At 45.7% G+C, this 57,671-nt stretch carries 46 protein-coding genes and 1 other annotated feature (2 of these 47 running past the window's edge); of the genes, 9 read left to right on the forward strand and 37 right to left on the reverse strand.

Annotation, left to right across the window (positions count from 1 at the left end; all coding sequences use genetic code 11):
- Together T359_RS0105575 and T359_RS0105580 are read right to left on the reverse strand one after the other, a co-directional pair.
- On the reverse strand, nt 1-1,060 hold the 5' portion of the coding sequence (locus tag T359_RS0105575) for a site-specific integrase (protein WP_026516613.1). The gene continues 32 nt to the left of window position 1, outside the view; the window shows 1,060 of its 1,092 coding nt (coding positions 1-1,060); its start codon is at nt 1,058-1,060; the stop codon falls past the left edge of the window.
- A 10-nt stretch (nt 1,061-1,070) separates the two neighbouring features.
- Nucleotides 1,071-1,256, reverse strand: a complete 186-nt coding sequence (locus T359_RS0105580) for a DNA-binding protein (protein ID WP_026516614.1) — start codon at nt 1,254-1,256, stop codon at nt 1,071-1,073.
- 195 nt (nt 1,257-1,451) lie between these two features.
- Between T359_RS0105580 and T359_RS0105585 the strand changes: the two genes are divergently transcribed.
- A complete protein-coding gene (locus T359_RS0105585) occupies nt 1,452-2,465 on the forward strand; it encodes a helix-turn-helix domain-containing protein (protein ID WP_026516615.1) in 1,014 nt (337 codons plus the stop codon).
- A gap of 100 nt (nt 2,466-2,565) precedes the next feature.
- Here T359_RS0105585 and T359_RS0105590 read toward each other — a convergent pair whose 3' ends face one another.
- The 15 genes from T359_RS0105590 to rpmG form a co-directional block, all read right to left on the reverse strand.
- Nucleotides 2,566-3,240, reverse strand: a complete 675-nt coding sequence (locus T359_RS0105590) for a DUF3800 domain-containing protein (RefSeq protein ID WP_026516616.1) — start codon at nt 3,238-3,240, stop codon at nt 2,566-2,568.
- A 342-nt stretch (nt 3,241-3,582) separates the two neighbouring features.
- Complete coding sequence (gene tuf / locus T359_RS0105595) at nt 3,583-4,773, reverse strand: elongation factor Tu (protein ID WP_022778069.1); 1,191 nt, start codon at nt 4,771-4,773, stop codon at nt 3,583-3,585.
- A 137-nt stretch (nt 4,774-4,910) separates the two neighbouring features.
- Nucleotides 4,911-7,028: an elongation factor G gene (gene fusA / locus T359_RS0105600; RefSeq protein WP_026516617.1), complete on the reverse strand. Its 2,118-nt coding sequence runs from the start codon at nt 7,026-7,028 to the stop codon at nt 4,911-4,913.
- Between the two features lie 57 nt (nt 7,029-7,085).
- Nucleotides 7,086-7,556, reverse strand: a complete 471-nt coding sequence (gene rpsG / locus T359_RS0105605; protein ID WP_026516618.1) for a 30S ribosomal protein S7 — start codon at nt 7,554-7,556, stop codon at nt 7,086-7,088.
- 182 nt (nt 7,557-7,738) lie between these two features.
- Nucleotides 7,739-8,161, reverse strand: coding sequence for a 30S ribosomal protein S12 (gene rpsL / locus T359_RS0105610; RefSeq protein ID WP_022770014.1), 423 nt, complete (start codon nt 8,159-8,161; stop codon nt 7,739-7,741).
- A 201-nt stretch (nt 8,162-8,362) separates the two neighbouring features.
- Nucleotides 8,363-12,094, reverse strand: a complete 3,732-nt coding sequence (rpoC, locus tag T359_RS0105615; RefSeq protein WP_051545026.1) for a DNA-directed RNA polymerase subunit beta' — start codon at nt 12,092-12,094, stop codon at nt 8,363-8,365.
- A 68-nt stretch (nt 12,095-12,162) separates the two neighbouring features.
- Nucleotides 12,163-16,032, reverse strand: a complete 3,870-nt coding sequence (rpoB, locus tag T359_RS0105620; protein WP_026516620.1) for a DNA-directed RNA polymerase subunit beta — start codon at nt 16,030-16,032, stop codon at nt 12,163-12,165.
- A gap of 293 nt (nt 16,033-16,325) precedes the next feature.
- Nucleotides 16,326-16,703, reverse strand: coding sequence for a 50S ribosomal protein L7/L12 (gene rplL / locus T359_RS0105625; RefSeq protein ID WP_026516621.1), 378 nt, complete (start codon nt 16,701-16,703; stop codon nt 16,326-16,328).
- Between the two features lie 57 nt (nt 16,704-16,760).
- On the reverse strand, nt 16,761-17,306 hold the full coding sequence (gene rplJ / locus T359_RS0105630) for a 50S ribosomal protein L10 (protein WP_026516622.1): 546 nt from the start codon (nt 17,304-17,306) through the stop codon (nt 16,761-16,763).
- 20 nt (nt 17,307-17,326) lie between these two features.
- Nucleotides 17,327-17,473: a sequence feature (ribosomal protein L10 leader region), on the reverse strand.
- A 42-nt stretch (nt 17,474-17,515) separates the two neighbouring features.
- On the reverse strand, nt 17,516-18,793 hold the full coding sequence (locus tag T359_RS21355) for a CapA family protein (protein ID WP_051544975.1): 1,278 nt from the start codon (nt 18,791-18,793) through the stop codon (nt 17,516-17,518).
- Between the two features lie 64 nt (nt 18,794-18,857).
- Nucleotides 18,858-19,547, reverse strand: coding sequence for a 50S ribosomal protein L1 (gene rplA / locus T359_RS0105640; protein ID WP_026516623.1), 690 nt, complete (start codon nt 19,545-19,547; stop codon nt 18,858-18,860).
- A gap of 13 nt (nt 19,548-19,560) precedes the next feature.
- A complete protein-coding gene (gene rplK, locus T359_RS0105645) occupies nt 19,561-19,986 on the reverse strand; it encodes a 50S ribosomal protein L11 (protein ID WP_022778060.1) in 426 nt (141 codons plus the stop codon).
- Nucleotides 19,987-20,126: 140 nt separating this feature from the next.
- Entirely contained in the window at nt 20,127-20,753 is a 627-nt protein-coding gene (nusG, locus tag T359_RS0105650) for a transcription termination/antitermination protein NusG (protein ID WP_026516624.1), read from the reverse strand.
- 16 nt (nt 20,754-20,769) lie between these two features.
- A complete protein-coding gene (secE, locus tag T359_RS21360) occupies nt 20,770-21,051 on the reverse strand; it encodes a preprotein translocase subunit SecE (protein ID WP_051544976.1) in 282 nt (93 codons plus the stop codon).
- Between the two features lie 31 nt (nt 21,052-21,082).
- Nucleotides 21,083-21,232, reverse strand: a complete 150-nt coding sequence (gene rpmG, locus T359_RS0105660; protein ID WP_013281689.1) for a 50S ribosomal protein L33 — start codon at nt 21,230-21,232, stop codon at nt 21,083-21,085.
- 417 nt (nt 21,233-21,649) lie between these two features.
- Here rpmG and fliD point away from each other — a divergent pair, with 417 nt between their 5' ends.
- Entirely contained in the window at nt 21,650-22,951 is a 1,302-nt protein-coding gene (fliD, locus tag T359_RS0105665; protein WP_026516625.1) for a flagellar filament capping protein FliD, read from the forward strand.
- 123 nt (nt 22,952-23,074) lie between these two features.
- On the opposite strand, the gene glf is transcribed toward fliD, so the two are convergent.
- The 9 genes from glf to T359_RS0105710 form a co-directional block, all read right to left on the reverse strand.
- Nucleotides 23,075-24,241: a UDP-galactopyranose mutase gene (gene glf, locus T359_RS0105670; protein WP_026516626.1), complete on the reverse strand. Its 1,167-nt coding sequence runs from the start codon at nt 24,239-24,241 to the stop codon at nt 23,075-23,077.
- A gap of 166 nt (nt 24,242-24,407) precedes the next feature.
- The gene (locus T359_RS0105675; protein ID WP_022778055.1) at nt 24,408-24,743 is read right to left on the reverse strand and encodes a hypothetical protein; all 336 of its coding nucleotides are present in this window, start codon (nt 24,741-24,743) and stop codon (nt 24,408-24,410) included.
- A gap of 339 nt (nt 24,744-25,082) precedes the next feature.
- Nucleotides 25,083-25,811, reverse strand: a complete 729-nt coding sequence (locus T359_RS0105680; protein WP_026516627.1) for a zinc ribbon domain-containing protein — start codon at nt 25,809-25,811, stop codon at nt 25,083-25,085.
- A complete protein-coding gene (locus T359_RS0105685; protein ID WP_026516628.1) occupies nt 25,808-27,346 on the reverse strand; it encodes a glycosyltransferase in 1,539 nt (512 codons plus the stop codon). Before T359_RS0105685 ends, T359_RS0105680 begins: the two co-directional genes overlap by 4 nt.
- Nucleotides 27,347-27,371: 25 nt before the next feature.
- On the reverse strand, nt 27,372-28,268 hold the full coding sequence (locus tag T359_RS0105690) for an NAD-dependent epimerase/dehydratase family protein (protein WP_026516629.1): 897 nt from the start codon (nt 28,266-28,268) through the stop codon (nt 27,372-27,374).
- A 79-nt stretch (nt 28,269-28,347) separates the two neighbouring features.
- Entirely contained in the window at nt 28,348-29,676 is a 1,329-nt protein-coding gene (locus tag T359_RS0105695) for a hypothetical protein (RefSeq protein WP_026516630.1), read from the reverse strand.
- Nucleotides 29,677-29,775: 99 nt separating this feature from the next.
- Nucleotides 29,776-31,146 (reverse strand): lipopolysaccharide biosynthesis protein RfbH, encoded by a 1,371-nt coding sequence (gene rfbH / locus T359_RS0105700; RefSeq protein WP_026516631.1) that lies wholly within the window; start codon nt 31,144-31,146, stop codon nt 29,776-29,778.
- A gap of 20 nt (nt 31,147-31,166) precedes the next feature.
- Entirely contained in the window at nt 31,167-32,207 is a 1,041-nt protein-coding gene (rfbG, locus tag T359_RS0105705) for a CDP-glucose 4,6-dehydratase (protein WP_035783574.1), read from the reverse strand.
- A gap of 13 nt (nt 32,208-32,220) precedes the next feature.
- Nucleotides 32,221-33,249: a tetratricopeptide repeat-containing glycosyltransferase family 2 protein gene (locus T359_RS0105710; protein ID WP_026516633.1), complete on the reverse strand. Its 1,029-nt coding sequence runs from the start codon at nt 33,247-33,249 to the stop codon at nt 32,221-32,223.
- Between the two features lie 167 nt (nt 33,250-33,416).
- Here T359_RS0105710 and T359_RS19470 point away from each other — a divergent pair, with 167 nt between their 5' ends.
- Nucleotides 33,417-34,484 (forward strand): hypothetical protein, encoded by a 1,068-nt coding sequence (locus T359_RS19470; protein ID WP_155839998.1) that lies wholly within the window; start codon nt 33,417-33,419, stop codon nt 34,482-34,484.
- 1 nt (nt 34,485) lies between these two features.
- On the opposite strand, the gene T359_RS0105725 is transcribed toward T359_RS19470, so the two are convergent.
- Genes T359_RS0105725 through T359_RS0105735 form a run of 3 tightly spaced genes read right to left on the reverse strand, consistent with a single transcriptional unit; the run spans nt 34,486 to nt 37,793 of the window.
- Entirely contained in the window at nt 34,486-35,727 is a 1,242-nt protein-coding gene (locus tag T359_RS0105725; protein WP_155840000.1) for a hypothetical protein, read from the reverse strand.
- 6 nt (nt 35,728-35,733) lie between these two features.
- Nucleotides 35,734-36,855: a DUF58 domain-containing protein gene (locus T359_RS0105730; protein WP_026516636.1), complete on the reverse strand. Its 1,122-nt coding sequence runs from the start codon at nt 36,853-36,855 to the stop codon at nt 35,734-35,736.
- Nucleotides 36,855-37,793 carry an AAA family ATPase gene (locus T359_RS0105735; protein WP_026516637.1) on the reverse strand — a complete coding sequence of 313 codons (939 nt, stop codon included), beginning with the start codon at nt 37,791-37,793 and terminating at the stop codon, nt 36,855-36,857. Before T359_RS0105735 ends, T359_RS0105730 begins: the two co-directional genes overlap by 1 nt.
- 160 nt (nt 37,794-37,953) lie before the next feature.
- Between T359_RS0105735 and T359_RS21365 the strand changes: the two genes are divergently transcribed.
- Nucleotides 37,954-39,036, forward strand: coding sequence for a GGDEF domain-containing protein (locus tag T359_RS21365; protein ID WP_026516638.1), 1,083 nt, complete (start codon nt 37,954-37,956; stop codon nt 39,034-39,036).
- 69 nt (nt 39,037-39,105) lie between these two features.
- On the opposite strand, the gene prfB is transcribed toward T359_RS21365, so the two are convergent.
- Nucleotides 39,106-40,248: a peptide chain release factor 2 gene (gene prfB, locus T359_RS0105745; RefSeq protein ID WP_026516639.1), complete on the reverse strand. Its 1,143-nt coding sequence runs from the start codon at nt 40,246-40,248 to the stop codon at nt 39,106-39,108.
- A gap of 116 nt (nt 40,249-40,364) precedes the next feature.
- Nucleotides 40,365-42,929, reverse strand: a complete 2,565-nt coding sequence (secA, locus tag T359_RS0105750) for a preprotein translocase subunit SecA (RefSeq protein WP_026516640.1) — start codon at nt 42,927-42,929, stop codon at nt 40,365-40,367.
- Between the two features lie 207 nt (nt 42,930-43,136).
- On the opposite strand from secA, the gene T359_RS0105755 reads away from it, so the two are divergent.
- Nucleotides 43,137-43,514 (forward strand): hypothetical protein, encoded by a 378-nt coding sequence (locus T359_RS0105755; protein WP_026516641.1) that lies wholly within the window; start codon nt 43,137-43,139, stop codon nt 43,512-43,514.
- Between the two features lie 29 nt (nt 43,515-43,543).
- Nucleotides 43,544-44,629, forward strand: coding sequence for a radical SAM/SPASM domain-containing protein (locus T359_RS0105760; RefSeq protein ID WP_026516642.1), 1,086 nt, complete (start codon nt 43,544-43,546; stop codon nt 44,627-44,629).
- Nucleotides 44,630-44,803: 174 nt separating this feature from the next.
- On the opposite strand, the gene buk is transcribed toward T359_RS0105760, so the two are convergent.
- The 3 genes from buk to T359_RS0105775 all read right to left on the reverse strand — a co-directional run bounded on the left by buk (nt 44,804) and on the right by T359_RS0105775 (nt 47,430).
- On the reverse strand, nt 44,804-45,868 hold the full coding sequence (gene buk, locus T359_RS0105765) for a butyrate kinase (RefSeq protein WP_035783576.1): 1,065 nt from the start codon (nt 45,866-45,868) through the stop codon (nt 44,804-44,806).
- 19 nt (nt 45,869-45,887) lie between these two features.
- On the reverse strand, nt 45,888-46,808 hold the full coding sequence (ptb, locus tag T359_RS0105770; protein ID WP_026516644.1) for a phosphate butyryltransferase: 921 nt from the start codon (nt 46,806-46,808) through the stop codon (nt 45,888-45,890).
- A gap of 115 nt (nt 46,809-46,923) precedes the next feature.
- Entirely contained in the window at nt 46,924-47,430 is a 507-nt protein-coding gene (locus T359_RS0105775; RefSeq protein WP_035783578.1) for an acyl-CoA thioesterase, read from the reverse strand.
- A gap of 179 nt (nt 47,431-47,609) precedes the next feature.
- Between T359_RS0105775 and T359_RS0105780 the strand changes: the two genes are divergently transcribed.
- Together T359_RS0105780 and T359_RS0105785 are read left to right on the forward strand one after the other, a co-directional pair.
- Complete coding sequence (locus T359_RS0105780) at nt 47,610-50,987, forward strand: leucine-rich repeat protein (protein ID WP_026516646.1); 3,378 nt, start codon at nt 47,610-47,612, stop codon at nt 50,985-50,987.
- A 138-nt stretch (nt 50,988-51,125) separates the two neighbouring features.
- Nucleotides 51,126-52,154, forward strand: a complete 1,029-nt coding sequence (locus T359_RS0105785; protein ID WP_026516647.1) for a glycosyltransferase family 2 protein — start codon at nt 51,126-51,128, stop codon at nt 52,152-52,154.
- Here the strand turns inward: T359_RS0105785 and T359_RS19480 are convergent.
- Genes T359_RS19480 through T359_RS19485 form a run of 3 tightly spaced genes read right to left on the reverse strand, consistent with a single transcriptional unit; the run spans nt 52,151 to nt 56,244 of the window.
- Nucleotides 52,151-54,271, reverse strand: coding sequence for a glycoside hydrolase family 95 protein (locus T359_RS19480; protein ID WP_051544987.1), 2,121 nt, complete (start codon nt 54,269-54,271; stop codon nt 52,151-52,153). The two genes, T359_RS0105785 and T359_RS19480, sit on opposite strands and share 4 nt — an antisense overlap.
- Nucleotides 54,272-54,292: 21 nt before the next feature.
- Nucleotides 54,293-55,540 carry an ATP-binding protein gene (locus tag T359_RS0105795; protein WP_026516648.1) on the reverse strand — a complete coding sequence of 416 codons (1,248 nt, stop codon included), beginning with the start codon at nt 55,538-55,540 and terminating at the stop codon, nt 54,293-54,295.
- A complete protein-coding gene (locus T359_RS19485; protein WP_051544988.1) occupies nt 55,537-56,244 on the reverse strand; it encodes a LytR/AlgR family response regulator transcription factor in 708 nt (235 codons plus the stop codon). Before T359_RS19485 ends, T359_RS0105795 begins: the two co-directional genes overlap by 4 nt.
- 199 nt (nt 56,245-56,443) lie before the next feature.
- Between T359_RS19485 and T359_RS0105805 the strand changes: the two genes are divergently transcribed.
- Nucleotides 56,444-57,671, forward strand: partial view of a glycoside hydrolase family 3 C-terminal domain-containing protein gene (locus T359_RS0105805; protein WP_026516649.1) — the beginning only. 1,637 nt of this gene lie beyond the right edge of the window; only the first 1,228 of its 2,865 coding nucleotides appear in the window; the start codon lies at nt 56,444-56,446; its stop codon lies beyond the right edge, outside the window.

Raw genomic sequence — 57,671 nt, forward strand, 5'->3', positions numbered from 1 at the left:
CATTTCTATTTAGGTCATTCAAAAGATTTGCTACCCTCTTCTGCTCACTTGGATAAAGGTGTCCATAAGTATTGAGCGTAACCTTTATATCCTTATGTCCAAGTCTCTCCTTGATGATAAGCGGCTGTACTCCCTGATTGATAAGATAGGCACAATGTGAATGCCTAAGATCGTGTACTCTGATTTTCTTTACCTCAGCCTTTTTGATATGCCTTGCCATTATATGCTGCAAAGCTTCCGCAACTACCGGAAACAACCTTGCATCTGTTGGATGCTTATACAGTTTGCTCCAATAATCTTGAACCTCATCAACCAGGAACTTCGGAAGATCAATGGTCCTGATGGATGAATCCGTTTTGGGAGTAGTAATAACGTCCTCACCATGCAATCTGAAATAGGTCTTGTTGATTCGAAGAGTCATCTGCCCTACATCGATATCATTTTTCGTAAGTGCAAGCAGCTCACCTTCACGCATCCCAGTCCAGAAAAGAAGCTCAAACATCAGATAGTGCATACTTCCCTTATCAAACGTATCGATAAACTTCCTGTACTCTTCTAAGGTCCAAAAGTTAAGGCTTCTGTTATCCGAGCGTCCCATCTTCTTAACTCGCTTACAAGGATTATCCTTGAGGTAATATATCCTCTGTGCATGGATGAAAAGAGCCGTGACCTGATTCTGAAGCATCCTCAGATATGCGTCTGAATAGTCTTTACTGTCCTTAACTGCTTTCTGCCACGCTAAAATATCTGAGGCAGTGATCTCATTCATCTTCTTGTTACCCAGGTAAGGAATTACGTGAGTTTCAAACATGTATCTCTTATTCCTGAGAGTCCTCTGCTTAAGCTCTACTTCCTTGTCTTTGAGATATACTTCTACAAAAGATGAAAGCATCATATCCATATCAGCTCTGGCTTGTTTTACGAACTCAGCCTCATACTGCTGTGCTTCTCTTTTCGTTTTGAAGCCTCTCTTGTTCTTCTTGTGTTTCTTCCCGGTCCAATCAGTATAGTAGAACTGACTTCGCCAGGTATTAGAATCGTTCTCCTTATATACCGGCATGTTGTCCCCCTTAAGCTGTGAATCCGTAATATCTTTCTTCGAAGTACCTGACAGGAATCTTTCCTGCAATCACAAGATACCCTTTTGATGCAAGCTCCTTATTCATCTTCTGAACAAGTTTGTATGAATGTCCTACAGACACTCCAAGTATCTCTGCTACCTCCTTTGCTGTTAGATAAATCTTGCCTTCTCTCATAGTGTTTGTCCTCCTTTATGATTTATTTTTGGTTTGTAGCTCACTCGCTACATTCTTTATATTGTCATTATATGTAGCGCACTCGCTACAGTCAATAGGTATTTTAAATTTTTGTAGTTTGTCAGCTACATTAGTGTTATAATTTGCTTATCAAATTGATTTCAAGTTCAGTATTCATGGGAGGATACAGACTTTATGACAATAGCTGACAGAATTAAAAAAATAAGGGAAATCTTTGGAATAACATCCAACGAATTTGCCAAGATCACCGGAATCCATCCGGTTTCTATAAGGAAATATGAGACAAATAAAATGGTTCCCGGAAATGATGTGATTGAGAAGATGAGTGAAGCACTAAGGCTTCCAAAGTATATCTTCGAGGGTTTACCAAAACAGTATACCGATTACTCCTTTGAGGGCGATTTTTATCAGCAGTTACTGCTTTTATTAGATAACGGCACATTAAATTTAGAAGGACCCTCTAAAGATAGTGACGGCAAGGATAAGTCCCCATATGGTACATGGTTCTCAGTCAATCCTTTACTTTCTAAGTACATAAAGGTAAGACGAAATGGAGAGGAGATACCTATTGAAGATATACAGATAACTCTGGATCCACTATACTCGAACCCAAACAACAGAGCTGCATTTCTTCTCATGTCTTTTCAACATCTCGAAAAGGCAAGAGAAGCACTTAGTAAAAAATATTGGAAATCAAAAAGTGAGACTAGGGAAGACTATGCAAATCGTCTGACAGAATTAGCTCTCAATACTCAACTTGAATTGATGCTATTAGGGCATTCTTGGAAGCAGTACATGAATGCACCAAAAACACGTGAAGAATTAGATGCAGCCTATCAAAAAGTGTTCGAAGCTGGTGGTGACTATTATGACCTAATTGATCAATTGGATATTCCAGAGGCAGAGAAAAATAATTATATCCATCACTATGAGGACGCATGGATTGAATTACATGCCATCGATGTGGGCGAATATCCCCATGATGGTTCCGAAGATGAAAAATGGGCCTATGCACAGAAAATAATAGATGCTATAGAAAAGTATAAAGAGGACCATCCTGATTACCCAAAAGAGATAAGAGAGGCTTGTGCTGTAGAAACACGGCAGCGCTATGAAGAATATCTAAAAGAACAGAGAAAAAGCAAAAAGAAAAAAGTTGAACCAAAAAAGTCTGCTCCTCAAAATTGAGGAGTCAAAAACGAAAAATCGAGTGCTCAAAACTGAGCACTCGGTCTAGCTAATGGCGCTCCTTTCGGAGTGTCTTTTTTATAGAAATCAGTTACAATCGCTACATTTCTTTCTGACTAATAGGCTTGAGATAATTCTTTTTTAATGTCCTGACATCTTCAAAAAAGTATTTCTCAGATTTAGAAAGAATATGTTTTTCAAGCTTCAGCTCCGCCAGTTTTATAGTACAAATAAGATCAGCAACCTGGAACAGCCTATACTCAGAAGGAAGAACTCTTCTAAATTCAACATTGTCCAAAAGAACATTAAATACAGATGACAGAATTCTACTCACTTCTACCTGACCATTATCGTAGTATATTTTCACACAATCATACCCGATGAAAAAATCCATATTGGACCTTATAAACGCAGCAAGAAGCTTACTCAGTTTTCCAACAGCCTCAACCGAATCATCCATATTTTTCTTTTCTATATAGATAGATTTTACCTTCACATCAACTTTTCTAGTGAAAGTCATCATATTCCTTAGAATTTTCCTTTTATTCTCTACAGTATATTCCTTATACTCATGCTCAGATCTAATTATTGGTCCTGCATGCACACAATGATGCGGCAATCCCAAATACTGCATCTGCGTTTCAAGTTTAGCCAGATCCTCAGTGATATCAACTGCTTGATCATGCATTACCATTGATATTATATAAAACGGAGAATGGGGATCATATTCACCAAAATCTCCAGATTCGTCTACAAATATACTTAATTCCTTCATACCCCTCCATTTATTGCATGAAAAAAGCGGGTGTCTTACCCGCCAATAGGTGGACCCGGGTCTTTCGACCAGCCCAGAAAGCTTTCGCTCTCTTCTTAAGAGAATATTACCATTATCCGTATTGAAAAACAAGTACAAGAATAATAAATTTATACTATTTTCATGGCTGAATTTTGGCACCGGAAACACCCTTTACAAAGGCGCATAAATACTGCCTTTTAGAAAAAACTCAAAATTTTTAGAGCCAAATTAGAGCCAAAGGTCATTTTCGGCTAGATTGTATACAAAAAAACAGCTTCCAGAGAAACTCTGGAAGCTGCATAAAATCTAGGTTTGTTAAGATTACTCTACGATTGTAGCAACCTTACCTGATCCAACTGTACGTCCACCCTCACGGATAGCGAACTTAAGACCCTGCTCCATAGCGATAGGGTGGATAAGCTCGATAGACATTGTTACGTGGTCACCAGGCATGCACATCTCAACACCATCAGGGAGGTTGCAGACACCTGTAACGTCAGTTGTTCTGAAATAGAACTGAGGTCTGTAGTTTGTGAAGAAAGGTGTATGACGGCCACCCTCGTCCTTAGTAAGAACGTAAACCTCAGCAGTGAACTTCTTGTGGCAAGTTACTGTGCCGGGCTTTGTGATAACCTGACCTCTCTGGATTCCATCACGGTCAACACCACGAAGAAGAAGACCAACGTTGTCACCAGCCTCGCAGTAATCCATAGTCTTTCTGAACATCTCGATACCAGTACATACTGACTTAGATGTCTCTTCCTTGATTCCAACGATTTCGATTTCGTCGTTGAGGTTAAGGTGACCTCTCTCTACTCTACCAGTAGCAACTGTTCCACGTCCTGTGATTGTGAATACGTCCTCAACAGGCATAAGGAAAGGCTTATCTGTCTCACGAGTAGGTTCAGGGATATACTCATCAACTGTGTTCATGAGCTCGATGATCTTCTCACCCCACTCGCTCTTAGGATCCTCAAGAGCCTTAAGAGCTGAACCACGGATGATAGGTGTGTCATCTCCAGGGAACTCATACTCTGTAAGAAGGTCTCTGATCTCCATCTCAACGAGGTCAAGAAGCTCAGGATCATCAACCATATCGCACTTGTTCATGAATACGATGATGTAAGGAACACCTACCTGACGAGCAAGAAGAACGTGCTCCTTGGTCTGAGCCATAACACCATCAGTAGCAGCAACTACAAGGATTGATCCATCCATCTGAGCTGCACCAGTGATCATGTTCTTTACATAGTCAGCGTGGCCAGGGCAGTCAACGTGAGCATAGTGTCTGTGCTCTGTCTCGTACTCGATGTGAGCAGAGTTGATTGTGATTCCTCTTTCCTTCTCTTCAGGAGCCTTATCGATCTGATCGAATGCTACTGCAGGGCTGAATCCTCTGTCAGCAAGTACTGCTGTGATAGCAGCTGTAAGAGTTGTCTTACCATGGTCAACGTGTCCGATTGTACCAATGTTAACGTGCGGTTTGGTTCTGTCAAACTTAGCTTTTGCCATTTCTAAATATCCTCCTTAAGTGAAATGTTACTTAAACATTTTCATACATAATTTAACCGACTATATCGATTATATTAAATGTTTGCCACTAAATCAAGCTTTTTGCTTGATTTAAGCGGCATACATTCATTTTTTTATCAGTTGCCCTTGTTAGAAAGGACTTTTTCCTGAACATTCTTCGGAACAGGAGCATACTTCTCGAAGAACATTGAGTAGTTACCACGTCCCTGTGTTCTGGAACGAAGGTCTGTTGCATATCCGAACATCTCTGCAAGAGGCACATGTGCTCTAACGATCTTACCACCGCCGAGATCATCCATACCTTCAACCTGTCCACGACGAGAGTTAACGTCACCGATAACGTCTCCCATGTACTCTTCAGGCATAGTAACCTCAACCTTCATGATAGGCTCAAGAAGAACAGGTGCACCCTTCTGCATAGCATCCTTGAATGCCATAGATCCAGCGATGTGGAATGCCATTTCTGATGAGTCAACCTCGTGGTATGATCCATCATAAACTGTAGCGTGAACACCAACAACAGGATATCCACCAAGAGTACCGGCCTTCATAGCCTCCTCGATACCTTCGCTGATAGGCTGGATGAATTCCTTAGGAATAGCACCGCCGACAACTTCGCTATCGAACTGGTAAAGATTATCTCCGTTAGCATCCATGGGCTCGAAACGAACCTTACAGTGACCGTACTGACCACGTCCACCGGACTGCTTAGCATACTTTGACTCAACGTCTACGGCCTTTGTGATAGCTTCTCTGTAAGCAACCTGAGGAGCACCAACGTTAGCCTCAACCTTGTACTCTCTAAGAAGTCTGTCAACGATGATATCAAGGTGAAGCTCACCCATACCAGCGATGATGGTCTGACCTGTCTCAGGGTTTGTATGAGCTCTGAAGGTAGGATCCTCTTCAGCGAGCTTCATAAGAGCCTCATCAAGCTTCTGCTGACCAGCCTTAGTCTTAGGCTCGATAGCAAGCTCGATAACGGGATCAGGGAACTCCATAGACTCAAGGATTACAGGGTTCTTCTCATCACAGAGTGTATCACCTGTAACTGTGTTCTTAAGACCAACAGCTGCAGCGATATCACCTGAATAAACCTTCTCAAGGTCTGAACGCTTGTTAGCGTGCATCTGAAGGATACGTCCAAGACGTTCCTTGTTGTCCTTTGTACTGTTGAGTACATAAGAACCTGAATTTGCTGTACCACGATATACACGGAAGAATGCAAGCTTTCCTACGAAAGGATCGCTGACAATCTTGAATGCGAGAGCTGCGAATGGGCCATCATCTGTTGACTCAACCTCAATCTCGTTGCCATCCATATCTGTTCCCTTACAAGCAGGGATATCAAGAGGTGAAGGCATGAATTCGATAACAGCATCGATGAGCTTCTGGATACCTCTGTTCTTGTGGGCTGAACCACAGCAAACAGGGAATGCCTTACACTCACATGTAGCCTTACGAAGAGCTGCCTTAAGGTCAGCAACTGAAGGCTCTTCACCCTCAAGGTACTGCATCATAAGGTCCTCATCAAGATCGCAGATCTTCTCAACGAGCTCTGAGTGATAAAGCTCAGCGTCATCCTTGAGGTCAGCAGGGATCTCACCAATCTGAACATCCTCGCCCTTATCACCGTTATAGATGTAAGCCTGCATCTCGAAAAGATCAATAACTCCCATGAACTGATCCTCAGCTCCGATAGGAATCTCGATCATAATAGCATTTTTCTTAAGTCTATTACGGATCTGCTCAACAGCTCCGAAATAGTTTGCTCCAATGATATCCATCTTGTTGATGAATGCCATACGAGGAACATTAAATCCGTCAGCCTGACGCCAAACGTTCTCAGACTGAGGCTCAACGCCTTCCTTCGCACTGAATACGCCTACGGCGCCATCAAGTACACGAAGTGAACGCTCAACCTCAACGGTAAAGTCAACGTGACCGGGTGTATCAATGATGTTGATACGGTGCTCTAAAGCGCCGGGCTTTGTCTTTCCGTTTTCCTGAAGTGTCCAGTGGCAAGTTGTAGCTGCGGATGTGATTGTGATACCTCTCTCCTGCTCCTGAGCCATGTAGTCCATGGTAGCAGTTCCTTCGTAGGTCTCACCAATCTTATAGTTAACACCGGTATAGTAAAGAATACGCTCAGTAAGAGTAGTCTTTCCTGCATCGATATGAGCCATGATACCAATGTTTCTGGTTCTCTCCAATGGGTATTGTCTCTCAGCCAAAGGTTCTTCCTCCTAAATATTTAAATGAAGCTTAACCTGATAATTCCCAATAACAGATTAGAATCTGTAGTGTGAGAATGCCTTGTTTGCTTCTGCCATCTTGTGCATGTCTTCTTTTCTCTTTACAGCTGCACCAGTGTTGTTGTATGCATCCATAATCTCTGAAGCGAGTCTGTCAACCATAGTCTTCTCGCCTCTTGCACGTGAAAAGTTTACAAGCCAACGAAGTGCAAGAGCCTGACGTCTATCAGGTCTAACCTCGATAGGAACCTGGTAAGTAGCACCACCAATACGTCTAGCTTTTACTTCGAGAGCGGGCATGATGTTGTTCATAGCTCCCTCGAATATTTCAAGAGCAGGCTTACCAGCCTTCTCCTCTACCTGTGCGAATGCTCCGTATACGATCTTCTGAGCTACACCCTTCTTGCCATCAAGCATAACGGTGTTAACAAGCTTGGTTACAACCTTGTTATCGTATAAAGGATCCGCTAATACGTCACGTTTTACAATATGTCCTTTACGCGGCACGGTTCTTCCCTCCTTTAGAATTGCAATGATAGTAATAAAATCACTGCTTACTACAATCATCGGTACTCACTAATTTAGTGTACGTGCGGTTTTCTAACTAATTACTATATCTATAGAATAGAACAGAATCCCAACACTTATAAAATTAGCATGTTAATTAACTGTTAGTAATTATTGAATAATTACTTCTTGGCTGCCTTAGGTCTCTTAGCGCCATACTTAGAACGAGCCTGTTTTCTGTCGGCTACGCCTGCAGTATCAAGAGTACCTCTGATGATGTGGTATCTTGTACCAGGCAGATCCTTAACTCTTCCACCACGGATGAGAACAACGCTGTGCTCCTGAAGGTTGTGTCCCTCACCAGGAATGTAGCTTGTTACCTCAATACCGTTAGAAAGACGCACTCTGGCGATTTTTCTCAGAGCAGAGTTAGGCTTCTTAGGTGTAGCTGTCTTAACAGCTGTGCAGACACCACGCTTCTGAGGAGAAGCTGTAGCAGTTGCCTTCTTGTGAAGAGAGTTGAATCCCTTCTGAAGAGCAGGTGCTGTAGACTTCTTAACAGATGTCTGACGACCCTTTCTAACTAACTGGTTAAATGTTGGCATTCTTCTTACCTCCTATTTTGATAAAAAACTTGAGCATAAATTGCTCACTTGCACCTTAAAATCAAGGCACAAACATCTATGCATAAACAAAGGGGCAGAATTTCACCCCTTTGCCTGCACACGCAATTATGAATTATAAATACTATTATTTTGGTTGTCAACTAAATTTTTAATTAACAAGTCCCCAAAACTACAGAAGAATTAATCTTCATCATCAGAAACTACTACTTCGTCATCAACAAGATCGATGTCATCGTCCTCAGTGATGAACTCATCATCATAGTCTCTTCTTCTCTTCTTAAGAATGAGCTTCTCAGGATCCTTGAAGTTCGCATCGGTATTAAGAGCTGTGTTTCTGTATCTCTTCATACCTGTTCCTGCAGGAATCAGCTTACCGATAATAACGTTTTCCTTAAGACCGATAAGTGGATCAACCTTACCCTTGATAGCTGCATCTGTAAGAACCTTGGTTGTCTCCTGGAAGGAAGCAGCTGACAGGAATGAGTTGGTTGCAAGAGCTGCCTTGGTGATACCAAGGATTACCTGCTTACCTTCAGCGGGCTTCTTGCCGTCTGAAATAAGTTCCTCGTTGCTATCCTCGAAGTCGAGAACATCTACAAGAGTTCCGGGAAGGAAATCTGTATCTCCGCTCTCGTCGATTCTTACTTTCTTAAGCATCTGACGAACAATAACCTCGATGTGCTTGTCGCAGATATCAACACCCTGCAAGCGGTAAACTCTCTGAACCTCTCTGAGGAGATAGTCCTGAACCGCCCTGATTCCCTTGATCTTAAGAAGATCATGAGGGTTAACGGAACCTTCTGTAAGTTCATCACCGGCTTCGATTGTAACGCCGTCCTGAACCTTGATACGTGATCCGTAAGGAATCAGATAAGCCTTTGATTCACCGGTTTCATCGTTAGTAACGATAACCTCACGCTTCTTCTTTGTATCTCTGATCTCAACCTTTCCATCAAGCTCAGAGATGATGGCAAGTCCCTTAGGCTTTCTTGCCTCGAAAAGCTCCTCTACACGGGGAAGACCCTGTGTGATATCGCCACCGGCAACACCACCGGTATGGAAAGTTCTCATTGTAAGCTGTGTACCGGGCTCACCGATTGACTGAGCAGCGATGATACCAACTGCCTCGCCGACCTGAACAGCCTCACCAGTTGCCATGTTAGCACCGTAGCACTTAGCACAGATTCCGTTGTGTGAACGGCATGTAAGTATTGTACGGATCTTAACTGCCTCAACAGGCTGTCCCTTAGAGTTGACACCAACTGAAAGGATCTTAGCGGCACGGGATGGTGTGATCATGTGATTCTTCTTAACGATCACGTTTCCATCTTTATCCTTAATAGTCTCGCAGGAATATCTTCCTGTTATTCTGTCCTTTAATGGCTCGATTGTTTCCTTGCCGTCCATGAATGCCTTAACGGTCATTCCGGGGATAACTTCCTTGTCTGCACAGCAGTCGAGATCACGGATGATAAGTTCCTGTGATACGTCTACCATTCGACGTGTAAGGTATCCTGAGTCGGCAGTACGAAGAGCTGTATCTGACAGACCCTTACGAGCTCCGTGAGCTGACATGAAGTATTCCAGAACGTCCAGACCTTCACGGAAGTTTGACTTGATAGGAAGCTCGATGGTACGTCCGGTTGTATCTGCCATAAGTCCACGCATACCGGCCAGCTGCTTGATCTGCTGGTTACTACCACGGGCACCGGAGTCAGCCATCATGTAGATGTTGTTGTACTTATCAAGTCCCTTAAGAAGCTCATCTGTAAGGAGTTTATCGGTTTCCATCCAGGTGTCTACTACTGCACGATAACGCTCTTCGTCAGTAATGAGACCACGACGGAAGTTCATAGCGATCTTATCAACTGTAGCCTGTGCTTCATCAAGCATTTCCTGCTTCTGCTTAGGCACGGTCATATCAGCGATTGAAACGGTCATGGCAGCACGGGTTGAATAGTGATAACCGGTTGACTTGATCTTATCAAGAACCTCTGCTGTAGCAAATGTTCCGTGAGTGTTGATCATAGCGGTTACGATATTCTTCAGCTGCTTCTTACCTACCATGAAATCAACTTCAAGCTTGAAGTAGTTTTCAGGGTCGTTTCTGTCTACAAAACCAAGATCCTGAGGAATGATCTCGTTAAAGAGGAATCTTCCGAGAGTAGACTCTACAATACCTGTAACAGTCTCTCCTGCAGGAGTTGTTCTGTCCATTCTGATCTTAATTCTTGTCTGAAGTGTGAGGTAGCCGTTCTCATAAGCAAGAATAGCTTCGTCAACACTCTTAAAGAACTTACCCTCTCCAAGGGCGCCCGGTCTTTCCTGTGTAAGATAGTAGATACCAAGTACCATATCCTGTGTAGGAACGTTTACAGGGCCACCGTCTGAAGGCTTAAGCAGGTTGTTAGGTGCAAGCATAAGGAATCTGCACTCAGCCTGAGCCTCTACTGACAGAGGAAGGTGTACAGCCATCTGGTCACCGTCGAAGTCGGCGTTGAAAGGTGTACATACAAGAGGGTGAAGCTTGATAGCCTTACCTTCTACAAGGATGGGCTCGAAAGCCTGAATACCAAGTCTGTGAAGTGTGGGAGCACGGTTAAGCATAACAGGATGCTCCTTGATTACATCTTCAAGAACGTCCCAAACCTGCTCGTCAAGTCTCTCAACAAGCTTCTTGGCATTCTTTATGTTCTGTGAGATTCCTCTGGAAACGAGCTCTTTCATAACGAAAGGCTTGAACAGCTCGATAGCCATTTCCTTAGGAAGTCCGCACTGATAAATCTTAAGTTCAGGTCCAACGACGATAACTGAACGTCCTGAATAATCTACACGCTTACCAAGAAGGTTCTGACGGAAACGTCCTGACTTACCCTTAAGCATATCTGAAAGTGACTTCAGTGCTCTGTTACCGGGTCCTGTTACAGGTCTTCCTCTTCTTCCGTTATCGATAAGTGCGTCAACAGCCTCCTGGAGCATTCTCTTCTCGTTACGAACAATGATGTCCGGAGCACCGAGATCGATAAGTCTCTTAAGTCTGTTATTTCTGTTGATAATTCTTCTGTAAAGATCGTTAAGATCTGATGTAGCAAAACGTCCACCGTCAAGCTGTACCATAGGACGAAGATCCGGAGGAATAACCGGAATGCAATCCATGATCATCCATTCAGGAAGGTTTCCTGACTCTCTGAAGGCCTCAACAACCTCGAGTCTCTTGATGATTCTTGCTCTCTTCTGTCCGCTGGAAGTATCAAGGCCTTCTTTTAACTCCTTGTACTCAGCTTCAAGGTCGATATCATGAAGGAGCTCTTTAATGGACTCAGCTCCCATGCCGGCGCGGAACTTGCCGCCCCACTCTTCTCTTGCATCCTGATACTCTTTCTCAGAAAGAACCTGCTTGTACTCAAGAGTGGTCTCTCCGGGATCAAGTACGATGTATGATGCAAAATAGAGTACCTTCTCGAGAACACGGGGAGAAAGGTCAAGAATAAGACCCATTCTGCTAGGTATTCCCTTGAAGTACCAGATATGTGATACAGGAGCTGCAAGCTCGATGTATCCCATTCTTTCACGACGTACGCTTGATTTCGTGATCTCTACGCCGCAACGGTCGCAGACAACACCTTTATATCTAATCTTCTTGTACTTACCACAGTGACATTCCCAGTCCTTGGTAGGTCCAAATATCTTCTCGCAGAACAGACCGTCTCTTTCAGGCTTAAGTGTTCTGTAGTTGATTGTCTCAGGCTTAGTAACCTCTCCACTGTGAGGGTCATTATCAATTCTGTGAGCCCAGCTTCTGATCTTCTCAGGAGAAGCAAGGCCGATCTTGATTGAGTCAAAAGTCATGGGCTGATAAGTCTGCTGCTGAGTTGATCTTCCGCTTGAAGCTTCATTTATTGCTTTATTCATTGTTGAATCAGACATTCGTAACCTCTTTTCTGTGCGTTAATAGTTACAATCTTTTTAGTAATCTTCAATTACTCTTCATCTGAACCGAAATCGTCTTCAAATGAATCATCTGAACCGAAATCATCGGATGCATCTTCATCGGCAACAAGCTCGCCGCTCTCATCGAAGTGCTGCTCGGTATAACCGTTGGCTCCGAATGACTCCTGACTGTAATCACGTCCTGATGTATCTCCTTCGATCTCGAAGCGATAATCAGAATCTGTATAATCAACGCTCTCCATAATCTCTACTTCGGTGTTGTCCTCACGAAGCACCTTGATATCAAGACCCAGGGACTGAAGCTCTTTCAAAAGAACCTTGAATGACTCAGGTACACCGGGTTCAGGGATGTTATCACCCTTGATGATTGCTTCATAAGTCTTAACACGTCCTACAACGTCATCAGACTTAACAGTAAGGATTTCCTGAAGTGTATAAGCAGCACCGTAAGCTTCCAGCGCCCAAACTTCCATTTCTCCGAAACGCTGTCCACCGAACTGTGCCTTACCTCCAAGAGGCTGCTGTGTAACCAGTGAGTAAGGGCCGGTTGAACGTGCGTGGATCTTATCGTCAACCAGGTGGTGCAGTTTCAGGTAGTGCATGTGTCCGATAGTTGTAGGTGAATCGAACTTCTGACCTGTTCTACCGTCGCGAAGCTGAACCTTACCGTCAGACTTGATAGGAACACCCTTCCACAGTTCTCTGTGGTCTCTGTTATCGTAGAGATACTGCATAATGTCAGGATCAACAAGATCCTTATACTTCTGCTCGAACTCATCCCATGAAGAATTTACATAGTCATTAGCGAGTTCAAGAGTATCCTGAATATCTATCTCGTTAGCACCGTCGAAAATAGGTGTAGCGATGTTAAATCCAAGTGCCTTGGCTGCAAGAGAAAGGTGAATCTCAAGGACCTGTCCGATATTCATACGGGAAGGTACGCCCAGAGGATTAAGCACGATATCAAGAGGTCTGCCGTTAGGAAGATAAGGCATATCTTCGATAGGAAGTACTCTTGAAACGACACCCTTGTTACCGTGACGACCAGCCATCTTATCACCTACAGAGATCTTTCTCTTCTGGGCGATATAGATACGAACTGCCTGATTAACACCGGGTGAAAGCTCATCTCCGTTATCTCTTGTAAATACCTTGGCATCAACAACGATACCATACTCTCCGTGAGGAACCTTAAGAGATGTATCACGAACCTCTCTTGCCTTCTCACCGAAGATCGCTCTGAGGAGTCTCTCCTCAGCTGTAAGCTCAGTCTCTCCCTTAGGAGTAACCTTACCTACAAGAATATCACCGGCACGAACCTCTGCACCGATACGGATGATTCCGCGATCGTCGAGATCCTTGAGGGCATCGTCACCAACACCGGGAACATCACGAGTGATCTCCTCTGGTCCGAGCTTGGTCTCACGAGCCTCTGCCTCGTATTCTTCTATATGTACTGATGTGTAAACATCATCACGAACAAGTCTCTCTGAAAGAAGAACAGCGTCCTCGTAGTTGTAACCTTCCCAGGTCATGAAACCGATAAGAGGGTTCTTACCAAGACCAAGTTCTCCCTGTGATGTTGAAGGACCATCTGCGATAACCTGACCAGCTTCTACATGATCACCCTTAAATACGATAGGTCTCTGATTGTAGCAGTTACTCTGGTTAGATCTCTGGAACTTAATAAGATGGAACTCTTCCTTGTCACCATCATCATATGTCATCTGGATAAGCTTACTGTCAACGAAATCGATGGTACCTGCTTTTCTTGCAACTACGCAGACACCTGAGTCAACAGCTGCTTTTCTCTCCATACCTGTTCCTACTGCAGGAGCCTCTGTTGTAAGAAGCGGCACTGCCTGACGCTGCATGTTTGATCCCATCAGCGCACGGTTAGCATCGTCGTTCTCAAGGAAAGGAATAAGTGCAGTAGCAACTGAGAATACCATTCTCGGAGATACGTCCATATATTCGAAAGATGTCTTAGGATATGCTGATGTCTCTTCCTTGTAACGTCCTGAAACAGTCTTCTTCTTGAAGTATCCGTTCTCATCAAGAGGAGTATTAGCCTGAGCTACATGGTAATTATCCTCTTCATCCGCTGTAAGGTACTCAACCTCATCTGTAACCCTTGGGTTCTCAGGATCAGACTGATCAACCTTACGGTAAGGAGCCTCTACGAAACCATAGTCATTAACTCTCGCATAGGAAGCCAGAGAGTTGATAAGTCCGATGTTAGGACCTTCGGGAGTCTCGATAGGGCACATACGTCCATAGTGTGTATAGTGAACGTCTCGAACCTCGAATCCGGCTCTGTCTCTTGAAAGACCACCGGGACCAAGGGCTGAAAGACGTCTCTTATGAGTAAGCTCACCAAGAGGGTTATTCTGGTCCATGAACTGTGACAGCTGTGAAGATCCGAAGAACTCCTTAACAGCAGCCTGTACAGGCTTAATGTTGATAAGAGCCTGAGGAGAAACCTCCTCTGTATCATGGGTTGTCATTCTCTCACGAACAACTCTCTCAAGTCTTGAAAGACCGATACGATACTGGTTCTGAAGAAGCTCACCGACGCAACGGATACGTCTGTTTCCTAAGTGGTCGATATCGTCATCGTTACCGATACCATACTCAAGATGGATATTGTAGTTAATAGAAGCAATGATATCCTCTCTTGTGATGTGCTTAGGAATAAGCTCATGAACACGCTTCTTAATTGTCTCAGCAAGTCCCTCAGGATCATTCTTAACTGAATACTCATCAAGAATTTCCTTAAGAACAGGATAAAAAACGTTCTCATTGATGCCCAGTTCAGCAGGATCACACTCAATCCAGTGTGTGATGTCAACCATCATATTAGAAAGAACCTTGATGTTTCTCTCCTCACCCTGAATAAGGACATAAGGAATAGCCGCATCCTGGATCTCTGTTGCAAGAGCGCGGTCAACCTTGGTTCCGGCAGATGCGATCATCTCACCGGTAAGCTCGTCAACAACGTCCTCTGCGAGAACATGTCCATTAATACGGTTCTTGAAATGAAGTTTCTTATTGAATTTATATCTACCAACCTTGGCAAGGTCATATCTTCTGGGGTCGAAGAACATAGCGTTTATAAGGCTCTCTGCACTCTCAACACTAAGGGGCTCTCCGGGACGGATCTTTCTGTAAAGTTCAAGAAGTCCGCTCTGATAATCGGTAGAAGAATCCTTGGAAAAGCTTCCCTGAATCTTGGGCTCATCACCAAAGAGTTCAAGAATCTCTTCGTTAGTACCAATGCCGAGAGCTCTGATAAGAACGGTTACAGGAACCTTTCTTGTTCTGTCTACTCTTGCATAGAATACATCGTTAGGATCTGTCTCGTACTCAAGCCATGCACCTCTGTTAGGAATTACGGTACAAGCCATGAGTTCCTTACCGATCTTATCGTATGTAATATCATAATAGATACCGGGGGAACGAACCAACTGGCTGACGATAACACGCTCAGCACCATTGATTACGAAGGTTCCTGTAGCAGTCATAAGCGGAAGATCACCCATGAAAATTTCATGCTCAGTGATCTCATCCTTCTCCTTATTATGAAGACGAACCTTAACCTTCAAAGGAGCAGCAAATGTAGCATCTCTTTCTTTACATTTCTCAATCGTGTTCTTGTTCTTGTCGATCTCATCCTCGCAGAGTTTGAAATCAACAAAGTCCAGACTGAGCTTGCCACTGTAGTCTTCAATTGGAGAAATATCGTCAAAGACTTCTTTCAAGCCTTCGTCAAGAAACCACTGATAAGAGTTCTTCTGAACTTCGATCAGGTTCGGCATCTCCAGGACTTCCTTCTGGCGCTGGAAACTCATTCTTATGTTTTTACCAGAGCCGGTAGGATGTAATCTGTTTTTTTCCATTGACATTCACCCCGTTCTTAATATTTTGTATTCTACCGCACCATGCGCAAACCTAGTTATTTGCCGCATCTGCAGTGAAGAATCTGAGTTATTTATGGGCATGCGCAAAAAAGGGCGCAAAAGAACCCACTACACCACAATAGTGCACCCTATATCCTATCACCAAAAAAATATCATGTCAAGCACATTTTTTATTTTTCTTAACATCACCTAAGTAATTCAACAACTTGTCAAAATAAAAAAGACTTACAGCATAAATGCTGTAAGTCTTTTGCTTTTGACAAGTAGTTGGATTACTTAAGAGTAACCTTAGCGCCCTCAGCCTCAACCTTAGCCTTGATGTCATCAGCCTCAGCCTTAGAAGCGTTCTCCTTGATCATCTTAGGAGCGTTGTCTACGAGATCCTTTGCTTCCTTAAGTCCAAGACCTGTGATCTCACGAACAACCTTGATAACCTTAACCTTGTTAGGACCAACCTCTGTAAGCTCTACGTTGAACTCAGTCTTCTCCTCAGCTGCTGCGCCAGCGCCAGCACCTGCTGCTGCTACTACAACGCCTGCTGCTGCAGATACGCCGAACTCTTCCTCACAAGCCTTTACAAGATCATTTAACTCGAGCACTGTAAGCTCTTTGATAGCATCGATAAATTCTGCTGTTGTTAACTTTGCCATTATAATATACCTCCATTTAGTATAATTGAATTTGTTTTAATTGATAGTGTAAATAAATTACTCTGCTGCTGGAGCCTCAGCGGTCTCAGCGGGTGCTTCCTCTGTTGCAGGTGCTGCCTCGCCATCCTTCTCTGCGATCTGCTTGATAACGCGAGCGAAGTTTGTGATAGGTGACTGCATAGAGCCAAGCAATCTGGAAAGAAGAACTTCCTTTGAAGGGATTGTAGCGATCTCGGTCATAGCCTCAGCGTCATAGAACTTACCTTCTATAACACCACCCTTAATCTCGAGAGCCTTAGCCTTCTTTGCAAACTCATAAAGAACACGAGCAGGAGCTGCAGGATCAGTTGTAGAAACTGCCATAGCTGAAGGACCGTTAAGGAGATCCTTAAGCTGCTCGAAATCTGTTCCCTGGAATGCGAAGTTCATCATCGTATTCTTGTAAACCTTATATGATACGCCTTCTTCACGAAGTTTCTTACGAAGCTCAGTGTCCTGTGCTACAGTAAGTCCGCGGTGATCTACAAGTACGAGTGCCTGAGCGTCTTTAATCTTCTCTGAGATCTCTTCTACTACAGGCTTCTTCAATTCAACCTTTGCCATGTTTTTACCTCCTTATAGAATTTACCGCCGAAAAAAACCTCTCGAAGACATCGAGAGGCAAAAAGTCTGAATTAAACTTTTCCTCGGCAGGCGACGGTGTTGCTACAAAGTCATTATGTTCATCATGGATGAACACCTGCTGTCTTCGGCTTGTTGTCATGCAATTTATTCGACAACATTTGATAATTTAACATATTCTTTTTTGAATGTCAAGAGGTAATATACCCATTTCCGTCAATTTTTATCCCGGGAGACATCTGATTCATTTCATTGATGATTCTGATGTACTCAGAGCCTGTGGCCTCGTTGACCTGGCAGTTGCTCTGGATCGCGGGAACGAACTGGATATTTACCGCGCCATCCTTGTGAATGGTCGTAAGGATCATGCATGTATCCTGGGTTTTGGAATTAAATATGTAATTCCCCAGGCTGTAAAAAACCGGTACTCCGTCAATAAACTCAATCTTCTGAAGTACATGTGGGTGAGCCCCCACGATCATATTGGCACCGGCTTCCACGATCTCTTTGGCCTGTCTGAGCTGATGCTGATCTATTTCGGTAGTGCTCTCTGTGCCCCAGTGAATAAATACTATAACAAAAGCGCCTTTTTCCCTGGCCTCTCTCACTCTCTCAAGAAGAAGAGTGTCATCCATACATCTGAAAACTCCGGCCGCATCTTCGGTGGCTCCTCTTGTATCCGGATTGGAGATCCTCTCGATCTGAGTGGCGCATATAAACGCCAGCTTCATGCCGTTGTCTGTAATATAGTAAACCTGGTGTGAGGCCTCATCAATATTGTGGCCTGCACCAACGTAATCAACTCCCGCATTTTTCAGGGTGTCAAAAGAGTCCAGCAGCGCCGTCTCACCGTAATCAAAGCAGTGATTGTTGGCAAGTCCCACAATATCAACACCCATTTCATTAAGTATAGATACTGTCTCAGTGCGGGCCCTGAAGGTGTAGGTCTTGCCTTCCTTGGGTTCGCCCCGGTCTGAGTAGGGGAACTCGTTGTTCACCATCATAATGTCTGCGGTACACATCTTATCAAGAAGGCTCTCGCCGATAACACCGTAGGGCGAGTTGCCTTTCATCCTGAAATTGTTCCCCACAGCATAATTGTCATCAAAAAGAATGTCCCCCGCAAAGCCGATAGTAACTGACTCGTCGGACGCTGTTCCTATAATATGGGTGTAATCTTCATCACCCTCCGAAATAGTCACTCCGCTTGCTATCTCGCTCTCATCTCTTACATTCTCAGCAACGGTTGCTTCGGGAATAAGTTCCCAGTTGGTAAAAAGCGGCTTCTCCTCTTTAACCTTTCCGTTCTTGATATTGCTGAGTGCAAAGAGCGATGGTATCCCCACTACAAGTATGGTGCTCAGAGTAAGCACAAATGCTATGACAGCAGGGTTGCGACGTCGCATGTTTTCTTCATAATCATCCCTGCCGTTTTTCCTGTATTCATCCAGATAATCTCGTTTGCCCATAGGTCACATTTTAGCACAAAAAAGCGAGCCACAAAAGTGACTCGCTTCGAAAGTTTTATGCAAATTAATACTTGTTTGAAACAACCTTGACACCAGGGCCCATAGTTGTTGCAAGAGTGATGCTCTTGAGGTACTGACCCTTAACTGATGAAGGTCTAGCCTTTGTAATAGCATCCATAAGAGCATTGAAGTTCTGTGTAAGCTGCTCTTCTGAGAAAGAAGCCTTACCAACAGGAACATGGATGATGTTAGCCTTGTCAAGTCTGTACTCGATCTTACCAGCCTTGATATCGTTGATAGCCTTTGTAACATCCATAGTAACTGTACCAGCCTTAGGGTTAGGCATAAGTCCCTTAGGACCAAGAACCTTACCAAGACGTCCTACAACACCCATCATATCAGGTGTAGCTACTACTACGTCGAAATCAAGCCATCCTTCGTTCTGGATCTTAGGAATGAGCTCCTCGCCACCTACGTGATCTGCACCAGCAGCCTGAGCCTCATCAAGCTTTGTTCCCTTAGCGAAAACAAGAACCTTAACAGTCTTACCTGTTCCGTTAGGAAGAACAACAGCGCCTCTGATCTGCTGATCAGCATGACGTCCGTCACAGCCTGTTCTAATGTGTACTTCTACAGTCTCATCAAATTTTGCAGTAGCTGACTTCTTAACAAGAGCGATAGCTTCTGCAGCTTCATACTGCTGAGTCTTATCGATAAGCTTAGCAGCTTCTACGTATTTCTTTCCGTGTTTCATCTCTTATCCTCCGTCAGTCTTCTACTACGATTCCCATACTGCGAGCTGTACCAGCGATCATGCTCATAGCACCCTCGATGTCAACAGCGTTAAGGTCAGGCATCTTTGTCTCTGCAATCTTTCTGATATCTTCCTTAGAAACGGTTGCAACCTTAGTCTTGTTAGGCACACCTGATCCCTTCTGGATCTTAGCTGCCTTCTTAAGAAGAACTGCTGCAGGTGGAGTCTTTGTGATGAATGTGAAACTTCTGTCTGCATAAACTGTGATAACAACAGGGATGATAAGATCACCCTTATCTGCTGTCTGAGCGTTGAACTGCTTTGTGAATTCAACGATGTTTACACCGTGCTGACCAAGTGCGGGTCCAACCGGTGGTGCTGGTGTTGCTTTACCAGCCTGGATCTGTAACTTAATGTATCCTTCGACTTTCTTTGCCATTATGGCACCTCCTGAAAATATGTGGTCGGCGCAGTAGCTCCAATTCAAGGATAAATCCCGCGGGCACTGCTCCCACTCAGCGGTTACGTGCAGCGAATGCTGCTATATATTCACGCACTAATGTGCAGGAATATCAAATCTTATGAATCAATCTTTCTTACTTCAGCGAAGCTGATCTCAACCGGTGTCTCTCTGCCGAACAGATCAACATTGATGGTAGCTGTCTGCTTACCAAAATCCATTCTCTGAACAACGCCAGCTGTATCCTTCCAAACTCCGGCAATAACAGCGATCTCATCGCCAACGCCAAAGTTAACGGATACTGTATCAGTCTTAATGCCAAGAGGCTTGATCTCAGCATCTGTCAGCGGAACAGGCTTGCTTCCGGGTCCTACGAATCCGGTAACGCCACGAGTATTACGAACAACGTACCATGTCTCGTCATTCATGTCCATGTTAACAAGGACATATCCGGGAAACATCTTTCTCTGTACCTTCTTATGAGCGCCGTTCTTAACCTCAACAACGTCCTGAAGAGGAATTCTTACTTCAAGGATCTGATTCTCGAGATGTCTGTTTTCGATAGTCTTCTCAAGATTGTCCTTAACCTTATTCTCATAACCAGAATATGTATGAACAACGTACCAATGAGCATTCTCATTAGTGCTGGCGCCGGCATTCTCGGTATCAGCTACATTCTCAGCAGAAGTGTCCGCATCTGATGATACTTCATCAGATAACAGATCTTTTTCCATTTCTTCTGACATATTATCTCCTTTTAAATTAGAATAGGGATGTAATGAAATTCATTCCATATTCAAACGCTATGTCCAGTACAGCAATCAAGGCACAGCAAATAATAGACACAACAACAACCGCTGTTGTCTGCTTTACAATGTCATCCCTTGTTGGCCATATGATCTTACCAAACTCTGCCTTAACACCTGTGAAGAAATCACCGACCTTAGAGAAAAAAGTGTCATTTCCTTTCTTGCCGGTCTTCTTGGCAGATGTCTCTTTCTTAGAAGTTGCGGAACTGTTATCTACTACCTTGGTTTCTTCCATACCCGTAGCCTCCCTCCTCTTTTAAGGATGATTATTTTGTTTCCTTATGTAATGTATGCTTCTTGCAGAAAGGGCAATACTTCTTCATTTCAACACGATCAGGATGTGTCTTCTTATCCTTGGTTGTGTCATAGTTACGGTTCTTGCAATCTGTGCATGCCAGTGTAATTCTTGTACGCATTATTTCTCACCTCCGCGCGTTTTGCTTGTTTGCTTGATTTCGCGCCACATCTTAATTATTTTTTTGCATAAAAAAAAGACCTAAAATTTCATGTCGCTTGTCTACTATAACACAGCGGAGCGAGCTCGTCAATTCTTTTTTTCAATTATTATATTTTTATAAAGCGTATTCACCGGATAATTCAGATATAGTATTACCCTTCTTAATTATATACCATATATTGAAAAAAATACATCATATCTTTATTTTATAATGAAAGAATAGCTTTTTTGTATGATAATACCGCTTGACATTTGACCAAAAATAGTTAAAATAAAAGTAACTAAACGTGGCTACAAATGCCCTCGTGCGACTGATGCCAATGGAATGGCAGAAGATCCAACTCGCATGTATCAAGGAAGAAAGGAGGGGCATGTTATGGCAGGCATATCTTTTAATGGCGCATATAACCATTTCATTCAGGATTATGTATCCAAGGATGTAACACAGGCAGACGCACATCGTAAGGATGAACTGCGTGATGTATACAAATCAATAGCAAGACTCAACAAGAAGTCCCCTCTTTATCTATTAACAGATGATGATAAGTCTCGTAATGAGGCTATCGATATAAAGGAACGGGCAAGGCAGCTTCAGGGAAGTATTATCGGACTTAACAATCAGGCCGACAGATCTTCTCTCAATCACTCGTCCGCTTTTACCAGTGACGAAGAAAAAGTTCTTGCTTCTTATATAGGAAAAACTCCCGAAGAGGATGTAGGAAATATAGGTTTTGACATAAGCGTATCCCAGCTGGCGACGCCCCAGATAAATACAGGAAGATATCTTCCCAAGGATTCAACGGGAATGTCCCCCGGCAATTACGCTTTTGACGTAAGAATCAATCAGCAGGAATACGAATTCCAGTTCAGCATTTACAACGGTGACAGGAATATCGATATTCAGGACAAACTGGAAAAACTCATCAACAAAGCCGGCATAGGATTAAGTGCTTCCATAATAGAAGACGGAAACAGATCCGCTCTCCAGATCTCATCCACGAAGACGGGTCTTCGTCCCGGAGAGATAAGCCAGTTCGAGATATATGAAGTAAACACCGATCTCCAGAAAGGCGCTGTTTCCTATCTTGGACTTGATCAGGTTTCAGCTCCTGCTTCCAACGCCCGCTTTACATTAAACGGCGAGGAAAAGGCTTCCATATCCAATAAATTTACGGTAGGCGGCAAATTTGAACTTCAGCTCAAGGAAACCACCGAACCGGGAGCCCAGATACATGTGGGTGTCCAAAATGACAACGAGGCATTAAAGAAGCACATCCACTCCCTGGTATCCAATTACAACACCTTTGTAAAAGAAGCTTCGGGAGCCCATGTGGAAAAATTCAAGAGCGATAAATTAAGATCCGACACAGTCGGAATAGCAATACAGCACATGTCCAATATAGAAGATATAGGTGTAAAGCTTGAGAAGGACGGAACCCTTTCCATCGACGACGAGCTCCTTTCCCAGGCAGTATCGGGGCCGGGCAGCCGGGAAGCCCTTTCACCCATAAAAGCTTTTTCGGACGCACTTATAGAAAAGACCAAGGACATCTCCATCGATCCTATGAAATATGTGGACAGGCCTGTGGTCAACTACAGAAATCCGGACAGCAGAGATACTTCATCTCCTTACGTAACCAGTGAATACTCCGGAATGATGTTCAACAACTACTGTTAAGGCTTCGGTCACTTTGCTGCAGCATCGTGACTTGAAATGATAAATTGCCAGCATAAAGGCAAGAGAGACAGCGCACCTCGCACAGGTGCGCTGTCTCTTTTTATTTAGAAAATATATTATTCTTCAGGCTTCCTCTTTTGCCATATCAAGAGCTGCTCTTATTACCTGATCCATGTTGTAGTACTTGTACTGTCCAAGTCTTCCGCCGAAGAGAACATTGCCGGACTCCTTCGCCAGGTCCTTATACCTTGCATAGAGGTCGTTGTTCTTTTCATCATTCATGGGATAATAAGGCTCATCTCCATGCTTCCAGTCAGCGGGATACTCCCTTGTGATAATTGTGCCCTTTCCCTGGCCGTACTCAAAGTGCTTGTGCTCGATGATCCTGGTGTAAGGCACCTGTCTCTCGGTGTAATTGACAACAGCATTTCCCTGGTAGTTGTCCACATCCTCAAGATCCTCAGTCTCAAATCTCAGAGATCTGTATTCAAGAGTTCCCAGCTTGTAACCAAAGAACTCGTCGATCATTCCGGTAAAAAGAATCTTGCCGAAGCTGTCGCCTGTGACAGACTCAAAAGGCTGAGCCGGCAGATTGCCTTCCATCTTGACGAAATCGTAATAATCGCAGTTGGTCTTTACCGTTATTCCGTCAAGGATCTTATTCACCATCTCAGTATAGCCGCCCATGGGTATTCCCTGGAATCTGTCGTTAAAATAGTTATTATCGTAAATAAATCTCATGGGAAGACGTCTGATTATGAAGGCAGGAAGCTGCTTGCAATCTCTTCCCCACTGCTTCTCGGTATAGCCCTTTACAAGCTTCTCATAAATATCTCTTCCGGCGAGGCTCAGGGCCTGCTCCTCGAGGTTCTCTGCCTCGAAGGTATCCGTGCCCTTCTCCTTCATTATTCTGTTCTTTTCTTCCTCAGCCTGACTGTCTATGATCTTTCTGGCTTCATCAGGAGTTCTGATACCCCACATTTTGCTGAAAGTATTCATATTGAAAGGAAGATTATAAAGTTCATCCTTGTATACGGCTACAGGTGAGTTGATGTAGTTGTTGAACTCGGCAAATCTGCAGGCGTACTCCCAGACCTCCTTGTCGGATGTGTGGAAAATATGAGCGCCGTATTTATGTACATTAATTCCCATACGGTTCTCTGTATAAATATTTCCGGCGATATGATCTCTCTTATCAATGACCAGAACCTTTCTGCCAAGATCAGTCATCTGTCTGGCAAAAACAGCTCCAAAAAGACCGGCACCAACTATCAGATAATCGTAATGCATGATATTTCCTCTCATGATCTATAAATTTCAGAGTATCGCAATTATGCAAATAAAAAACTCCGCGGATTATTATAACATAAATCCACGGAGTATATATTCATTTAATGATATGTCAGTTCTGTCCCCATGCAATGCATATATCAGAACCAATTATCATATCGAGGGATTAATCTGCCTGGTACTTGTCAAGCTGTGAGAAATCACCCATCATGTCAAGGATCTTCTTACGTCCAGCCTTGTTAAGCTTAACATACTGCTGCATAACACGGTTCTCAACGATCTTCTTGCCAAGATCTGTGCCCTGCTCGAGAGTTGAAAAATCTACAGGATTCAGATTTAAACGATCACACATTTTGATAACTGTTCCGTAAGCCATCCCCTCAATCCCCCTATCTAAAGCTGTTACAAGTGTGCTGTATGGAATAGACATATCTATTGCAAACTGTCTGACACTCTTATACTGCTGTAAGATTTCCTTCTTTAAAATCTCTGCTTTTGTCATGACTTTTACCTCCTAAGTACTTCTTATATCTTGTGAATTCTATCTTTTCGCATTGATAGTCTACCACATAGACGGTATTTCGTCATTCACTTTTTAAGGGAATTTTCGACTAAAATTTTATCAAGATTAACAAGTGATTTTTGGCAATTTAACGAAAGTAAGGTTGGTAACAAGAATTTGCGAAAGTGTTCACACTTTTTTCACAATTCATTGTTACAATAAAAGACTTTTTAACGTACATACCGATATATCGTCAATTAATTAACTTTGCAATTTCCGTACTAATTAACGAAAAAACAAACAGTACCGGAGTACTGTTTGTAACAAGCCACAGAGCCGCTAATCATCGGCATTTATAGCCTCAATGTGATTGGTTAAATATGCCAACACCTCATTGTAGGTATCTTTCGGAATACTATAAACTTTATGAATTTTTCCCCCACATTCAAAGGCCACAGAGCCCAGTTTTTTCGTGATCTTGATCACATTCTTGTACTCTGTAACATCGATTTTCATGTCATTGTCAGACCTAAACTCACATCTTTCGGCAAAAAGACTTAAAGTTCCCTCCTTAAAGCCGCTGCTGGCCTTGATTTCGTAGTCAGGACCATCATTGTCGATACTCGTTATTTCCCACTTTCTGTTCTCCGAAGTAAGTACCGGATCAGTTAATGTAATATCGTCAAATTCTGCTTTAGCCTCAGGATCCTCCATATCATCAATTCCCGTCACATTGGTCTCAATAAGGCCCGTGAGTGTGTTGTAATAGGTCTTGATTATATAGTTGCTAAGGAGCTGTATCTGAATGGTCTTGTTCCTGATCTTGTGCCTGAACTTGAAGGTATGGTATCCGGACTTGGCAGCAAAGCATATGGTCTCTCCGGGCTTAACCTCATAGAGCTTGTCATCATCCACAAAGATCTTCATGGCGCTGCGCTCCTCATCTCTCTGTCCAAGGCAGGTTATCTTCACCAGATATTCCAAGCCCTGCTCAAAAACCTTTTTCCCACAAAAAGGGCAAAAGTTCATTTTTTCTTTGATAAGGCCTCCACACTTGGGACATTTCATAAAAACTTCACCCCTTCTTCGTTAATGTAAATTCCGCCGGGCAATATACACTGTGACACCCGTCCGCTGCTCACTTCTTCTTTACTTGCTATGACCACATCAAAGGACTTATCCTTCCAGGGCAGGTTGCACAGATTCGGATCCCCGAAGGTAACTTCGTCCGCCATATGGCTTGCAACTGCTGCGGCAAAAGAGTTCCTGCAGACCCCCGCCACAAATGAATCCGGCAGGATCTGCTTTATCCTGGAAGCCGTGGCCCCCAGCCCGCAGGCAAGATCCAGCACCCGCAGCGGTCGTAATTTTTCTGAATAATAATCAACTACCGGGGGAATAGCCTCATCCCAGTAGCTCACATAGCTCCAGGAATCAAATCCCCATTTATCAATGAACCTGTCGCGATTGGTGTCCATGGCATCATTGTGGCCCTCAAAGCCGCCTCCGCCATTGTGGTACACAAACGCATTTGTACAAAGATACTGGTCAAAGCCCGCCAGTGCTATCCTTATGCCCAGGTCATCATCTTCAAAGTATCCGGGAAAAAATCTCTCGTCAAAAACCTTATTGTCGGGAGCCACCACCTTTATGGCATCCCTGGAAACCAGCACCGCAAAGCCTATGAGCTTGTATCTTCTCACAAGATGCGAGCCTGAAACACATACATTTCTTTCTGCGGTCTTATTAAAAATTTCAAGGCTCTTTTCAAGAGGCATTTCCCTGTGCCAGTTGTCGGAAAGCTTCTCTCCCGCCGTCTCTTCAAAGAAGACAGGTCCCATATCCTGCCCCTGGGCGGAATTGGAAACAGCTCCCACAGCGCCGGTATCACGGCTCTCATAAAGTCCCATCCTCAGCCAGAAAATGGCATTGGGCGACACCACCGCGTCATTGTTCAAAAAGAAAATATCATTGTCATCACAGGCCATCATGGCGCCCATGTTACAGCCTGCGGCAAATCCAAGGTTCGTATCCAGAAGAGCCAGCTTAAAGCTTCCGCCTCCGGCCTTCTCTTTTTCCCGAAGAAACTCCGAAAGGCCTTCCTCAGTGGAGGAATTGTCAACCACAACAATCTCTCCCGCATTCTCAGGCAGATACTTCTCTATGGCTGCAATACAGTTTTTCATGATCTCGAGGTCGTTGTAGGAAAGGATCATGATGCTGATGCCCCGCACTCTGAAGCCCGGGTCAGCTTTGATATTCTCCATCTCCTCAAGGATCGCTTTTTTATCCTCGGGAACATTACAATAATGGGCCGACATTTCATAGCAGAGATAGGCTTTGTTTATGTTGAGAAAACGGTAGTAAACTCCCAGCATGAAAAACAGCTCGTAGTTTCCCCCATCATAATTAAGCCCCTTCTCAATGGCTTTGAGCTCCGCCTGTCCGTCCCCCAGTTGTTCCCATATGCTGGCCTCCAGAACGCAGAGCTGTGCGGCATCCTTACGGGTTCTTTCTTCAATATGCACATATTCTTCCTGCAGCTCATACAGGGCTTCCTGCATATCGCCCTGAGCTATCAGCTCCTTCAGCCTGTCATACATATATGTGCTCCCGATTATTTATTATCTAAATTATATCATATTTTTTGATGCTTTCCTCAAAAGTAACCACAGGTTCCCATCCGGTATCCCTGCGAAGTTTTTCCGAGGAAGACTGCAATGATATAAAAGGTCTCGCCTTATCGCCGTAAGTTATGAGATTTTCATCCGCACCGAAAAAGGCCGCAGCCCTGCCGGTGAACTGTTTAAGGGGCATATATTCCCCGTGGCATATGTTGTAGATCTCGCCGGGATGTCCCTTTTCCAAAAGTGCTGTGATGGCCGCCGCAGCATCAGCAGCATCCAGATAATCCCAATACTGAGTACAGGATGAAAGCTTCATGCTCTCCCCGGCCTTCAGTCTCCTGCAAAGATCCGGAAGCATGCGTCCGGAAGGCTCATAGCGCCCTATGAGGCTGAATATCCTGCCCCAGATAAAATCAATTCCAAGGGTAGCTGCTTTATCTCTTAGGAGGTAAAAAGCAGCCGTTTTGCAGGCGCCATAGGCATCCAATGGATCAGGAGTCAGGTCCTCCGTCAGAACCTCACTTCTTTCGCCGTACTCTGCCTGGGAACCTATGCCGATAAATCTCGAAGCTCCCAGCTTCCCAGCGGCCTCCATAAGCTCCAGGGATGGCAAAAGATTTTTTACCTGCCGGGACATATCCTTTCTGTCGCCGCCCCAGGCCAGATGGATCACCGCATCGACATGGTCTTCCCCGGCTTCCTTAAGTTTATCCGGCAGAGCACCGTATTCTTCCATATCAGCAGTAATGCCAATGACATTATCAAGACCGGAGCACCTGCTGTTATGGGGGGAATCTTTCCTTCCCACAGCCATGACCCGGTATCCTTTTTTCGCCATATGTTCAGTCAGATTGGCCCCTGCAAATCCATAGGCCCCGGTTATCAATACTTTTTTCATTCTCTCACACCTTAAAATGGGCCGCTCAATGGATCACCGTCGAGCAGCCCAGAATTTTCTGTTCATAAGAAGGTCCGAATCAGTTTCCACTTGATTTCAGGGCCTCCCGATACAGCCTTTCGAACTCTTCCTCAATGAGCTCCTTAAGCCTTTCTTCTATAAGTTCCTCCAGCTTTTGCTGCTTAAGCTCCTGTAGCTTTTCGTTTCTAAGTTCCTCAAGCATTGCTTCTTCCAGAGTAAGCCTCTTTTCCGAAGGGGCTTCATCTGTTTTCTCTGTGGACTCGGAGTTTTCTGCCTCCAGCAGCTCCAAGGTATCTCCGGAAGGTTCTTCTTCCAAGGACTCCAGGGTAATATCCGTGGGCTCCTCAGCCTTCTCCTGTGCCTCTTTGGCCATCTCATCGATATCTTCATCATCAAGGGTTCTGGCGCTCCAGCACACCTTTACGGTAGGTCTTGCGCTGACCTTGCCCCAGTTGCCTTCTTTGTTGCAGGCTCCCGTCAGGGCAAAATGGTAAGCCCCTGAATTATTATGATTCTCAGACTCCGTGAACTCATAGCTGCCGGTCTCTGAATTCCACTTGTACACGCCCCCCTGAAGACTTCCGTTCAGGACAGTCTCGATGGTGGTTTCGCCCTCTGCGGAAAGAGGGATCTCATTTCCTTCATTATCAGTCAGGGCAAGATAAATTGCCGGATCCGACATGCCGCTGAAGCTCTTATCCGAGGTCACCTCCAGATTGCCTTCATTGATGATGGTTGCTTTTACAGTGACCTTCACCGGTACATTGCCCTTATTTCTGAAGGTAAGATAATCGCTGGTATCGGAAAAAAGATATTCGCTGTCGGTATTTCTGAATAATATCGTGGCGGATTCCTGAACATTTCCTCCGCCATACTTGGCAGCGTTGGTCAGAAATACCAGCCCCATGGGATCCATGATAAAGTCAAAGATCTCGTTATTTTCTATGATAGGAAATTCGATCCTGGTTACGCCCTTAGGCAGTTCCTCCTGTTTTTCAGGTAAAAGATCTATGGTCCCGGTCTCTATTTCCTGGTTTTCCCTGTGGCTCTCCTTCTCTGCCTGCCTGCGGGCAAGCTCCTCTCTCAGTTCGTCCTCATCGATCTGCGCCCGAAGCTCATCCTCGTCGATCTGAGCCATGAGCTCATCAATATCGATGCTCTCCCTGAGTTTTTCCACATCTATGCTGTTATAGATAGCCTCTGTATCTATGTCATTCCCGGAATCCGAAGCTGAATCTTCATGGGAAGGAACAGAAGGCTCCGCCTCACTTTCCTCCAGCAGCATCAGCTCCTCCTCCGCAGCCAGTGCGGAAACAGGATTGGCCAAAAGCAAAAGCGCCACAAAAAGCGCTGTATATTTTTTGAATGAATCTCTCCTGTGTAGCATTCTTGTGCCCTCCTTTGCACAATTTGAGAAAAAAACCTGGTATCTCAATTTGTTTATCGGCAAAAGAGGCTGTAACCTTTATATCTGATTTTGAAATTTTTATCTTCCGCAGGCTTTTTTGATAACAGAAGCACAAAAATCGATCTTTTCATCGGAAAGTCCGGGGTAAACACCGATCCAAAAGGCATCCTTCATGACCTTATCGGTTACGGAAAGTCCCCCGCAGACTCTGTAGGCATCGGTATCACGGTACTCATCGAAGCATGGATGCTTTATGATATTTCCGCTAAAAAGAAGCCTTGTCTGAATATTATGAGCTTCCAGGGCCCCTGTTATGGCATTTCTGGTGATGTCATTACCCTGAAGGTCCTTGGCTCCATCCTTTACACAGAGGATAAATCCGAACCAGGAAGGAATGCTGCCCTCCTGGGCCTCAGGTAAAATAAGGACATCTGACAGGTCCTTCAGGTCATCCCAAAGCCGGTTCCAGTTCTTTCTTCTGGCCTCAACGAAGGATGCCAGCTTATCAAGCTGTGCCACTCCCACAGCGGCCTGCATATCTGTAGCCTTGAGATTGTAGCCCAGATGGCTGTAGACATATTTATGATCATAGCCTGCAGGAAGCTGGCCGAAGGTTCCCTCAAATCTTCTTCCGCAGAAATTGTCTTTTCCGGGAGGGCAGATGCAGTCGCGGCCCCAGTCCCTGAAGCTCCTGACGATTCTGTGAAGAAGCGGGTTGTCGGTGTACACACAGCCACCTTCACCCATGGTGATATGGTGAGGGGGATAAAAACTGGAAGTTCCGATATCTCCCCAGGTTCCTGTATATTTACATTCCCCGTCGATCTCATACCGGGATCCCAGGGCGTCGCAGTTGTCCTCCACAAGCCACAGATTGTGGTCCTCGCAGAACTTTTTCACCGTCTTAAGATCAAAGGGATTGCCCAGAGTATGAGCGATCATAACAGCCTTGGTCTTAGGAGAAAGAGCCTCTTCAAGTCCTGTGACATCGATGTTATAGCCCGGGAGCGATACGTCGACAAACACCGGCACAGCGCCGTACTGCATGATAGGCGCCACAGTGGTGGGGAATCCGCAGGCAACAGTTATCACCTCATCCCCTCTTTTTATCTGCCTGTCCCCAAGAAGAGGTGATGTAAGGGCCATAAAGGCGATGAGATTGGCGGAAGATCCGCTATTTACAAGGCTTGCGAACTTAACTCCCAGCATATCCGCAAACTTTTTCTCAAACTCATCTGTATATCTGCCTGCTGTAAGCCAGAAATCCAGGGCGGAATCCACCAGGTTCACAACCTCTTTGTCGTCAAAAACTCTTCCGGCATAGGGAATCCTGTCCCCTTCCTTAAATTCATTTTTATCTGTCTTTAAAAACTTCTCATAATACTCTTTTGTAAGCTTTTTTATCTCTTCTCTGGCAGCATCCTGCGCCATATTATCAAAATTTCCCATTTTATTTCCTTCAATCTTTTTTATGAAAAATAGTCCCGAATCTGCCTTTCCATGCACTCATTGGCATTGCCGGCAAAAAACGTCCTGGTCCACTCCACGGTCTTATCAATGGCCATGTCTATATCCCACTTTGGAGCCCATCCCAGTTTTTTCTTAATCTTGGAGCAGTCAAGCTTCAGATAATTGGCCTCGTGGGGGCCTCCGTCGCTCTTTTCCTCAAAATCAAAGCCCTCTCCCCACTTTTCCTTGAAGATCCGGGCCAGCTTTCCTGCGGTAACGGCGTCGCTCTCATTGGGACCCACGTTGTAAAATCCCGCATATTCCCTGTCCTCGTACTGCTTTTCGCACAAAAGAAGATATGCGGAAAGAGCCTCAAGCACATGCTGGAAGGGCCTTGTGGAAGCAGGGTTCCTCAGCACCAGATTCTTGTGATCTCTGGCCGCTCTTACGCAGTCGGGAACTATCCTGTCCACGGCAAAGTCTCCGCCGCCAATAACATTTCCGGCTCTGGCAGTGGAAACCGAGATATTCATGTCGTTAAAAAAGGAATTGATATAAGAATGTGTCACCAGCTCCGAGCAGGACTTACTGTTGGAGTAAGGGTCGTAGCCGTCAAGCTTCTCATCCTCCCTGTAGCCCCATTCCCACTCGTTGTTCTGATAAACCTTGTCGGTGGTCACATTTAAGAAAGAGCGAACACAGCTGCTGTTTCTTACACATTCGCAGATGTTCACGGTCCCCATCACATTGGTCTCATAGGTATAACGGGGATCCTTGTAGCTCTCACGAACAATGGGCTGAGCTGCCAGATGCACCACGATCTGGGGCTGCGCCTTGTCAAAAAAGCTCTTTAATCTGTCATAATCACGGATATCTCCTATGCAGGAGGTGATCTTTTTATCCACACCGGATATGTCATAGAGGTTGTCCTCACCCTGGGGCTCTAAAGCATAACCATAAACTTCAGCGCCTGCCATTACAAGTATATTGCAAAGCCAGGCGCCCTTAAATCCCGTATGTCCGGTTATTAAAACTCTTTTGTTCCTGTAAAAATCAAGCATTGTAACTCCATAACTATTCGCTGTAATTATCTATAACGTCCTGAGCCTCGCGCTCGTAGTCCACTGCCTGTTCCTCGTTGCCAAGCTCTCTGTAGCATTTGGCGAGGGCAAGCCTTGGAAGCTCACGGCTCTTCTTTATATCCAGAATGCTCTGGCACTCATAGGCGGCATTAAAATACCATACTATGGCCTCGTCCAGATCTTTTTTCTTGTAATAAAAATCTCCGAGCTCGTAGCACATCTCACTGCTCATCTCGGTTATGGCATCCTTGAGAGTGTAGCGAAGAAGGGTCTCCGCATCGTTTTCAAGGACAGCTGCATGGGCAAGAACACAGCAGGCCTGCTTGATCTCATCAAGGCCTCTGTTGTTGTCCTTAACTGCGGCGGCAAAAAACTCTTTTGCCTTGATAAAGTCATCATCAGCACCGCCCAAAAACAGCTCTCTGGCATACATTCCAAGGAGTCTGTTGGAAAATGGTCTTCCGTCTGCAACAGCCTTTCTGAAGGCGGCAAGATCCCTGGGTGCGTGGTTCTCCTTTGGTCTGTGGATGATCTCCACATCACTGTTGCATATTACAGGATCAAGAGAAACCTGCTCGTGGATAGGATCAACCCACTTAAAATGTCTGACTCTCTTAAAGAGCTTGGGTCTTAACTCTCTGTCATAATTATAGACAGTGTTATAAGAAAGCTGGTTACTGTAGTACATCTGGACAATATCAATGTTGAGCTCATGGATGTCCTCCTTGAGCTTCATAAATCTCTGGCGATTCTCCTCGTCCAGTTCTTCATCCGCATCGGCCTGATAGATATAGTCGCATTTTGCCAGGGAAAAAGAGTAGTTCCTGGCCTCGCTGAAATCGCCGGTCCATTCAAAATCGTAAACCGACGCACCGAACTCTTTGGCTATCTCTTTGGTCCTGTCCGTGGAGCCGGTATCAACAACGATCATCTCGTCAACTATGCCCTGAAGACTCTTGAGACAGGTTCCAAGGCTGGCTTCTTCATTTTTTACAATCATGCACAGACTAATCGTAACCATTTTGCTACCTCCGCATATATTAATGTTATCGTTTTATGTGCATTTTTTCAACCATGTGATATCCGGTAGTGTGTTGAGTTCCCGGGGCTGGAAATTTGGGCTGTTTGAGAATACAATAGACTGGTTGGATTTCATAAAACAGAAGGAAAAAAATAAAGCACAGAACAATGAAACTATTTAGAAGATACTTAATATCTGCGGTCTCCTTTTTACTGGCTTTTGGACTAGCCGGCTGCAGCAATAATACCGCAAATAATGAAGCGCCAGTTGTCGCCCCCTATGATGGCGAGAACTATGTGGAGATTTCCACCGTCACTGTGGGTGGCGAGAATCCGGAGGAGTTTGCTAAGACTTATGAACCCATAAAAAACTTCGACAAAGAGCTGAGCGTCCCTACTTTCGTGACCAAGGTAGATGATACATATTTTATCGTGGACTGCTATCACAACAGGATAATCTATAGTAAAGAGATGGGGATTCCCCTGGATCAGTGGTACATCATGTCATCGGATATGACACAGCCCCATACCCTGGCCAGCGACGGCAAGGTCTATATGGCTGATGATACCGAGAATAACAGAATTCTTATTTTTGAGAAATTCGATGACAAGTTCGTGAACACCCAGTCCATTTACAACGTGGGCACAAGGCCTCATTACACCGTATATGACAAGACCACGGACACCTTTTATGTATGGAGCTCCGTCACCGGGGAGCTGTACTGCTTCAGACACACAGCAGATTCCACCAGAATCTGCCTGACAGAGATCAGGAAGATCTCCCAGCTGGACGGCATTTACGTAAGATCCTTCTCAATCATAGACGGGGACATTTACTTTGTTTCCGGAGTTTCACCCTCAGGCACCGCTGCCAAGATCTACAGATGCAGCCTGGAGGATCTCAGTATAAAGGAGACCTACGACATCCCCGACAATCTTGCGGGAATGGCTCAGATAACAAGGATCAAAGATTATTACTACATAACAACTTCCACTGACCTCAGCGGAAATCAGGACCACGCCACCATAATCAGAACCGGGGATCTGAAGGACCTTTCCAAGGGAAGCTACGAGGATATCTATTCCACCTATTTTGTAGGGGGCGGAACACCCTATTACATCTCAGAGGTGGAGGGAAGCTACTACCTCACAGAGCACCGCTTAAAGGGCCACTCCGTATGGAATTTCGAAACAGATAATAATGGCAATATAACAAATGTCACGGCAGTTTATTAAACTACCGTGACATTTTTCTCATATTCTTTACATCTTCCGCAGAAACTTCCGCACTGCTGTATCTGGCTTTTTCATATAATTCTCTGATGCCTCCCCCAAGGGCTTCCTCACCTCGGGCCGCCCATAGCTGCTCTTCGGGAGTATCACTGTTTTTCACATTGTCAAAACCTGCTCCCGCCTTCACAAACCTCTTGTACAAAAGCCTTATCTGGCCTCGGGCCGTAAGTCTGTTGGCCAGGGGAATGCGGTTCTTTTTCCCCTCTCTCCCGGGTCTTTTCTCATCAAAAACAGGATTGAGATACTCCACCTTATCCCTGGAGAGCCTGTCCCTGATTCCTATCTGCCTCTCGTTAAAATACTTTATGAACAGCTGAATCGCCCTGAAGATCAGGTAGATAAAGCCTATGCTCACGACCACCGTCACCGTCCAGAACAGCACATCCCAGAAGATACGAAGAAGGGAATCGTCCTCCCCCATGGGAACAAAGTTCTGTCCCATCTGCTGCTCCGGCGCCGAGGGCATGTATTCCTCATCATCAATAAAATAATTGAAATGGGAAAAGAGCCATCTGAGAAACCGCACCAGGGCTCCTCCCACCACATCCATTATCTGTTTTCCGTAGTCCAGAAGCGTGCAGATAAACATGAAAACAAAGGTTATCCCCAGGTACACCCCCAGCATCAGCCTGTTGGTCCTAAGGATGGAATTGTAGGGGACCCTGGCCCTTTCCTTGAACACCGACATGGCGGAAGCAGTCTGTCTTGTATTGTAGAAAAGCACCGCCAGTACGCCCCAGAGCATCTCACATAAAAGCACCAGCAGCTCTGCCTTCCCGGCCTTCGCCAGCTTGCAGGGGATCATCAGTGACACAAAAGCAAAGGCCTCCGGTATCGTTGGATAAAAATATACTCCGTTTCCCAGCTTGATGTTTATGGCAATTATAGTCATGACGATCATAAAGAACACCCTGACTATGGTAAATCCCAGGTGCTGAGTCCCGGACACCACCGAAAGAAAGGTGCAGAAGGCAATGCCGAAAATATGCCCCGCCAGGAACATCACAAGCTTTGGGCAGAGATACTGAACCGCCTCGCTGATCGCAACAAACACCACCAGAAGCAGGTTTCCCGCAAACAGCGCCGAATCCGGCTCCATCCCCGCACATATGAACAGGACGCCGGCGATCATGTATACCAGCATCATGTTATTTATGATTCGAATTATCTCCAGTTTCTTTTGCATAGCTTCTCACTCGTGAATAAACACTCTGAAATCTATCCTTTTATCCCCGGGAGCCTCACTTTCCATATCCCTGGTCAAAGGACATATCCACAAAAGACCTCCCTTTTTATCGCAGATACTGCCGGCAGCAAGCTCCGCGCTGTCTCTTCGGCTGGTGGAAATAAAGCAGTATGTGGTCCTCTCATTCTCTTCTCTTTTGAGAAAATGCTCCATAAGTCCGCTCATATCCTCCGTCTCTTTACTCAGGTCGATCCTGGCAAGAGCCCTCAAAAAGCTGGTGATATGGTCCCCAGAAGCTCCCGATGAGAGCATCACAGTTTCTCCCGTGACCTTGTCCTTTCCGTTGGTCAAAAGAGATACGGGCACTCCCTCACGGATAAGTCCCTCCGCCAGGGACATGCAGATTCTTATGCTGTCCTCCAAAAGCTCCGTCTCAAAGAGGATTCTGGGAGGCTCCACATTAAGCACCAGGGTGACCTCAGGACTCGCAGTATAGTCATGGATATTGACCTTGACCTGGCCGGTTCTGGCGGTGGCCTTCCAGTTGATGTTTCCCATGGGATCCGTGGGCACATATTCCCTTATGCCCCTGAAGGTAAAATTGTCCTCGTAGAGGATCCTTCTTGTGACAGCCTGTCCGCAGAGCTGCTGCAAGAGGGGCTCTATCTTCGCAAAGGGGATAAGCCTTGGATATACATATAAACTTGTTCTCTGCTTTCTAAGGGCATAATGGATATCCGGGCTGAAAAAGTCCGAAGCGTTAAGGCTGGTCTGGAGAATACTGTAATATCCTCTCCTGGGACATGCCATAGGGAGCCTTCTGGTGATCCTGGAATAGAACCTGAGGCTGAACACATCTATAACATTTACCCTGTCGGTTATGGAGGAATTGGTCTCATCCTCAAACACAAGTCCCGTATCCGTCTGGAAATTCACCTGCAGGATATGGAGCGGAATGAAATTCCTGTTGGTAACAACCTCCGTCAGAGAGGCCTTTTCACCCTCCACCACGGCATTTTTGTCAAACTTTAGCTCCACCTCAAGGTTTCTTTCCCAGTATCTTCCGAACACCCATCTCTCCACCTGATATAGCAGAAAAAGAATTATCGGTATCAGTATGATTGGCATCAGAATTCCTCTGTAGGTACAGTGACCTCGCTAATAATCTCTTCTATGATCTCTTTGCCGCTCTTCACAGCGCCGTAGCTGTTTCCCATATAAAGCCTGTGGGCCAATACCGGCACCGCCAGCTTCTTCACATCCTCCGGAACCACATAGTCCCTTCCCTGAACAAAGCTGTAGGCCTGGGCACAGTTCATAAGGGCAAGGCTTCCTCTGGGGCTGACGCCCTGGGCCACGTCCTCTCTCTTTCTTGTGGCCACCACGATGTCGGCTATATATTCCCTGATCTGGGGATGAACCTGAACCTTCAGCACCTGCTTTTTCATCTCTTCGATATCTTCCATGGTTGCTACGGCCCCAAGGCTCTCCAACAGCGCATTTTTCTTCTCCCCGAGAAAACGCTCCAGAATCCCCACCTCTTCATTTTTCTCCGGAAGTCCCATGGACAGCTTCATGACAAATCTGTCCAGCTGCGCCTCGGGAAGTGGGAAGGTTCCGCTGGTCTCTATTGGGTTCTGGGTTGCTATTACAAAAAAGGGCTCGGAAAGCTGCCTTGTAACGCCGTCAATGGTGACCTGTCTCTCCTCCATACACTCCAGAAGTCCCGCCTGGGTCCTTGGTGTTGCCCTGTTTATCTCATCCGCAAGAAGTATATTGCAAAATACCGGACCGGGATTAAAGACGAACTCGCCCTTTCCCGCCTGATATACGTTAAGTCCAGTAATATCCGAAGGAAGAAGATCGGGAGTAAACTGAATCCTGTTATATTTCGCATCTATGGACCTGGCCACAGACTTGGCCAGCATGGTCTTACCTGTTCCCGGAACGTCCTCCAAAAGCACGTGTCCGCCCGCCAAAAGCGCAGTCAGCACCAGTGTCACAGTTTCATCCTTGCCGATTATCACCTTTGATATATTCTCTTTTATGTCTAATACCTTGCTCATGTTGCCCTCCGTTCAGAAAAGAAGCTCTATCTACCTTATTTTGCGCTATTTTTTTCAAAACATCCACCTTCTTTTTGAATTCACGGCATGTTTATTGAATATTTAAAAGATGCTTTCGTTATTTCGTAAAAACATGTACAATGGTGAGGGGGAATTCACAATGAATCTTTTTACTGGTGCTAAGACACTTAAAGAACTCTATACTGATTATCGCAGCATGAATGCTGATGAAAAAGCTGATTTTTATCAGTCTAAATGTGACTATTACCAGAACTTTGCAGCAGTCTGCATGGTTCTGGCTTCTATTTTTTCCGTAGGATATATTTTGCCGGATTATCTTATCAATCGTTCCGTCACTCCTACTCTGCTTCCGCGTTTATCGGTCATTATCGCCATTGCGCTTTTTCTTGTTGTCACCCATTACTCCAGAAAAAGAGCATTGACTGTTTTTATGGATCATTTTCTGGTCCATTCCATTATCATCACCGCCATCTGGGCCATCTACAACCTGGATGACCAGATCCACTCCAGCGAAGGCCTTATTATCATGAACCTGATGCTGATGATAGTTGGCTTCGTTGCAAGGCCCTCGGAATCACTGCTCTCCCAGATCGCTTTTTTCCTGGAAATACTCATTTCAGACCAGTTCATCCATTACGAAGGTCTTCCGGTGATCCTAGTCCTTCAGGCCACCTGCGCCATAGGAATTCTGGTGACGGAGTGCCTTATGACCCTCTTTTACCTGGATCATTATCGTATAATGCAAAAACTGGAACTGGCCATGGTCACCGACCCTCTGACCCAGGTCTATAACAGACATCTTCTGGAGAGGATAATCACCCAGAACGCCCTGAAGGATATAAGCGGCCCCGTGGCCATAGCCATGATGGACATCGATTACTTCAAGCAGGTAAATGATGAGCACGGCCATTACACCGGGGATCTGACACTTTTGTATATAGGTCAGAAGCTGTCAAATGAGACCCACGACAACGACTTCGTCATCAGATACGGCGGCGAGGAATTTGTTATCATCCTGAAAAACTGTGACGTCAACAACGCCTGCGCCAGAATGGAGCAGTTCAGACGGGACATCGAATCCGCACCGGACACCCCGGTTCCCATCACTGTTTCCGTGGGCGTCTCAAGATACACCGGGGACTTCAGTAAGACCATCCAGAATGTGGACGCCGCCCTGTACAAGGCCAAGAACACCGGCAGAAACAAGGTTGTGGTATATTAAAAAGCAAATAAAAAAGCCTGAAAGAAACTCGTCAAATGAATTTCTTTCAGGCTATATTTTTGATTTAAATTATTCCTCGGAAGTATCTCCAACAGGCTTACCACCTGTAGCCAACCACTTGAGGTATGCGTTGATGAATGGATCAAGCTCTCCGTCCAGTACGCCGTCAGCATTGGATGCCTTGAAGCCTGTACGGGTGTCGTTAACCATAGTATAAGGCTGAAGGACATAGGATCTGATCTGGCTTCCCCAGGCATTATCCATAACTTCGCCTCTGATGCCTGCAAGCTTTGCAGCCTGCTCTTCCTGCTTCATGATAAAGAGCTTGGCCTTCAGCATCTGCATAGCCTTGTCCTTGTTCTGGAACTGTGAACGCTCATTCTGGCAGGCAACTACAACACCGGTAGGAATATGTGTGATACGTACAGCGGATGAAGTCTTGTTGATGTGCTGTCCGCCGGCACCACTGGAACGATAGGTATCGATTCTGAGGTCATCGGGATTGATGTCGATATCAACATCCTCCTCGATATCAGGCATTACGTCACAGGATACGAATGAAGTCTGTCTCTTAGCCTGTGCATTGAAGGGGCTGATACGTACAAGTCTGTGTACACCGTGCTCTGACTTAAGAAGTCCGTATGCGTTGGTTCCTGTGATCTGGAAAGTAACTGACTTGATTCCTGCTTCGTCACCGTCAAGAAGGTCAAGAACCTCAGTGGTGAAGCCCTTTCTCTCTGCCCATCTGGTATACATACGATAAAGCATGCTAGCCCAGTCACAGGCCTCTGTTCCGCCTGCACCGGCATTAAGTCTGAGGATTACGTCATATTTGTCATAGGGCTGGTTAAGAAGGTTGCTGATACGGATATTCTCAAGGGTTGTCTCGAAATCATCAAGCTCTGATCTGATCTCTGCTGCCATATCGTCATCATCAACACCCTCAGCGTTCTGCATATCGATAAGGTCGATGATATCTCCGTACTGATTGTTGAGCTTCTCAATATTCTCAACAAGGTCCTGCATGTTCTTAAGGTCCTTGGTCTTCTTGTTGGCCTTCTCTGCATTGTCCCAGAAATTGGGCTCCTCCATCTCACGGGAGAGCTCTTCGATTATCTTTTTCTTAGTGTTAAGGTCAAGAGACGCCGTTACTTCATCAAGGGTTCCCTTAAGGTTCTGGATCTCAACCTTCATCTGATCTAAAATTACCATTTCTACTACTCTCTTTCTAAATAAGCTACTTCCTCATGTCCGTTATGTCATTTCACAAGCAAAAGATTCCGTGCGAGCACGAAATCTTTTGCTTGCTCATTCCATATATCGCTCACTTATGCCCTGCCGTGGCAGTTCTTGTACTTCTTGCCGCTTCCGCATGGGCATGGATCATTAGGATAAACCTTGGCTTCAACTCTCTTAACGGGAGCCTTGGCAACTGTGTCATCCTTGTTGGTTCCTGTAACCTTGGCAACCTGCTCACGCTCAACCTTCTCTTCGATGTGAACGTGGAACAGAAGTCTTACTGTATCTTCCTTGATGTTCTTAGCCATTTCGTCGAACATCTCATAACCTGAAAGCTTGTACTCAACCTTAGGATCTCTCTGACCGTAAGCCTGAAGTCCGATACCCTGACGGAGCTGATCCATATCGTCGATGTGATCCATCCACTTTCTGTCGATAACCTTCAGAAGGATGACACGCTCGATCTCTCTTATGGTCTCAGGCTCAGGGAACTCAGCCTCTTTTGCCTCATAGAGCTTAACAGCCTCTTCCTTGAGCTGCTGGGTAAGTCCTGACTTGGTGAGCTTATCAATACGTCCTCTTGTGATCTTCTTAAGAGGAATGGTAGGTAAAAGGAGCTCATTGAGTTCCTGGAGGTTCCAGTTATCGGAATCGTTCTCTTCTCCTACAACGGTCTCTACGGAAGCCTCTACGATATCTGTGATCATCTTGTAGATGGAATCACGCATGGAGTCTCCGTCAAGAACTCTCTTACGCTCTGCGTAAATGATCTCTCTCTGCTCGTTGTTAACCTGGTCGTACTCAAGAAGGTTCTTTCTGATTCCGTAGTTGTTGGACTCGATCTTCTTCTGAGCTGACTCAATGGCCTTGGAAAGTGATGAGTGCTCAATCTCCTGTCCATCCGGAATCTTCAGGGCATTGAACATCGCAATAAGTCTCTCTGAACCAAAGAGTCTCATAAGGTTATCTTCCAGTGAAAGGTAGAACTTGGATTCACCGGGATCTCCCTGACGTCCTGAACGTCCACGGAGCTGGTTATCAATACGTCTGGACTCATGTCTCTCAGTACCGATGATCTTAAGACCGCCGGCTGCTCTTGCTTCCTCGTCAAGCTTGATATCGGTACCACGACCTGCCATGTTGGTGGCGATGGTAACAGCACCCTTTCTTCCTGCCTCAGCTACGATCTCAGCCTCCATCTCATGGAACTTGGCATTCAGTACCTGGTGCTGGATTCCTCTCTTTTTAAGGAGCTTACTTATCTCCTCAGAGGACTCGATGGTGATGGTACCAACAAGAACAGGCTGTCCCTTCTCATGGGACTCTACTACTGCATCGCAGATAGCATTGAGCTTCTCTTTCTTGGTCTTATAAACAGCGTCCTGATGATCGATTCTGATTACAGGCTCGTTGGTAGGAATCTCGATAACGTCCAGTCCGTAGATATCACGGAACTCTCTCTCCTCGGTAAGGGCTGTACCTGTCATACCGCACTTCTTCTCGAACTTGTTGAAGAAGTTCTGGAAAGTGATGGTAGCAAGAGTCTTGGACTCTCTCTTAACCTTAACATGCTCCTTGGCCTCGATAGCCTGGTGGAGACCGTCTGAATAACGACGTCCCGGCATGATACGTCCGGTGAACTCGTCTACGATAAGGACCTCATCATCCTTAACGATGTAGTCGTGGTCTCTCTGCATAAGGTTGTTGGCACGAAGAGCCAGGATAATGTTGTGCTGGATCTCAAGGTTCTCGGGATCAGCAAGGTTCTCTATACGGAAGAAACGCTCAACCTTGGCAACACCCTGCTCTGTAAGGTTGACGATCTTGTCTTTTTCATTGACGATGAAGTCACCGGTCTCTTCTCTCTCGACACCCATGATGGCATCCATCTTGGTAAGCTCTTCCTGGTCCTCACCTCTTGTCATCTGCTTGGCAAGGATGTCGCAGGCCTCATAGAGCTTGGTTGACTTGTCACTCTGACCGGAAATAATAAGAGGGGTTCTCGCTTCGTCGATAAGGATTGAGTCGATCTCATCGATGATGGCAAAGTTAAGTCCGCGAAGAACGCACTGCTCTTTATAAATAGCCATGTTATCACGAAGATAATCAAAGCCCAGTTCGTTATTGGTAACATAAGTGATATCGCAGTTGTAAGCAGCCTTTCTCTCCTCAGAGGTCATGCTGTTAAGTACAACACCTACTGTAAGACCAAGGAATTCATGGATCTTACCCATCCACTCTGCGTCACGCTTAGCCAGGTAATCGTTGACTGTTACAACGTGAACACCCTGTCCTGCCAGGGCATCAAGATATGAAGGAAGTGTAGCCACAAGAGTCTTACCTTCACCGGTTTTCATCTCAGCGATACGGCCCTGGTGAAGAATAACACCACCGATAAGCTGTACTCTGAAGTGCTCCATTCCAAGGACTCTCTTGCCGGCCTCTCTGACAACCGCATATGCCTCAGGCATGATGTCGTCAAGGGTCTCGCCGTCAGCAAGTCTCTTCTTGAACTCATCAGTCTTGCCTCTGAGTTCCTCATCTGAAAGAGCCTGCATCTTGGGTCTCATAGCCTCGATAGAATCAACTGTTGATCTGATTCTTCTAAGCTCCCTTTCACTGTGTGTTCCAATAATCTTATCAATAATACTCATTTCTTCTATTCTCCAATTTGGGGCATAGCTCCCCAATTTTTAGTCAAAGTACGGGGACTATTCTAGCAGATTTGCGTAAAATATTCAACAACCATCTATTACCCTGTAATTTCCTCGCAAATTAGCTACTTCTATTATGCACAAAAAGAAATTGAAAAACTATGACCTTTTGTTTATTATGTACTTAACTTTATGGAGGAGTTACATATGAAAAAAATGACAAAGAAGGTGGTCATTGCCACCACAACAGGTCTTGCAAGTATGATTCTCAATGCTGCCTGCGGTTACGGCCCTCCGGTACAGGAAGATTACCGTGAGCCCATCAGCACCTACGGCGAAACAGTTGATGATGTTTCATCCGAATCTTCAGCAGCGCAGAGCACAGATCAGCAGAACAATTCTTCATCTGCTGCAACAGCAAGCTCAACTGCCACAGAATCAGGGCTTACCTATGAAGAGATCCCCGGTGATGCATCCAATAACCTGGAGTCCAAGGATGAATATTTCATAGAGCATGACGATTCCGATAATTACAAGATCCCCGAGGTTCCCGCCGTATACGGACCGCCTACATCCAACTGGTGATCATACTAAATAGTTTTAAGGATAAAATAATGAATAAGACCAAAATGAAATTATCCCATCTTGACCTGCAGCATGATGTGCGGGTCAAGTTCTTCGATAAGCCTATTCTGCAGCAGCTTTTCTTTGAGCTCACCCTCAACTGCAACGAGCACTGCTGGCACTGCGGATCAAGATGCGGAGATGTTAAGATGGGCGAAATGAGCCCCGATGAATGGAAAGAAATACTGGATCAGTTAAAAGAGGATTATAAAGGCTCTCTTCCACAGATCAACGTTACAGGAGGAGAGCCACTTTTATACCCCGGTTTTGAAGAAGTCATGAGCTATGCTCATGAGCTGGGCTTTAAATGGGGTATGACCTCCAACGCGGTGCTGATCACCCCCGAGGTTGCACAGATGCTCAAAAGATGCGGCATGAACACCATCTCCGTCAGCATCGACGGCCTTCCCGAGACCCACGACAAGATAAGAGGTCTTAAGGGCGCCTACAAAAGAGCCATGGAGGGAATTCAGAATCTCATCGATCTTCAGTTTGTTGAGCATATCATGGTAACTACGGTTGTGAATCATCAGACCATCAGCGAACTGGAACCTCTCTACGAGATCCTTTGCGACGTGGATATAGACAGCTGGCGAGTAATGGGCATAGAGCCCATCGGAAGAGCCCTGGAGCATCCTGAGCTTCTTCTTACAAATGAGGATCACAAGGCCCTGATGGAATTCATCCGAAACAAAAGAGCCAACAACGATCCCGTTACCTATGGCTGCTGCCACTACCTTGGCCTTGACTATGAAAGAGAAGTCAGAGACTGGTACTTCTTCTGCATGGCAGGCATCACCGTGGCCAGCATTACAGTAACCGGCGATGTTTACGGCTGTCTTGATATCGACAGAACTCAGCCCGGGGTTATCCAGGGCAACGTCCACGAAAGACGCTTCTCCGATATCTGGGCCAACGAATTCAAGGCTTTCCGCCGTGACAGATCTGCAGACAACGAAGACTGCAAGAACTGCAAGAGCCGCAAATACTGCATGGGCGGAGCCTTCCACACCTGGGATCTTGCCGCCGGAACACAGAGACTCTGCTTGGCAGATGCGCTCTTTCCTGATAAATGATGATATACGGATTGCTTCGTTTCTTCGAAACTGTCGCAATCCTACAAGAATTCGGAAATCGCCATGCTCATTTCATTCGCATGTCTTTTTTCCTCATTCTTGTTCGGTTCATGAAATAACAGAAGGGAAAACATGCAAGCATGTTTTCCCTTCTTTATTTATGAACTTATATCATTAATATGTCTGTGCCTTCTCTTCTCCGGTCATAACACGGATTGCGCCCTGGGCGAGAGCAAGGAGCTCGTCTTCGCCGGGATATACGGTAACGGGGCAGATCCAGTCAACGCGCTCTTTGATGGCGTCTGTGATAACCTGACCGTATGCGATACCGCCTGTGAGGATGATCTGGTCTACCTTACCCTTAAGAACTGTAGCGCAGGCGCCGATGTTCTTGCAGATCTGGTAGATGAAAGCTTCACGAACAAGAATTGCTTTCTCGTTGCCTTCCTCACACATCTTGTTTACTTCTCTCATGTCGTTGGTTCCAAGATAAGCGTTAAGTCCGCCGTAGCCAACGATCTTCTTTTTCATCTCATCGTAGGTGTACTTGCCTGAGAAGCACATATCTACAAGAGCCTTGGCAGGAATTCCGTTGGCTCTCTCGGGAGAGAATGCACCGTCGCCGTTAAGAGCTGCATAAACGTCAACCATCTTGCCGTTCTTGTGAACGCCTGTGGATGTGCCGCCGCCCATGTGAACAACGATTACGCTGATCTCATCATATTTCTTGCCGATTTCCTTGGCATAACGTCTTGCAACAGCCTTCTGGTTAAGAGGATGGTCGATGGAAACACGCTCGATCTCAGGCACACCTGAAATACGGGCTACGGGCTCCATCTCGTCAACTACTACAGGGTCAACGATGTATGAAGGAACGCCGATCTCATCACCGATCTCTCTTGCAAGGATACCGCCCAGGTTAGATGCGTGCTGTCCCTGAACGCCCTTTCTGAGGTCCTCTAAAAGTGCATCTGTGCACTCGTATGTGCCGCCGGGAATGGGACGAAGAAGTCCGCCTCTTCCTACGATTACGTTAAAGGACTTGATATCGATGTTCTCTTTCTTAAGGAAATCAAGAATAATGTTCTTACGGAAATCCTTCTGATCAATGATTGACGCATAGGATTCGATTTCTTCTGTGCTGTGTCTTAAGGTCTCCTCTTTTACAAGAGTCTCATCCTCAAAAATACCAACCTTGGTAGATGTTGAACCGGGATTAATGATCAAACTTTTTATCATCACAATTCTCCTTTTCTAATCAGGCATTCTCATTCATAGAAGCTACAACTGCAGCCAGGGCGATGGAATTAACCTTTACATCAACAGAATCTGATCTTGAAGTAAGGATAACGGGAGCCTTGGTTCCTGTAAGGATGTTACCGTTCTTAACCTTGGCAAGACGAACGATGGTCTTGTAGGTAAGGTTTCCTGCGTGGATATCAGGGAAAAGAAGGATGTCGGCATCACCGACGATCTTACGGTCAAGGGCGCCTGCCTTGTGCTTAGCAGCCTCAGGATCGATAGCAAGGTCCATGGAAAGAGGTCCGTCAACGATGCAGTTCTTGATCTCGCCGGCCTCATTCATCTTGGTGAGCTCTGCTGCCTCAACGGTAACAGGCATCTTGGGGTTAACAACCTCAACAGCTGCAAGAGGAGCTACCTTAGGGCACTCTACGCCGCAGGCTCTTGCAACATCAACTGTATATTCGATGATGACTTTCTTATCCTCAAGGGTGGGATATGGCATGAAAGCAACGTCTGTAAGGAATAAAAGACGATCAATGCCGGGAATTTCAAATACGCATACGTGTGAAAGAGGACGACCTGTACGAAGTCCTACTTCCTTATCAAGTACGCTCTTAAGGAAGTCCTTGGTCTCAAGGGCACCCTTCATATAAATGTCAGCCTTGCCGCTGGAAACAAGAGAAACTGCTGTGCGGGCTGCCTCAACGGTATCCTTCACATCAATGATCTCATAGTCGGCAGGATTCATGGAATACTGACCCATGATCTCTACGATCTTGTCCTTGTCACCAACGAGGATAGGATCTACGATTCCTCTCTCCTTGGCAACCTTAACAGCCTCAAGTACGTGTGTGTCCTGGGCTACAGCAACTGACATCTTCTTGGTGTCGGCTGTCTTTAATTTAGCCAGAATGTCATCAAAGTTCTTACTCATCTATATAACCTCCGTTTTTAATAGTACAACGCCATATGACAAAATTTTAACACTTTGCATTTCAGTACGCAAGTAAAAAGGGCCATAGCCTTAAGCTATGACCCTTATATAATCTTTAGAAACCTTCCATTCGACGCTGACGGCGCAGCTCTCTTCTCCTGATGGCGCCCTCCCACTCAGCCTTTTCACTCTCTGTGCGAATATTGAGGCCGTAGGGAACGGTAACGGGAGTTCCGTCATCATCTATGCAAACCTCTGTGAGATATGCCCTGTTCAGAACATGTCTCATGCCTGTTCTGATATCCTCTACGTAAGTATCTACTCTGACTTCCATGGAAGTCTTTCCAACATATGTAATTTTTCCGATAATAACAAGAACGTCCCCGAGAACCGCCCCCTGCTTGAACTGCATGTTGTCCACAGCAGCTGTGGCAATGGGGTTACCCGAATGTCTTACGGCAACGGTGCCTGCCACCTCATCGATCCAGGCCATGAGCTGTCCGCCAAAGAGTCTGTTCTGAGCATTGATCTCATCATACTTAACTACCTTGGTCCACTCGGTAATGGAGTCTTCAACATTCTTGTTGGCAATCTGCTTATCTACATGAAAAACCTTGCCCATTCCTTCACCTCCTAGGAGATTATTATACTACCTATTTTACCCTATAATCATCCCAAGTGCCACTGAAAGGATCATATAAAGCCTTGAAATTCCGAGGGCCAGGAAGTAGAATTCATACTAGTGCTGCTGTTTTCTATGGTTGCACTATGGGGAAAAATAACTCGGAGGATTAAGGCAGTATGAAAAAAAGTATGATTTACAGGAGCCTGGGGCTTGTGCTGGCAGTTAATCTAGCTGTGCAGAGCGGCTTTGTCAGCATGGCAGCTGAAAATACAGGCTCGTCTATTGAGATTGCCGACGAGGTGGCGGTCTCATCAGAGGATAATTCTTTATCCGATGAAATTTCCATTGAAGAAGAGGAACAGGAAATTAAAGATGCTGAGGACATCACTGTGGAAGATACAGTTGATGTGGAGGAACCCGGTGAATCTGTGGACATCAGCGCCAACGACAGCAGTGATGAAGCTGTAGATATGGAAGAAGACCTCGGCGATGAAGCAGAGCTTCTTGGCGGCTCTCTTACCGCCAACATGTCCTGGGACTACAATGGCGGCGTCCTTACCATCAAGGGCAGCGGCATCATGCCTGACTACGGCTACCACGACACACCCTGGGAAGCCAACAGAACTTCCATTAAGAAGGTTGTTTTTTCCGGCTCTGTAACAGCCATTGGCAACTATGCATTTTATGAATGTACCAATCTTAAGGAAGTAGTTTTTTGCAACACCATCACCGTCATCGGCAGATCTGCTTTTGCAGAAACGGCTCTGACAACGGTCAACCTCCCGAATTCATTAAGGGAGATACAGCAGAGCGCCTTTTATTGCTGTAATATCAGCAAGGTAACAATTCCATCCAAGGTTGCTACCATTGAAGGACATGCTTTTTACGGCAATAAGCAGCTCTCTGAGGTCGCCATCGAGTCCAAGAGTATCGTGTCAGCAGGCTACGCAGCATTCTGCAGCTGTGCCATCAGAAAGATTACTTTCCCTAAGGATATGGTAAGTATTCCTGACAGCCTTTTTGACGGAGCTACATTCTCTGATTGCAGCATTGTGATCCCTGCATCCGTTAAGACCATCGGAACAAGGGCTTTTTACGCAGATGACAATTCAAAGGGAAGTTTTAATGTCACCTTTGAATCCGGATCCAATCTCACAAGCATCGGCAGAACAGCCTTTTACAAGACACACCTTGATAAGATTACTTTACCTTCATCATTGAAGGAAATCGGTAGTGATGCCTTCGGCTATTGCAGACTTACTGAGATCACAATCCCGGAGAATGTCAGCATCATCGGAGACTTTGCATTTAAATACAATAAGAGCCTTTCGAAGGTCGTGATAAAGCCCAAGACCCTTTCCAAAACAGGAATGCAGATCTTCTACGGCTGCTCCCTTAGCAAGGTTGAGCTTCCGGAGGGAATGAAGCTTATTCCGGAATATATGTTTTACCATGCTAATTTCAGCGGTTGCAGCATAACAATTCCCAAGACGGTAACCACCATCGGAAGCCACGCATTTGCTGCCAGCATCAATGACAGCGATGCCAAGGGAATATCAGAGCTTAAGTTTGAAGAGGGCTCTGTTCTTTCGGAGATCGGGGCAGCAGCCTTCGAGTATACACATATTGAAAAACTGAGGCTTCCTGAAGGCCTGAAGATCATCGGCGCCTGCGCTTTCCAGGGCACCAGGATCTCAGAGATAACCATTCCTTCAAAGGTTTCAAAGATGGATTATTACGTTTTCCATGATTGTAAATTACTTGAGAAGGTTACAATTAATTCCACATATCTTACAGACGTGGGAACCGGAATCTTTGAGGACTGCATGGTCAGTGAGGTTAACCTTCCCAAGGGAATGACCATGATTCCCAATGATATGTTCTATTCAGCCAGCTTCGTAAATTGCACCATTACCATCCCCGCATCCGTTACCTCCATCGGTAACAATGCTTTCTGGGCTCATGGAAACGGCGAAAGGGGACTCAGTGAGATCAAATTTGAGAAGGGCTCCAAGCTCACCAAGATCGGAAGTCACGCATTCCAGAACGCACCTCTTGACTACGTGGCTTTACCTGACAGCCTGTTGGAGATCGGAAGCTATGCTTTTGCCAATACGAGGATCAGCGAGATAGTTATTCCATCCAAGGTTACTACCATCGAGAACTGTGCATTTGAAGATTGCAAGTACCTTTCCAGGGTAACACTTCCTGCTTCTGTTAAGGAGATCGGTTATTACGCTTTCAAGACAGGCGGCGCAGGACAGATCAGGTTCTTTGTTAAGGCAGGAACCTATGCTTACGAATGGGTTAAAAAGAACGCTGAGACCTTCAATTTCGTAATCTCAGCAGCCTATGAAATTGCTTACGTATTGGGAGGCGGAACCAATAACCCCAAGAACCCTACAATGTATGAAAAGGGTGATTACATCACTCTTTACGCTCCTACAAGGACCGGATACAGCTTCAAGGGATGGTTTTTGGATGCAGCTTATAAAAAGAGCGCAGACAATGTAGATACCTCTAAGGGCAATAAGCTCACCTTTTATGCTAAGTGGGAAGCCGGCACCTACACAGTAAAATATAACGGTAACGGCAACGGAGCATATATCGCAGGTGATACTCAGTTCCAGATTAAGTATGGAGCCAAGTATCCCAAGAACCTTTCAACAGCAAGCCGTAATGGTTACAAGTTCGCCGGTTGGTATACACTTCCGCAGGGCGGCAGCAAGGTTACCGGCGGCAAAACAGTATTCAATCCTGAGAATCCAGATAGCGCAGTACTTTATGCCCAGTGGACACCGGTGAAATACAAGATCACTTATCAGCTTGATGGCGGCACTCTTAAGAAGAAAACACCTGCTTCCTACACAATGGATCAGGATGCAGTTCTTCCAACTCCAACTAAGACCGGATATACCTTCACCGGTTGGATGGTAGTAAGCAGCACCGGCAAGACCAATGTGGCAGCAGGCGGAACCATTGCAGGTGGAAAGGGTAATTACGGCGATGTGGTGCTGAAGGCTACCTGGAAGATGAATGGCTATAAGCTCATCATTCACGAGAACAAGAAGGGCGCTCAGGATAAGACCTGTACATCAGGAATTATTTACTACGAAGACGTTGTAAGTATGTTTGATATGGCAGCGCTTCTTAAGAACAAATGCGGAACATCAGAGACAGAGAAGATTTCTTCCTTTACTACCAAGGCTAATGGTAAGGGCAAGAAATATACAATAGCCAAGAGCTATAGCAAGCTTTCTACCGGCGACAGCCAGGGCACCGTCACCATCGAACTCTATGCTCAGTGGGGCAAGAACGCCAACTATCATATCACCTATGATCTTGGCGGTGGAACTCTTAAGAGCCCTGTTTACTCCTACACCGGAGCCAAGGCTGTAAAGATTGCAGCTCCCAAGAAGAAGGGTTATAAGTTCGTTGGCTGGGAGGTAAGCGGCCCCGGCGCTTCTTCAGTAAAGCTTGACGGAACAACAGCCACCATTCAAAAGGGCGGCAAAGGAAAGATTCATTTCAAAGCTAAATATAAGCAGGCATAAAAATATCCCGGCACTCTCAGCCCAAGCTATGAGTGCCGGGATATTTTTCTCCCCCGTGTGGGGGAATTACTGTCCCTAGCCTCATCCAATCATTTATGCTAAACTGAAACATAGAATTAATCAGTAAAAGAGGTACCCATGAGCATGCCTAAGGTAAGCATAATAATTCCGGTATACAATACCGCCAAATATCTTGATGAATGTATGAAATCTGTCCTGGGACAGACTTTTTCCGATATAGAGATAATTCTTGTGGACGACGGCTCCACAGATGGCATCAGCCCCAAAATGTGCGATGATTACGCTGCCGCCGACAAAAGAGTCAGAGTTATCCATAAAGTTAACGGCGGTCTTATGTCTGCCTGGATCGCAGGCACCAGGGAAGCTGCCACAGACTACGTCTCCTATATCGACAGCGACGACTGGGTTGATACGGACATGATAGAGTCACTCTACGGACATGTTTCCGCCAAGCACAGTGACTGCGAGATCATCTCCAGTAATTACATCGTTGAAAAAGCCGGCGAGCGCCGCAAGGAAACCCAGGGACTTGTTCCAGGGGTATATACAGGTAAGGAGCTGGACTCAGTCAGAAGAAGGCTTCTTGGCCAGGAGCAGAGACCTGTCACCATGTCCCGCTGCATGAAGCTCATTTCAAAAAAGCTGGTGCTGGACAATATTCAATACTGCAACATGGGCATTTCCATGAGCGAAGATGTGAATATCACCCTTCCCTGCCTTCTTGACTGCAAAAGACTTGTTATCGTAAAAGACGGATATTTTTACCATTACAGATTGGTGGCAAGCTCCATTGTTCACAGCTACAATTCCAAGCTGCTTTCAAATCTGGAGCTTACAGATAAGACTTTCCGTGAGATATTCAGAGCAAAGAACATCTCCAACGGCGAAGAGCAGATGGACAGGGAGTTTATCATTATCCTCCACCATGTCCTTAAGAACGAGCTGCGCTGCCCGGAAAAGGGCGTTGTGAAAAGAGTTCGTGGCATTTTCCTCAGGGATGATATCAAAGCAAAGATTGATAACACCCCTGTTGCCATCAGCGGAACAGCCAATAAGCTGCTGTACTTCTGCATTAAGCACCCAAATCCTGTGGTGATACTTATTATCAAAGGAATCATCAACGCCTACGACAGAAAGACCAATTAAAAGACTTCACATTCCGTGACTTTCCCCTTATCCCAGCGCATCCTCAGGGTCTTGTTGCCGGGAAGGCGAATGCCGTCCACGAAGCCGGTGCCGAATTCCTTGGGCAGTGCGGGAAGGAGCTTCAGCTCACCCTCCGCCCAGGACACCAGCATTTCTATCATGGCTGCTGCCGTCCCGAAGTTTCCGTCTATCTGGAACACCGCTCCCGGTCCGTAGGGATGATTGTCCATCAGATTGTCAAAGGTTCCCTCGCACAGAAGGGCCTTCAGATTTTCATATACCTTTTCCCCGTTGCCAAACTGAGTCCACAGGCAGGTGATCCAGGCTCTGGACCAGCCCGTGTGGCCTCCGCCGTGGGAAAGTCTTCTTTTTAAGGTGACCTCAGAAGCTTTCATAAGCTCAGGGGTCTTTTTTGCTGATATGCAGTGTCCCGGATAAACGCCGTAGAGGTGTGATATATGCCTGTGGCCCGGTTCCTGCTCATCGTAGTCCTTTGCCCATTCCATGAGCTGGCCGTGCTTTCCGATGCCAAGCTTTGGAAGTCTGTCTCTTATTTTCTGAACTTCCTCAATGAGGCTCTCATCCTTACCAAGAGCCCTGCAGGCTCCTTCGTAGCCGTCGAACAGTTCCAAAAGGATCTCCACATCCATGGCGGGACCTTCGCACATGCAGCCCCTGGTGCCGTCCTTCATGATATAGGTATTCTCCGGAGAAACAGAGGGACTTGTCACAAGGCAGCCATCCTCCCCTTCTATCAGGAAATCCTTAAAGAAGTCCACCGATGCCTGCAGCACCTCAAAATACTCGGAAAGAAACTCCTTATCCTCCGTATACAGGTAATGCTGCCAGATATGTGTGGACAGCCAGGCCTCTCCCATAACCCAGAAGCTGGCGGGGATATAGTGATCCTGTGGGGCCGTGTCAGCATAGATATCGCTGTTGTGGTGGGCAACGGATCCTCTGCAGCCGTACATCTCCAAGGCAGTCTTTCTGCCGTTTTCACATACCCTTTTAAGGAACTCAAAATATGGCAGATGGCACTCCGACAGATTTCCCGTCTCCGCCATCCAGTAGTTCATCTCTGTATTTATGTTTATGGTAAATTTGCTGTCCCAGGGCGGAGTAAGGGAATTGTTCCATATGCCCTGAAGATTGGCAGGAAGGCTCTCGCCCCTGCTGGATGATAAAAGAAGATATCTTCCGTACTGAAAATACAGCGCAAAAAGAGAAGGGTCGCTCTTACCCTTCCGAAGGGCTGCCAGCCTTTTGTCCGTGGGAATATCTTTCTCCTCCCCAAGCTCCAACCTTACTCTTTTCATAAAGCTCTCGAAGTCCTCAAGATGGTCCTTGCGGATATCCTTCCAGCCCTTGGCTGCTGCCTTTTCCAGCCTCTCTGCTGCGGCTGTCTTATAGTCCTCATTCCTGAAGCTCGTCTCTATAGCAAGGTAAATTGTGGCCTCGTAGGCCCCTTCTATAACCAGATGCTCTCCGATTCTTTCCACAGAGCCATCGGTCTCAATCTGCGATACCACGGCAAAAGAGATCCCTTCTCCGCCGTCGCAGTAGAAACCGAGTCTGTTACCCTGGGCCCAGACTTCATCAGTGTTGTTGTGGCATCTTCCAAGCCTCATGGAAAAGCCAAGTTTCTCTTTTCCCTCTGCGGTCATATGAAGAGCCATGACCTGATCCTTGTATGAGGACAGCATTTCTCTCTTGTAAACAGTGCCTGCTGCCTCGTACTCCGAGTAAGCTATACCGCTGTCCAGGTCCAGTCCTCGTCTGTAGCTCGTAGTCTTACCGGCATTATCAAAATTTATAAACAGCTCCCCTGCGGTCTCATAGGACCTCTCGGAATTAGGAGTGCCGGAAAGAGCCATCAGTGACAACCTTTCAGCCTCTCCTATTTTTCCCTTTCTCAAAAGGGTTCTTATCTTTCCCAGATACTTCTTTGCGTCGGGATTTATCCTGTTAAGGGGCTTGCCGCTCCAGATACTGTCCTCGTTGAGCCAGATGATCTCACTGTCTGTTTTTCCAGAAACCATGGCCCCCAGTCTTCCGTTGCCTATAGGCAGGGCCTCTTCCCACTTTCCCGCAGGCTTTTCATACCATATCTCCATCTCAAGTCCATCCTTGTATGCTTAATTACTGATGGGCAGAAGGATATTCACATGGAAAATTCCGTCCTCCGCCGTCACAGTCATATTTCCGTGATACTTCTCTGTAAGATATCTTATACTCTTTAACCCATATCCGTGAAGAGGGGAATCATCTTTTGTGGTCTCGGGAAGTCCGTTGTGGAAGGAAAGGTCCTTGTCGTAGTAGTTCTCCGTAAGGATGTGCACAAAGTCGTTTCTGCGCCTTACGGTCAGGGAGATCATCCTTTTCTCCTTCTCGGAAAGAGCTGAAACAGCCTCAATGGCATTAGACAAGAGATTGCCAAAAAGGGAGTAAATATCCGCGGTGTCCATGTAATCCAAAAGCTGCCCGTCCGCCATGCAGGTAAACATGATGTCGTTGTTGGCGCAGTACAGGGACTTCTCGGAAAGGGCAATGTCCAGGGCGTGGTTGCAGGTGGATATCTCCGCATCAAACACCGCCAGGAACTTCTCCGCCTGCTGCTGATAGGTTCCCACCTCATCCGCGTTCCTTCGAAGGAAATACTTAAGGTCGTGACAGTACATATTCAGCATCTCCATGTTCTGCATGGCACTGTCGTAGTGCTGTTTGTCGTTGGCGATGATCTGCTCCAGCACCTGCACCTCCTGCTCCATCTGAGTCTTCTGGAAAAGTCCAAGCTGCAGTGTCAGAGCCAGCAGACAGCATATCACCGAATATATTGAAGTTATAAGAATCAGATTCGTATCCGCCAGATAGTTCATTCTGTAGGAGTTAAGGAAAGTGGCGGTCATCATGGCGATAAGGGATATCACCGTGAGCTTTACATGGTTTTCCTTAAGCTCAAAGTCCTGCCCCAGGCGCCTTGTGATAAACACAAACTCAAAAACAAGCACGATTATCAGCATCACCGCCAGGAAAATCAGCGAATCATAGAACTTCGGAACAGCCATTCCTATAAGACTGGTCAGGGAAAAAACAAAGTGCTGAATGGTAAGTCCCGCGGTGCCCCAGTACAGTGCCGACAGGAATTTCAGTTTGTAGCAGAAACATATGCCGAAAACCGTCAGCATAAACTGCAGGGCATAGGCCAGGTTATCAAAGGTTGGAGAAAAGAATCCCCAGCACAAATTAAGAATAGCCAGCGGAATAAGGCTTATCAGAATCCTTAAGGGGAAATACTTTCTTTTTTCCTGATAAAAAAGCAGTGTGCCTTCCGCGGCCATAAGCTCTATAAGCACAATAAAGGGGGCTAAATTAAACTGAATCATAGCTGACCTCCCAGGTAATTCGTAAGTTCATTGACAAAGGTTTTCTTCTTGGGTCTTGAGATGGGAAGAAGATCCGGTCCCACCTTGGCGTTGTTTCCCTCGATGCTGGAAACGTGCTTGAGATTCACAAGAAGGCTGTTGTTGCAGCGCCTGAAGTCGTAGTTAAAAAGCTCTCCCTCCGCATCGGAGATGGTTCCGCGAACGTCAAAGACGCCCTTCTTCGTGTGGTAGTAGAGCCTGTGGGATAAGACCTCCACGTAGTACAGGTCGTCCGTTGTAAAAGTATGGACGTCCCCCTTGGTCATCACCGTCAATTTCTTCTGATGGTTCTGCTTGATAATGGCAAGGACCTTAGGGATCTTCAGCCTGAAGGCATCGGCCTTAAGGGGCTTTAGGATATAATCCGCGGCGTTTACCTCATAGCCAGCGATGGCGTAGTGGGCAAGGTTTGTAAGGAAAATAAGAAGAACGCTTCCGTCCTTTTCCCTGAGCTTTTTTGCCGCATCCATGCCGTTCATCCCCGGCAGCTCGATGTCCATAAAGACTATCTGAAACTGCCCGTTGTAGGCCGTAAGAAAGTCCTCACTGCTGCCGTAGACAGTGATGTTGCAGGCTTCATTTATGGAGTGAAAGTAATCATTCACTATTTTGTTAAAACGGTCTTCATCTTCCTTGTCGTTTTCGATGAGGGCTATCTCGATCATGCTTTCCTCCGGATGCCGTCTGGATTTGGCGTCACTTGTAAGTGTTTTTTCAATCGTATGTTTACATTATATCATGTAAAAAAATTTCGTTTTTACAAAAGAGGTCATCTGAATGACAGGATAGGACAAATTGTTGAAATCACTTTTACGGCTGTCTAAAATGCCAACTATCGACAAACGATAAAGGGAGGATATACAAATGTTAAGTATCAACATGACGGATGTGATCAACGTTCTCAAACTGATCGCTCCACACCTTATCGCTCTTTTGGTAGTTCTTGCAGCAGCCATCGTTGTTATGATCGCTGTCAGGAAAAAAGAGCGCGCAAAGAAATTCATGATCAGAAGACAGGCACTTATCGCTCTTCTGGCAGCCATCGTAACTATAGCAAATCTTATCTGCTTCGGACCTATGTCCAACATGATCACCCTGGCAACAGGAAAGGGTGAAGTTACAGATAAGACCATCGCTGAGGCAAGAGAGCTTTCAAGAACCGTTGCCGGCGAAGGAATCGTTCTTCTTGAGAACAAGGGTCTTCTTCCTCTTGCAACAGGAAAAAAGCTCAACGTTTTCGGATGGTCATCAGTAAGCCCCTACTACGGCGGAACAGGATCCGGCGGATTCTCCCCTGACTTTGAGACCAACACTCTTTTAGAGGGTCTTGAGAGCGCTGGCTTTGAGACCAACAAGGAGCTCTCAGATTTCTACAGAGCCTACAGAACTGACAGACCTGAGATCGGTCTTTTCGGTCAGGACTGGACTCTTCCTGAGCCTCCTCTTGCAACCTACTCAGATGCAATGATGGAGAACGCAAAGAGCTTCTCAGACACCGCAGTTATCGTAATCGCCCGCTCCGGCGGTGAAGGTGCAGACCTTCCCAAGGACGTAACAGCAGGCGTTACCTACAATGAGAACTCTACCGAGTACTCAGACTTCTCAGCAGGCCAGCATATCCTTCAGCTGGACAAGACAGAGCGCGATCTCTTCGACAGAGTATGTGCTGATTTCAGCAATGTAATCGTTGTTTACACCGGTGCCAACACCTTTGAGATGACCTTCGTTGATGATTATCCAAGCATCAAGGGTCTTGTATGGTGCCAGGGCCTTGGACAGGGCGGTTTCCCTGCTCTCGGATCAGTGCTTTCAGGATCTGTTAACCCTTCAGGTAAGACCTCAGACACTTTTGCAAGAAACATCGCAAACTCTCCTTGGTTCAACAACTTTGGTAACTATGAGTTTGACAATGTAGAAGAATTCACACTGGATTCAGGCGATCCTATACTTGGTGTTTCCAAGCCTCACTTCGTAAACTATGTTGAGGGTATTTATGTAGGATATCGTTTCTATGAGACAGCGGCAGTGGAAGGTCTCATTGATTATGACAAAGAAGTTCAGTATCCCTTCGGATATGGTCTTTCATACACAA

The organism is Butyrivibrio sp. MC2021 (assembly GCF_000621605.1).
Lineage (GTDB): Bacteria > Bacillota > Clostridia > Lachnospirales > Lachnospiraceae > Butyrivibrio.

Bases quoted from the DNA above. Each gene is read 5' to 3' on its own strand.
- rpoB (WP_026516620.1), bottom strand. From the start codon at position 16,032: ATGGAAAAAAACAGATTACATCCTACCGGCTCTGGTAAAAACATAAGA.
- T359_RS0105680 (WP_026516627.1), bottom strand. From the start codon at position 25,811: ATGAAATGTCCCAAGTGTGGAGGCCTTATCAAAGAAAAAATGAACTTT.
- ptb (WP_026516644.1), bottom strand. From the start codon at position 46,808: ATGAGTAAGAACTTTGATGACATTCTGGCTAAATTAAAGACAGCCGAC.
- T359_RS21355 (WP_051544975.1), bottom strand. From the start codon at position 18,793: ATGGGCAAACGAGATTATCTGGATGAATACAGGAAAAACGGCAGGGAT.
- rpmG (WP_013281689.1), bottom strand. From the start codon at position 21,232: ATGCGTACAAGAATTACACTGGCATGCACAGATTGCAAGAACCGTAAC.
- rplK (WP_022778060.1), bottom strand. From the start codon at position 19,986: ATGGCAAAGAAAGTCGAAGGATACATTAAGTTACAGATCCAGGCTGGT.
- secE (WP_051544976.1), bottom strand. From the start codon at position 21,051: ATGGAAGAAACCAAGGTAGTAGATAACAGTTCCGCAACTTCTAAGAAA.
- T359_RS0105695 (WP_026516630.1), bottom strand. From the start codon at position 29,676: ATGCTACACAGGAGAGATTCATTCAAAAAATATACAGCGCTTTTTGTG.
- T359_RS0105775 (WP_035783578.1), bottom strand. From the start codon at position 47,430: ATGGGCAAGGTTTTTCATGTAGATAAGCAGATTGCCAACAAGAATGTT.
- glf (WP_026516626.1), bottom strand. From the start codon at position 24,241: ATGCATTACGATTATCTGATAGTTGGTGCCGGTCTTTTTGGAGCTGTT.
- rpoC (WP_051545026.1), bottom strand. From the start codon at position 12,094: ATGAATAAAGCAATAAATGAAGCTTCAAGCGGAAGATCAACTCAGCAG.
- T359_RS0105735 (WP_026516637.1), bottom strand. From the start codon at position 37,793: ATGAGCAAGGTATTAGACATAAAAGAGAATATATCAAAGGTGATAATC.
- T359_RS19485 (WP_051544988.1), bottom strand. From the start codon at position 56,244: ATGATCGAGATAGCCCTCATCGAAAACGACAAGGAAGATGAAGACCGT.
- tuf (WP_022778069.1), bottom strand. From the start codon at position 4,773: ATGGCAAAAGCTAAGTTTGACAGAACCAAACCGCACGTTAACATTGGT.
- T359_RS0105780 (WP_026516646.1), top strand. From the start codon at position 47,610: ATGAAAAAAAGTATGATTTACAGGAGCCTGGGGCTTGTGCTGGCAGTT.
- T359_RS0105585 (WP_026516615.1), top strand. From the start codon at position 1,452: ATGACAATAGCTGACAGAATTAAAAAAATAAGGGAAATCTTTGGAATA.
- T359_RS0105685 (WP_026516628.1), bottom strand. From the start codon at position 27,346: ATGTATGACAGGCTGAAGGAGCTGATAGCTCAGGGCGATATGCAGGAA.
- secA (WP_026516640.1), bottom strand. From the start codon at position 42,929: ATGAGTATTATTGATAAGATTATTGGAACACACAGTGAAAGGGAGCTT.
- T359_RS0105755 (WP_026516641.1), top strand. From the start codon at position 43,137: ATGAAAAAAATGACAAAGAAGGTGGTCATTGCCACCACAACAGGTCTT.
- rfbG (WP_035783574.1), bottom strand. From the start codon at position 32,207: ATGCTTGATTTTTACAGGAACAAAAGAGTTTTAATAACCGGACATACG.
- rpsL (WP_022770014.1), bottom strand. From the start codon at position 8,161: ATGCCAACATTTAACCAGTTAGTTAGAAAGGGTCGTCAGACATCTGTT.
- rplA (WP_026516623.1), bottom strand. From the start codon at position 19,547: ATGAAACACGGAAAGAAATACGTAGAAGCTGCTAAGCTTATCGATAAG.
- T359_RS19480 (WP_051544987.1), bottom strand. From the start codon at position 54,271: ATGGAGATATGGTATGAAAAGCCTGCGGGAAAGTGGGAAGAGGCCCTG.
- prfB (WP_026516639.1), bottom strand. From the start codon at position 40,248: ATGGTAATTTTAGATCAGATGAAGGTTGAGATCCAGAACCTTAAGGGA.
- T359_RS0105760 (WP_026516642.1), top strand. From the start codon at position 43,544: ATGAATAAGACCAAAATGAAATTATCCCATCTTGACCTGCAGCATGAT.
- fliD (WP_026516625.1), top strand. From the start codon at position 21,650: ATGGCAGGCATATCTTTTAATGGCGCATATAACCATTTCATTCAGGAT.
- T359_RS0105675 (WP_022778055.1), bottom strand. From the start codon at position 24,743: ATGACAAAAGCAGAGATTTTAAAGAAGGAAATCTTACAGCAGTATAAG.
- rplL (WP_026516621.1), bottom strand. From the start codon at position 16,703: ATGGCAAAGTTAACAACAGCAGAATTTATCGATGCTATCAAAGAGCTT.
- T359_RS0105590 (WP_026516616.1), bottom strand. From the start codon at position 3,240: ATGAAGGAATTAAGTATATTTGTAGACGAATCTGGAGATTTTGGTGAA.
- T359_RS0105580 (WP_026516614.1), bottom strand. From the start codon at position 1,256: ATGAGAGAAGGCAAGATTTATCTAACAGCAAAGGAGGTAGCAGAGATA.
- buk (WP_035783576.1), bottom strand. From the start codon at position 45,868: ATGATAAAAAGTTTGATCATTAATCCCGGTTCAACATCTACCAAGGTT.
- T359_RS0105785 (WP_026516647.1), top strand. From the start codon at position 51,126: ATGAGCATGCCTAAGGTAAGCATAATAATTCCGGTATACAATACCGCC.
- T359_RS21365 (WP_026516638.1), top strand. From the start codon at position 37,954: ATGAATCTTTTTACTGGTGCTAAGACACTTAAAGAACTCTATACTGAT.
- rplJ (WP_026516622.1), bottom strand. From the start codon at position 17,306: ATGGCAAAGGTTGAATTGAAGAAGCCTGTAGTAGAAGAGATCTCAGAG.
- nusG (WP_026516624.1), bottom strand. From the start codon at position 20,753: ATGTCAGAAGAAATGGAAAAAGATCTGTTATCTGATGAAGTATCATCA.
- rfbH (WP_026516631.1), bottom strand. From the start codon at position 31,146: ATGGGAAATTTTGATAATATGGCGCAGGATGCTGCCAGAGAAGAGATA.
- T359_RS0105795 (WP_026516648.1), bottom strand. From the start codon at position 55,540: ATGATTCAGTTTAATTTAGCCCCCTTTATTGTGCTTATAGAGCTTATG.
- T359_RS0105730 (WP_026516636.1), bottom strand. From the start codon at position 36,855: ATGCCAATCATACTGATACCGATAATTCTTTTTCTGCTATATCAGGTG.
- T359_RS0105710 (WP_026516633.1), bottom strand. From the start codon at position 33,249: ATGGTTACGATTAGTCTGTGCATGATTGTAAAAAATGAAGAAGCCAGC.
- T359_RS19470 (WP_155839998.1), top strand. From the start codon at position 33,417: ATGAAACTATTTAGAAGATACTTAATATCTGCGGTCTCCTTTTTACTG.
- T359_RS0105690 (WP_026516629.1), bottom strand. From the start codon at position 28,268: ATGAAAAAAGTATTGATAACCGGGGCCTATGGATTTGCAGGGGCCAAT.
- T359_RS0105725 (WP_155840000.1), bottom strand. From the start codon at position 35,727: ATGCAAAAGAAACTGGAGATAATTCGAATCATAAATAACATGATGCTG.